Annotated in this window: 48 protein-coding genes and 3 pseudogenes; 27 read left to right on the top strand and 24 right to left on the bottom strand. The window is 68.3% G+C overall.

What is annotated here, in order from left to right:
- Nucleotides 1-198: 198 nt before the first annotated feature.
- Nucleotides 199-321 carry a hypothetical protein gene (locus tag FCI23_RS62615; RefSeq protein WP_265737801.1) on the bottom strand — a complete coding sequence of 41 codons (123 nt, stop codon included), beginning with the start codon at nt 319-321 and terminating at the stop codon, nt 199-201.
- Between the two features lie 110 nt (nt 322-431).
- Here FCI23_RS62615 and FCI23_RS38850 point away from each other — a divergent pair, with 110 nt between their 5' ends.
- The 5 genes from FCI23_RS38850 (at nt 432) to FCI23_RS38825 (ending at nt 7,493) form a co-directional block, all read left to right on the top strand.
- Nucleotides 432-1,172: a class I SAM-dependent DNA methyltransferase gene (locus FCI23_RS38850; RefSeq protein WP_136728869.1), complete on the top strand. Its 741-nt coding sequence runs from the start codon at nt 432-434 to the stop codon at nt 1,170-1,172.
- A gap of 753 nt (nt 1,173-1,925) precedes the next feature.
- Nucleotides 1,926-2,783, top strand: a complete 858-nt coding sequence (locus FCI23_RS38840; protein ID WP_169317129.1) for an aminoglycoside phosphotransferase family protein — start codon at nt 1,926-1,928, stop codon at nt 2,781-2,783.
- 510 nt (nt 2,784-3,293) lie between these two features.
- Nucleotides 3,294-5,363, top strand: a complete 2,070-nt coding sequence (locus tag FCI23_RS38835; RefSeq protein WP_211265651.1) for an amylo-alpha-1,6-glucosidase — start codon at nt 3,294-3,296, stop codon at nt 5,361-5,363.
- A 52-nt stretch (nt 5,364-5,415) separates the two neighbouring features.
- Nucleotides 5,416-6,327, top strand: a complete 912-nt coding sequence (gene galU / locus FCI23_RS38830; RefSeq protein WP_136728866.1) for a UTP--glucose-1-phosphate uridylyltransferase GalU — start codon at nt 5,416-5,418, stop codon at nt 6,325-6,327.
- A gap of 56 nt (nt 6,328-6,383) precedes the next feature.
- Nucleotides 6,384-7,493, top strand: a complete 1,110-nt coding sequence (locus tag FCI23_RS38825) for a glycosyltransferase family 4 protein (protein WP_136728865.1) — start codon at nt 6,384-6,386, stop codon at nt 7,491-7,493.
- A 159-nt stretch (nt 7,494-7,652) separates the two neighbouring features.
- Here the strand turns inward: FCI23_RS38825 and FCI23_RS38820 are convergent, their stop codons facing one another.
- The 8 genes from FCI23_RS38820 to FCI23_RS38785 all read right to left on the bottom strand — a co-directional run bounded on the left by FCI23_RS38820 (nt 7,653) and on the right by FCI23_RS38785 (nt 14,136).
- Complete coding sequence (locus FCI23_RS38820) at nt 7,653-7,907, bottom strand: hypothetical protein (protein ID WP_136728864.1); 255 nt, start codon at nt 7,905-7,907, stop codon at nt 7,653-7,655.
- A 383-nt stretch (nt 7,908-8,290) separates the two neighbouring features.
- Nucleotides 8,291-9,472, bottom strand: coding sequence for a DUF4185 domain-containing protein (locus tag FCI23_RS38815; protein ID WP_136728863.1), 1,182 nt, complete (start codon nt 9,470-9,472; stop codon nt 8,291-8,293).
- Between the two features lie 181 nt (nt 9,473-9,653).
- Complete coding sequence (locus FCI23_RS38810; protein WP_136728862.1) at nt 9,654-9,965, bottom strand: hypothetical protein; 312 nt, start codon at nt 9,963-9,965, stop codon at nt 9,654-9,656.
- Complete coding sequence (locus tag FCI23_RS38805; protein ID WP_136728861.1) at nt 9,965-10,615, bottom strand: vWA domain-containing protein; 651 nt, start codon at nt 10,613-10,615, stop codon at nt 9,965-9,967. The genes FCI23_RS38810 and FCI23_RS38805 overlap by 1 nt, the downstream gene beginning before the upstream one ends.
- 14 nt (nt 10,616-10,629) lie before the next feature.
- Entirely contained in the window at nt 10,630-11,772 is a 1,143-nt protein-coding gene (locus FCI23_RS38800) for a hypothetical protein (protein ID WP_136728860.1), read from the bottom strand.
- Nucleotides 11,769-12,971 carry a protein phosphatase 2C domain-containing protein gene (locus FCI23_RS38795; protein WP_136728859.1) on the bottom strand — a complete coding sequence of 401 codons (1,203 nt, stop codon included), beginning with the start codon at nt 12,969-12,971 and terminating at the stop codon, nt 11,769-11,771. Before FCI23_RS38795 ends, FCI23_RS38800 begins: the two co-directional genes overlap by 4 nt.
- A complete protein-coding gene (locus FCI23_RS38790) occupies nt 12,968-13,384 on the bottom strand; it encodes a hypothetical protein (protein WP_136728858.1) in 417 nt (138 codons plus the stop codon). The genes FCI23_RS38795 and FCI23_RS38790 overlap by 4 nt, the downstream gene beginning before the upstream one ends.
- The gene (locus FCI23_RS38785; RefSeq protein WP_136728857.1) at nt 13,384-14,136 is read right to left on the bottom strand and encodes a hypothetical protein; all 753 of its coding nucleotides are present in this window, start codon (nt 14,134-14,136) and stop codon (nt 13,384-13,386) included. The genes FCI23_RS38790 and FCI23_RS38785 overlap by 1 nt, the downstream gene beginning before the upstream one ends.
- 174 nt (nt 14,137-14,310) lie before the next feature.
- Between FCI23_RS38785 and FCI23_RS38780 the strand changes: the two genes are divergently transcribed.
- The 3 genes from FCI23_RS38780 (at nt 14,311) to FCI23_RS38770 (ending at nt 17,768) form a co-directional block, all read left to right on the top strand.
- A complete protein-coding gene (locus FCI23_RS38780) occupies nt 14,311-15,045 on the top strand; it encodes a Crp/Fnr family transcriptional regulator (protein ID WP_246144494.1) in 735 nt (244 codons plus the stop codon).
- Nucleotides 15,046-15,126: 81 nt separating this feature from the next.
- Nucleotides 15,127-17,493 carry an ATP-binding protein gene (locus FCI23_RS38775; RefSeq protein WP_136728855.1) on the top strand — a complete coding sequence of 789 codons (2,367 nt, stop codon included), beginning with the start codon at nt 15,127-15,129 and terminating at the stop codon, nt 17,491-17,493.
- A gap of 35 nt (nt 17,494-17,528) precedes the next feature.
- The gene (locus FCI23_RS38770; protein WP_136728854.1) at nt 17,529-17,768 is read left to right on the top strand and encodes a hypothetical protein; all 240 of its coding nucleotides are present in this window, start codon (nt 17,529-17,531) and stop codon (nt 17,766-17,768) included.
- Between the two features lie 55 nt (nt 17,769-17,823).
- On the opposite strand, the gene FCI23_RS38765 is transcribed toward FCI23_RS38770, so the two are convergent.
- Complete coding sequence (locus tag FCI23_RS38765; protein WP_246144493.1) at nt 17,824-18,618, bottom strand: FHA domain-containing protein; 795 nt, start codon at nt 18,616-18,618, stop codon at nt 17,824-17,826.
- 171 nt (nt 18,619-18,789) lie between these two features.
- Here FCI23_RS38765 and FCI23_RS38760 point away from each other — a divergent pair, with 171 nt between their 5' ends.
- On the top strand, nt 18,790-20,418 hold the full coding sequence (locus FCI23_RS38760) for a serine/threonine protein kinase (protein WP_136728853.1): 1,629 nt from the start codon (nt 18,790-18,792) through the stop codon (nt 20,416-20,418).
- A 70-nt stretch (nt 20,419-20,488) separates the two neighbouring features.
- Here the strand turns inward: FCI23_RS38760 and FCI23_RS38755 are convergent.
- The 3 genes and pseudogenes from FCI23_RS38755 to FCI23_RS38740 all read right to left on the bottom strand — a co-directional run.
- Nucleotides 20,489-20,695: pseudogene (locus FCI23_RS38755) on the bottom strand (hypothetical protein); the annotation flags it as partial.
- A gap of 36 nt (nt 20,696-20,731) precedes the next feature.
- Nucleotides 20,732-20,890, bottom strand: a pseudogene (locus tag FCI23_RS60725) (cupin domain-containing protein); the annotation flags it as partial.
- A gap of 444 nt (nt 20,891-21,334) precedes the next feature.
- On the bottom strand, nt 21,335-21,622 hold the full coding sequence (locus tag FCI23_RS38740) for an AfsR/SARP family transcriptional regulator (protein WP_246144492.1): 288 nt from the start codon (nt 21,620-21,622) through the stop codon (nt 21,335-21,337).
- Between the two features lie 110 nt (nt 21,623-21,732).
- Between FCI23_RS38740 and FCI23_RS38735 the strand changes: the two genes are divergently transcribed.
- Nucleotides 21,733-22,065: a hypothetical protein gene (locus FCI23_RS38735; protein ID WP_136728851.1), complete on the top strand. Its 333-nt coding sequence runs from the start codon at nt 21,733-21,735 to the stop codon at nt 22,063-22,065.
- Between the two features lie 290 nt (nt 22,066-22,355).
- On the opposite strand, the gene FCI23_RS38730 is transcribed toward FCI23_RS38735, so the two are convergent.
- Nucleotides 22,356-22,973, bottom strand: coding sequence for a TetR/AcrR family transcriptional regulator (locus FCI23_RS38730; RefSeq protein WP_169317128.1), 618 nt, complete (start codon nt 22,971-22,973; stop codon nt 22,356-22,358).
- Nucleotides 22,974-23,095: 122 nt separating this feature from the next.
- Between FCI23_RS38730 and FCI23_RS38725 the strand changes: the two genes are divergently transcribed.
- Nucleotides 23,096-23,731, top strand: coding sequence for an FMN-dependent NADH-azoreductase (locus tag FCI23_RS38725; RefSeq protein WP_136728850.1), 636 nt, complete (start codon nt 23,096-23,098; stop codon nt 23,729-23,731).
- Between the two features lie 271 nt (nt 23,732-24,002).
- Nucleotides 24,003-25,574, top strand: coding sequence for an LLM class flavin-dependent oxidoreductase (locus FCI23_RS38720; RefSeq protein WP_136728849.1), 1,572 nt, complete (start codon nt 24,003-24,005; stop codon nt 25,572-25,574).
- On the opposite strand, the gene FCI23_RS38715 is transcribed toward FCI23_RS38720, so the two are convergent.
- The 4 genes from FCI23_RS38715 to FCI23_RS38700 all read right to left on the bottom strand — a co-directional run bounded on the left by FCI23_RS38715 (nt 25,564) and on the right by FCI23_RS38700 (nt 28,227).
- Nucleotides 25,564-26,064, bottom strand: coding sequence for a hypothetical protein (locus FCI23_RS38715; RefSeq protein WP_136728848.1), 501 nt, complete (start codon nt 26,062-26,064; stop codon nt 25,564-25,566). The genes FCI23_RS38720 and FCI23_RS38715 overlap by 11 nt on opposite strands.
- Nucleotides 26,065-26,277: 213 nt before the next feature.
- Nucleotides 26,278-26,718: a hypothetical protein gene (locus tag FCI23_RS38710; RefSeq protein WP_136728847.1), complete on the bottom strand. Its 441-nt coding sequence runs from the start codon at nt 26,716-26,718 to the stop codon at nt 26,278-26,280.
- Nucleotides 26,715-27,272 carry an NUDIX hydrolase gene (locus tag FCI23_RS38705; protein WP_136728846.1) on the bottom strand — a complete coding sequence of 186 codons (558 nt, stop codon included), beginning with the start codon at nt 27,270-27,272 and terminating at the stop codon, nt 26,715-26,717. Before FCI23_RS38705 ends, FCI23_RS38710 begins: the two co-directional genes overlap by 4 nt.
- Nucleotides 27,273-27,546: 274 nt before the next feature.
- Entirely contained in the window at nt 27,547-28,227 is a 681-nt protein-coding gene (locus FCI23_RS38700; protein WP_136728845.1) for a TetR/AcrR family transcriptional regulator, read from the bottom strand.
- A gap of 193 nt (nt 28,228-28,420) precedes the next feature.
- Here FCI23_RS38700 and FCI23_RS38695 point away from each other — a divergent pair, with 193 nt between their 5' ends.
- From FCI23_RS38695 to FCI23_RS38680, 4 genes are all read left to right on the top strand, one after another.
- A complete protein-coding gene (locus FCI23_RS38695; RefSeq protein ID WP_169317130.1) occupies nt 28,421-29,383 on the top strand; it encodes a zinc-binding dehydrogenase in 963 nt (320 codons plus the stop codon).
- Nucleotides 29,384-29,477: 94 nt separating this feature from the next.
- Complete coding sequence (locus FCI23_RS38690) at nt 29,478-29,762, top strand: Rossmann-fold NAD(P)-binding domain-containing protein (RefSeq protein WP_136728844.1); 285 nt, start codon at nt 29,478-29,480, stop codon at nt 29,760-29,762.
- 57 nt (nt 29,763-29,819) lie between these two features.
- A complete protein-coding gene (locus FCI23_RS38685) occupies nt 29,820-30,248 on the top strand; it encodes a VOC family protein (RefSeq protein ID WP_030616117.1) in 429 nt (142 codons plus the stop codon).
- Nucleotides 30,249-30,475: 227 nt separating this feature from the next.
- On the top strand, nt 30,476-30,631 hold the full coding sequence (locus FCI23_RS38680) for a hypothetical protein (protein ID WP_211265650.1): 156 nt from the start codon (nt 30,476-30,478) through the stop codon (nt 30,629-30,631).
- Here the strand turns inward: FCI23_RS38680 and FCI23_RS38675 are convergent.
- On the bottom strand, nt 30,603-31,865 hold the full coding sequence (locus tag FCI23_RS38675) for a sensor histidine kinase (protein WP_136728843.1): 1,263 nt from the start codon (nt 31,863-31,865) through the stop codon (nt 30,603-30,605). The genes FCI23_RS38680 and FCI23_RS38675 overlap by 29 nt on opposite strands.
- The gene (locus FCI23_RS38670) at nt 31,862-32,536 is read right to left on the bottom strand and encodes a response regulator transcription factor (protein WP_136728842.1); all 675 of its coding nucleotides are present in this window, start codon (nt 32,534-32,536) and stop codon (nt 31,862-31,864) included. Before FCI23_RS38670 ends, FCI23_RS38675 begins: the two co-directional genes overlap by 4 nt.
- A 149-nt stretch (nt 32,537-32,685) precedes the next feature.
- On the opposite strand from FCI23_RS38670, the gene FCI23_RS38665 reads away from it, so the two are divergent.
- The 4 genes from FCI23_RS38665 to FCI23_RS38650 all read left to right on the top strand — a co-directional run bounded on the left by FCI23_RS38665 (nt 32,686) and on the right by FCI23_RS38650 (nt 36,194).
- A complete protein-coding gene (locus FCI23_RS38665) occupies nt 32,686-33,138 on the top strand; it encodes a hypothetical protein (protein ID WP_246144491.1) in 453 nt (150 codons plus the stop codon).
- A 64-nt stretch (nt 33,139-33,202) separates the two neighbouring features.
- A complete protein-coding gene (locus FCI23_RS38660; RefSeq protein WP_136728840.1) occupies nt 33,203-34,264 on the top strand; it encodes a peptidoglycan-binding protein in 1,062 nt (353 codons plus the stop codon).
- Complete coding sequence (locus FCI23_RS38655; RefSeq protein ID WP_136728839.1) at nt 34,261-34,974, top strand: ABC transporter ATP-binding protein; 714 nt, start codon at nt 34,261-34,263, stop codon at nt 34,972-34,974. The genes FCI23_RS38660 and FCI23_RS38655 overlap by 4 nt, the downstream gene beginning before the upstream one ends.
- Nucleotides 34,971-36,194 carry an ABC transporter permease gene (locus FCI23_RS38650; RefSeq protein WP_136728838.1) on the top strand — a complete coding sequence of 408 codons (1,224 nt, stop codon included), beginning with the start codon at nt 34,971-34,973 and terminating at the stop codon, nt 36,192-36,194. Before FCI23_RS38655 ends, FCI23_RS38650 begins: the two co-directional genes overlap by 4 nt.
- A 33-nt stretch (nt 36,195-36,227) precedes the next feature.
- Here FCI23_RS38650 and FCI23_RS60720 read toward each other — a convergent pair whose 3' ends face one another.
- On the bottom strand, nt 36,228-37,160 hold the full coding sequence (locus FCI23_RS60720; protein ID WP_246144490.1) for a transposase: 933 nt from the start codon (nt 37,158-37,160) through the stop codon (nt 36,228-36,230).
- A 793-nt stretch (nt 37,161-37,953) separates the two neighbouring features.
- Here FCI23_RS60720 and FCI23_RS57070 point away from each other — a divergent pair.
- The 4 genes from FCI23_RS57070 to FCI23_RS38625 all read left to right on the top strand — a co-directional run bounded on the left by FCI23_RS57070 (nt 37,954) and on the right by FCI23_RS38625 (nt 41,418).
- Nucleotides 37,954-38,091 carry a PNPOx family protein gene (locus FCI23_RS57070; RefSeq protein WP_169317125.1) on the top strand — a complete coding sequence of 46 codons (138 nt, stop codon included), beginning with the start codon at nt 37,954-37,956 and terminating at the stop codon, nt 38,089-38,091.
- A 184-nt stretch (nt 38,092-38,275) separates the two neighbouring features.
- Nucleotides 38,276-39,775 carry a sodium:solute symporter family transporter gene (locus FCI23_RS38635; protein WP_211265649.1) on the top strand — a complete coding sequence of 500 codons (1,500 nt, stop codon included), beginning with the start codon at nt 38,276-38,278 and terminating at the stop codon, nt 39,773-39,775.
- Complete coding sequence (locus tag FCI23_RS38630; protein ID WP_136728837.1) at nt 39,776-40,105, top strand: hypothetical protein; 330 nt, start codon at nt 39,776-39,778, stop codon at nt 40,103-40,105. It abuts the gene before it with no gap.
- Complete coding sequence (locus tag FCI23_RS38625) at nt 40,102-41,418, top strand: LLM class flavin-dependent oxidoreductase (RefSeq protein ID WP_136728836.1); 1,317 nt, start codon at nt 40,102-40,104, stop codon at nt 41,416-41,418. Before FCI23_RS38630 ends, FCI23_RS38625 begins: the two co-directional genes overlap by 4 nt.
- Before the next feature lie 359 nt (nt 41,419-41,777).
- Here the strand turns inward: FCI23_RS38625 and FCI23_RS38615 are convergent.
- A pseudogene (locus FCI23_RS38615) lies at nt 41,778-42,444 on the bottom strand (response regulator).
- The gene (locus FCI23_RS38610) at nt 42,441-43,634 is read right to left on the bottom strand and encodes a sensor histidine kinase (protein ID WP_246144489.1); all 1,194 of its coding nucleotides are present in this window, start codon (nt 43,632-43,634) and stop codon (nt 42,441-42,443) included. Before FCI23_RS38610 ends, FCI23_RS38615 begins: the two are co-directional and overlap by 4 nt.
- A gap of 170 nt (nt 43,635-43,804) precedes the next feature.
- Here FCI23_RS38610 and FCI23_RS38605 point away from each other — a divergent pair, with 170 nt between their 5' ends.
- From FCI23_RS38605 to FCI23_RS57065, 3 genes are all read left to right on the top strand, one after another.
- A complete protein-coding gene (locus FCI23_RS38605) occupies nt 43,805-44,074 on the top strand; it encodes a hypothetical protein (protein WP_136728835.1) in 270 nt (89 codons plus the stop codon).
- A 974-nt stretch (nt 44,075-45,048) separates the two neighbouring features.
- Nucleotides 45,049-45,723, top strand: a complete 675-nt coding sequence (locus FCI23_RS38600) for a hypothetical protein (protein WP_136728834.1) — start codon at nt 45,049-45,051, stop codon at nt 45,721-45,723.
- Nucleotides 45,724-46,064: 341 nt separating this feature from the next.
- Nucleotides 46,065-46,907 carry a hypothetical protein gene (locus FCI23_RS57065; protein WP_169317124.1) on the top strand — a complete coding sequence of 281 codons (843 nt, stop codon included), beginning with the start codon at nt 46,065-46,067 and terminating at the stop codon, nt 46,905-46,907.
- A gap of 329 nt (nt 46,908-47,236) precedes the next feature.
- Here the strand turns inward: FCI23_RS57065 and tnpA are convergent, their stop codons facing one another.
- Entirely contained in the window at nt 47,237-47,665 is a 429-nt protein-coding gene (gene tnpA, locus FCI23_RS38585; protein WP_136728832.1) for an IS200/IS605 family transposase, read from the bottom strand.
- Nucleotides 47,666-47,759: the final 94 nt, after the last annotated feature.

The following is a 47,759-nucleotide window of genomic DNA, read 5'->3' as shown; positions in this document are numbered from 1 at the left end:
GCGCAGCGACGACCGACAGCGACATCCGCACATCGTCCCAGAACACTCGAAGCCGCGTCGCCAGGATCAGCAAACGCCCAGGCCACAGCCCCGAATCGTATTTTCGAGCGGGACAGGCCGGCCTGCCCGCGCTGTGGGCGGTCCCGAAGGGAAGTCCTGAGGACCGCGTGATCCTCAGCGTCCACGGCGGCGGCGGTGTCAGCGGCTCGGGTCGACCAGCACGGGAAGGCGGCCCGTCAGGTGCAGGATGACCTCAATCACGCGTTCGTCGGTGACGCCTTTGGCGGCCAGGAGCTGCCGGGAGATCGGGCGTTCCACCATCTATGGCTACATCACGCCACGAGCCTCGGAATAGAACTCGTGACTGTCGACGCCACACGCTCACCGAAATTTACGCGCGCTGTGACGGACTCCCCCAGTACGGTCTGGCGATGGACGATCAAGACGGTTACTTCGGCGAGCGTGTTGCGACGGCCTACGACCAGTCGTCAGGGGAGATGTTCGAGCCGGGCGTCATCGACCAGACGGTCGACTTTCTGGCGGGCCTGACCGACGGTGGCCGGGCCCTTGAGCTGGGCATTGGGACGGGGCGCATCGCGTTGCCACTGGCACAACGCGGAGTCCAGGTCCACGGCATCGACTTGTCGCAAGCGATGGTTGCACGGCTGCGTGCCAAGCCGGGCGGCGACGCGATCGGCGTCACGATCGGTGACTTCGCGACGACGCGGGTGGACGGAACGTTCTCCGTCGCATACCTGCTCTACAACACGATCATGAATCTCACGACGCAGGCGGAGCAGGTGGCCTGTTTCCGCACCGCGGCGGCTCACCTCGAACCCGGAGGCTGCTTCGTCATCGAGGTCCTGATCCCCGAACTGCGAAGGCTCCCAGCCGGGCAGAACGTCGTGCCCTACCACGTGAGCCCGACGCGATGGGCCTTCGACATCTACGACGTCGCCACTCAGGCGACGAGTTCGAACTACATCGAGGTCGTCGACGGCCGCGGCGAGTACAGATCAATTCCCTTCCGGTATGTGTGGCCGGCGGAACTTGACCTGATGGCTCAGCTCGCCGGGCTGCGACTGCGCGAGCGGTGGGACGGATGGACGCGGGAAGCCTTCACAAGTGAGAGCCGTCAACATGTCTCGATCTGGGAGAAACCTGCCAACTGACCCGCCAATCGGGCGCGCTCTTGCGTCCAGGGCTGAGAACAACGGGGGAGCCGTCGACGCCGACGGCTCCCCCCGGCAGTCAGTACTGGAAACGCAGACTCACGGACACGATGAACTGAGACGCCGCTCTCCGTTCGCGCCTGGCAGACACGACAATCCGAGACACCGAACTCGGCACGTCTCACCACACAGCGCATCACACCTGGTCAGCGCAATGCCTCAGAGCTAGATCCAATGAGACGGGACAATCAATCTCACCGCCAACCATGGTTCGATTGATCCCCAAGGCCGTAAAGCCCCGTGAGTTCAGCAAAACTGAGGGTGTTTCAGTGCGAACCCGCAGGTCGGGGGATGTGCTTCAAGCTGGAGTATCCGTGAGTTCAGAGGAACCCCGAGGACGGTGTGCCAGGCGGTGGGCCTCGGATGTGACGTCTGCGTCGACCTGGGCAGGTGTTCTGTCGCCGTACTCCAGGGTGTCGTACTCGTCGTCGAAGGCTGCGAGCCGCTCGGCCAGAGGAAAGCGATGGCCGAAGTGCTGATGAGTCTGGAAGCCTTCGTGAGCCACGGACCCGGACCGGGCGTCGCGAGCCGGGCGCCCGTTCTGTCCGGAGCTCTTGGCACGGCTGGTGTGGATTCCGGTCGGCGGTACCCGTCGCCCGGTCCGGGTCCGTGCGCCGGAACGAAGTTCGCGGACATCGGGGGGCGGCACCGCTGTCCCCGGACGTGTGTGTACACAACCATGAGGAGGACGGTATGGAGCCACCAGAGCTCCGTCGCGCGATTGAGGCAGGGCGGGCCACCGCTACGGAGTTGGGCCTCCAGGTCGACGATGTGGTCGTCATCCACAACTCGGACCGCGTCGCACTCCGCCTGGTCCCTTCCGAGACCCTTGCCCGGGTCGCGCCCATCGGGGACCTGGCCGGTTCCGAGTTCGAGGTGGAGGTCGCCCGCCGTCTCGCCGAAGTCGACGACGCTCCGGTGGCCGAACTCGACCCTCGGGTCGAGCCCCGGGTCCACGTGCGCGACGGCTTCGCCGTCTCGCTCTGGACCTACTACGAACCGCTGGAATCGAAGATCGAGCCGGCCGACTACGCGGACGCGCTTCAGCGGTACCACGCCGCGCTGCGCCAAGTCGGGGATCTGGACCCTCCGCACTTCACCGACCGGGTCGCCGTGGCGCTGAGAGAGGTGAACGACCGGGAGCAGTCGCCCGAGCTGGCCGACGCCGACCGGAAGCTCCTCCTCGACACGCTCGGCGAGCTGAGCGCCGAGATCAGCGCCGACAAGGCCGGCGACCAGCTGCTGCACGGCGAGCCGCACGAGGGCAACCTCCTCAACACGAAGAGGGGGCCGCTCTTCATCGACCTCGTCACATGCTGCCGCGGACCGGTCGAGTTCGACCTCGCCCATGCGCCCGAGGAGGTCGCAGAGCACTACGCGGGGGCCGAGGAGGACCTGATCCACCGGTGCCGCGCGGTGGACTGGGCGATGTTCTCGGCCTGGCGCTGGCGACGGAACGACCAGATGCCCGACCGCGACCACTGGCGAGCGGAGGGGCTCAACCTGGTCCGGGCCGCCCTCGCCCGCTGCGGACGGGCCGGGCCCGGGTGAAGGCGCGAGCGGCCCGGGTGCGGCGGGCACCGCCGTCCGGAGCACGGATCCGGGAAGTGATGCTGCGGTCCGGTCGAACATGTTTCACGGTTGGGACTGCTCGGCAGCCTGCTCCAGGAGTGCCCGTGCGGAGTCGGCATAGCGCATGGCGGTGGTCTCGTGGAGCCCGAAGACCTCGGCGAGGTGGAGTGGGTCGGGGCCGGACAGAACCTAGTGACTGCCGAATCTGTGTCTATGTCACCCACCACCGCTCGAGCCCCCCGCTGCGCCCCGCTCGTCGCAGATGATGGTCGGGTGCTGGCGTGGCGCATATGCCACATCATGAAGAGCGCACGCGCGGACCGGCCACGGAAGCATGCAGCTCCTTACAGCAGTATCGTGGATGTCCTGAATGTCGATAGAAATTCCTTTTTTGCCATTTTGCCGAGCAGCGCACTTATGTGGCTGGAGGGATGATTGATGGCGGGCGGATGGACGTTTTCCGGGCAGCCTGTGCAGGTCGGCGGGGCCGTGACGCTTGTCGAAGGGACCTCGTTCTGCCTGTCGGATCCCGCCGGTGATATCACTCCCGGCGCACCGCAGGGGGTGTTCTTCCGGGACACCCGCATCCTGTCCGCTTGGCAGCTGCGGCTCGATGACAGGGGCGTCGAGTCCTTGACCGTCATCGCGGAGGAGCCGTACCGCGCGACGTTCGTGGGGCGGGCGCTACCGGCCCCCGGCCAGGTCGGAGAGAGCACCCTGCTGGTGGAGCGCCAGCGGTTCGTCGGGGCCGGCATGCGCGAGGACATCGCGTTGCGCAACCTCAGCTCCGAGACGGTTGAGTACACCCTGAATGTGCACGTCGAAGCCGACTTTGCGGACTTGTTCGATGTCAAGGAAGGCAGGGTGCGCGACCTCGGCGAGCACAGCGTCGACCATAAGGACGGCGAAATCCGGGTGACCCGGCACTGGCGTGAGCAGAGCCGCGGTATACGGCTGATCGCCGAAGGCGCGATCAGCACCCCGAAGGAACTCACCTTCCACGCGGTCATCCCGGCGCGTGACACGTGGCGGACATCGGTGCTGTTGTGCCCCGTGGTGGACGGGGTCGAGATCCCACCATCCTTCCCCCTGGAACGACCGCTGGAGCACACCGGCCCGGCCGTCCGCACCTCCCGGTGGCTGGAGACCGGGCCGCGGCTGGTGACCGGTGATGAAGCGCTGAACGCGACGTTGCGGACCAGCCGCCGGGATCTGGGGAGCCTGCGTATGTCCGACCCGGAGCTGCCGAACACCCCCGTGGTAGCCGCCGGTACGCCGTGGTTCATGGCCCTGTTCGGCCGGGACTCCATCATCACCTCCCTGATGTCCCTCTCCACCGATCCCGCCCTCGCCCTGGGCACGGCACAGACCCTCGCCCTCCACCAGGGCCGCAAAGTCGACCCCCTCACCGAGGAAGAGCCGGGCCGGATCCCACACGAACTACGCTTTGGTCTGGACTCCTCCCTCGCGATCGGCGGCAACGTCTACTACGGCACAGCCGATGCCACGCCCTTGTTCGTGATGCTGCTCGCCGAGCTGCGGCGTTGGGGTGTGGATCGCGAGGAGGTGCTCGCTCTGCTGCCTCATGCGGACCGGGCCCTGGAATGGATCACCCACTACGGCGACAAGGACGGCGACGGGTTCGTCGAGTACCAGCGGACGACGGACCGGGGGCTGGAGAATCAAGGGTGGAAGGACTCGTGGGACGGGGTTTCGTACGCCGACGGCCGGATCGCCACGGCTCCGATCGCGCTCGCCGAGGTGCAGGGCTACGTCCACGGCGCCTACCTCGCTCGCGCCCTGCTGGCCGAGGACATGGACGACCCCGAGGGCGCTCGTCACTGGCAAGACCAGGCAGCCCGGACGAAACAGGCGTTCAACGACCGCTTCTGGCTGCCTGAGCGCGGCTGGTACGCGCTCGGACTGGACGGGGACAAGCAGCCCATCGACGCGCTCGCATCCAACATGGGCCACTGCCTGTGGACCGGGACCGTTGACGCGGACAAGGCGCCACGGGTCGCCGAGCTACTGCGCTCGCCGGAGATGCTCAGCGGCTGGGGGATTCGCACGCTGGCGGCCACGATGGGTGCGTACAACCCGATGAGTTACCACAACGGCTCGGTGTGGCCGCACGACAGCGCCATCGTCGCGGGCGGGCTGAGGCGGTACGGGTTCGTCGAGGATGCCCAGCGGGTCGCCTCCGGTGTGCTGGAGGCGGCAGCGTCTGTCGGCGGCCGGCTCCCCGAGCTGATGTGCGGCTTCGACCGCAGCGAGTACTCACAACCGGTGCCGTATCCCACGTCCTGCTCACCACAGGCATGGGCCTCGGCGGCCCCGTTGCACCTGCTCCGGGAACTGCTCGGCGCCGAACCGTGCGTGCCGCACGGGTGCTTCCGTCTGGCACCGGCGCTGCCGTCGTGGTTCGGCGACGTCACCCTGGAGGACATCCCACTGGCGGATGCCCGCATTCGCATTACGGTGCAGGACGGAAAGGCGAGCGTGGAAGGACTGCCGGCGGGAATCCAGCTGACGTCCGAGCGGTGTCCCTGCCATGCCTAGGAGGCTGGTGACGCGGCGGCGCACACAACTCACCCGCTGATTGGAGCGGACTATGGATAAGTCTTCGCATACCTCGATAAGCAAGGCTGTGATACCTGCGGCCGGCCTCGGCACGCGCTTCCTGCCCGTCACCAAGGCTACTCCGAAAGAGATGCTGCCGATTGTCGACAAGCCGGCCATCCAGTACGTCGTCGAGGAAGTGGTGGCAGCCGGGCTGCGCGACGTGCTCATGATCACGGGGCGCAACAAGCGCCCCGTGGAGGACCATTTCGACCGCAACTACGAGCTGGAAGAGGCGCTGCGCACCAAGGGGGACATGGAGCGGCTGGAGGCCGTCCGCTCGATCGCCGGACTTGCCCGCGTGCACTACGTACGCCAGGGCGAACCACGCGGGCTCGGCCATGCCGTGCTGTGCGCCGAGGAGCACGTCGGTGGCCAGCGGTTCGCCGTGCTCCTCGGCGACGATCTCATAGACCCACGGGACCCCCTGCTGGTCCCCATGATCGAGGCACAGCAGCAACTCGGCGGAAGCGTTGTCGCGCTCATGGAAGTGGACCCGTCGCAGGTCAGCCTGTACGGCTGCGCGGCTGTCAAGCCCACCGGTCAGGACGGTGTCGTGGCCGTGGTGGACCTGGTGGAGAAACCCGCCCCGCAGAACGCGCCCAGCAACCTCGCCATCATCGGACGATATGTGCTCGATCCAGCGGTTTTTGAGATCCTGCACCACACTCCCCCCGGCCGTGGCGGCGAAATCCAACTCACCGATGCCATCCGTGAGATGGCCACCCACGAGAGCGTCGGCGGACCAGTGCACGGCGTGCTGTTCAGCGGCCGCCGCTACGACACCGGGGATCGCAGCGACTACCTGAAGGCGAGTATCAGGCTCGCCAGCGAGCGCGAGGACATCGGCCCCGACCTCCGCGGCTGGCTGCGCTCCTTTGTCGCCAACGAACTCGCCCCGTGACGCGCTCACGAAGCCCGTCGTGAACGACGTTCACACTCTTCCGGGCAGGAGACACCATGACTCTGAAGCTGCCTGACGCCCCGACCCGCTTCGGGACCGCCTCACGGCCACTGCGCATCGCCATGATCGCGCCACCGTGGTTCGAACTTCCGCCGACCGCTTACGGTGGCATCGAGGCGGTCGTCGCCGACCTCGTCGACACGCTCTCCGCTCGCGGGCACGAGGTGACACTCATCGGCGCGGGACGGAACCGGACCCGCGCCTCCCGATTCGTAGCGGTATTCGAGGAACCGCCCTCACTGCGCCTCGGTGAACCGATGCCCGAGGTGCTGCACGCTGCCGCGACAGCCGAAATCCTCGAGGACCTGGACTACGACATCGTGCACGACCACACCCTGGCCGGGCCGCTGTTGGCCCGTTGCCGTCCTACCTACACGGTGGTCACCGCGCACGGCCCGGTGACCGGTGAGCCCGGCGAGTACCTGCGTCGGCTCGGGAAGACCATCGAGCTGGTGGCGATCTCCGATGCACAGCGACGCCTCAATCCCGAGCTGAACTGGGTAGGACGGGTACACAATGCGATCGACGTCAGGAGCTACCCGTTCCGGGAGGTCAAGGGCGACTACGTGCTGTTCCTCGGCCGGTTCAGCCCGGACAAGGGCCCGCACCTGGCGATCGACGCCGCCAAGGCAGCCGGCCGACGCATCGTCCTCGCCGGCAAGAGCAGCGAACCGGCGGAGAAGGCCTTCTTCGACAGAGAGATCGCACCGCGGCTGGACCGGGACGTGACATACGTCGGCCAGGCGGACGCGGCGTTCAAGCGGGAGCTGTTCGCCGGAGCGCGCTCCCTGCTGTTTCCGATCCAGTGGGAGGAACCGTTCGGCATCGTGATGATCGAGGCGATGGCCTGCGGCACCCCCGTTGTGGCATTGCGCCGAGGCAGCGTTCCCGAGGTGGTGGCCGACGGAGTCAGCGGCATCATCGTCGACACTCCTGAGGAGTTGCCAGCCGCGATCGTCGCCGCCGAGCAGCTCTCACCAGCGGCATGCCGGGCGCACGTACTGGCCAACTTCGACTTGCCGGCCCTGGCCGCCGGCTACGAGCGCGTCTACACGACGCTGATCGAGGCCCGTGAGCTCCACCGTGAAACCGCCGGACAACGGTGACAGAGCGCTGATGTCCTCCATCGCCGGACGGCTCAAATAATGAGCCCGTCCGGCGATGGAGGTCGATGCGGTCACCGCACAAGTAGGGCTTGGTCAGGTCGGCTGCGGTGGTGCGGTCGCCGCCCACACCGATCCGTCGCAGCGCCCGCCCCGTCCGCATCACTCACCTGGCGAAAACTCCATATTGATCGAGTACATGAACTGGCCGACGCCCACGCAATCCCAGCCGACGGCTTCGACGGATCGAACGACCAGGTCGATCTCCTTGCGGATCTTCTTCATGGGGTTCCTGACCCGGGCCATGCCCCGGGGGTCGATGTCGATGGACGCTTCGAAGGTGTCGTCCCCTTGCGCGTGTGCGCGCCTGGCATCCGCGACGAGCTTCTGCATCCGGATCGCGTGCAGTATTCCCACGTGCCCCTCCCGTTCTGGGCTGCCGTGGGCCCGTTCGCCTTCCCAACTGCCGTACGAGCCCGTGTGATTGATAGCGGCATTCCCTATTTGGATGGTTCCATGACAGAAACGCCGAGCAGTGTGCATGCTCCGCAAACGTCAGCTGCTCGTGCCGCGCGCTCGATGCTGCGGCATGCAGGGCGCGGGTCGGGTTCGGTGCAGCCGCCGGACCGGCGATATCCTGCCCAGGGGCTCGAACTCGTCGGCGGTTCTCCCCGAATGAGCAGTAGCTCAATCAGGAGGGTCCCGCGCGCTACGGCTCCGGCCGACAGGCCGGAAATGATCAGTTCACAGGTGGATTCGTGATCAGTGACGGTCAGCTCCAGGAGGCGCCGGGCCGACCGTCACAGGATTGACATCGGGTTGATGCCGTCGAACTGCCGTACCCAATAAGGAGGTGCCCCCTGCGTGCCGTTCCACTGCGAAACGATCAGCGTCAGCGATGTCGCGCTCGCGCTGCCGGGGTGGATGTAGCCGCCGTAGAGGTTCGGCACCTGCAAGCTCGTGATCTTTGGGATGGGTGTGCTCCAGGCCGCATCCGGGCGGGGTGCCGTACGTGTCAAGATCGTGCCCAGGACCACGTCGAAGTAGCTCATGCAGTATGTGTCGCCGATCCGCTTGACCGAGAACTCGCCGGTGTTGTTGCCGGAGAGGATCACTGACGGCGGTGTCGAAGAGTCGGTCCACTGCCAGGAGCCGTTCACATAGGCCCAGTTCTGCTGCGCTCCGAAACGGCCGGCACGGAAGTCGTCGGGCTGGATCCGGAACAACTGGATCGCTCCGCCGTCGGCCGAGTTCTTGTGCGTGCCGTTCCAGCGTTTGGAGAAGATGTACAGCCAGCCGTCGGGGTCGATGCCCGCGAACGACCACATGCCGTACATGGACTGGTTGATGCCCCGGTGGTCGCCGTCCCAATGGTAGTCGTAGTCGGTCCAGGTCACGCCGTAGTCGTCGGAGTAGGCGACCCCCGACAGCAGTGAGCCGTCGTGGCCGTCTTCCCACGGCGGGTCGTCCTTCCCTCCCCATGTGTACACCGAGGTGTACTGGATGTAGGTGCGTCCGCCGAATTCGATGCAGTCGTTGGGGATCCGGCTGATCTCGAAGCCGTACCCGTTGTCTGCCCGGTGTGTGTAGTTGAACAACTGGCCCGCCTCACCGCCGGTCGGCATCGCCCAGGTGAAGGAGATCGGGGAGGAACCGGACGCGTCGAAGGAGTCCTGAGCCAGCATCGCCGGGGAGCCGATGTAGGGGTCCCCCTGCTGGATGTGGGTCCACGAGTCGCCGAAGACGTAGCCCCAGGTGTTGTCGTGTTCCCGGTGGTACGGGATGCCGAGGTCGCCGGAGCCCAGTCCCTGTGCGCTCGCCGAGTCACCGGGCTGGTCGCACAGCGGGGTGCCGTTCTGCCCGGCGGCCTCTGCGGGCGCGGCGCCCAGCAGGCCGGCTCCTGCGAGGGTGGCGCCCAGGCCCATGCCCGTCTTGAGCACGGAGCGCCGACTCGGGCGAGAGGAACGAGAGAGATCGGACATGTGATCAGTCCTCTGGATATAGACGGTGTTTCCGGATGTGTTCGACGTTCTGATGCCCGACGTTACGAGCGACCGATGACATCGCGATGACATAAGGATTCGATGTGCTCAAGTTGAAGGACCCGACCTCCGAGCTCCAAGCCCTGCTCGACGCGGTAACCAATGGACGCGGCCCTGACCTCTACTGCCCGTTCAACGAACTACAGGTAGCGGTGGCCGTGGTGGTGGGCCTGGGCAGATAGGTGGCGGGTGAGGTCGGGGGCGGGCGGCGGTTTGGCGACGGCGCCTCGGAGACGCGGGAGCGGGCGTGGGTCGGCTGCACAGTTGTCGCCGGGTGAGAGCTGCCACTGCTCCCATTCGCCGAGGAGCCGAGGAGATTGCCCGTCACCTCGACCGCGGCGCCGCAGGTGAGCAGCGCTGCGGCCAGCGCGGTCAGTCCGACGGAGGCGCGCAGTGCCCGGGACGCCGTGGAACGCGGGTCGACGTCCATCATCAGTCCACGTATTCCTGGGCGACCTGGACGTACTCGAAGCCCTTGACGTCGGTGGCGATCTGCATCTGACCGGTCTTCGACGAGGCGATCAGGGTGTTGAGTAGACCAGTGATCGCTGCGCTCAGCGCCGACTCGGTGTCCGAACCGTCGGCGATGAACAGCGCCTTGGTCGCCACCTGTTCCAGCACGTCGCGCTTCGCGCCGCCGAAGCCATAGGCGATCACGTGCGGGTGGCGCGGCCAGTCCCTGTCCACCAGCGTGCGGAAGGAGTTCTGCCAGTGCCCGTCGGTCGGACCGCCATCGGTCAGGAAGAAAATCGTTGGCCGCAGCACGCTGAAGTTCTGCATCCTCAGATTGCTGACATCCTGTTCGATGCACTCCCGCACCCGGTCGAAGGTCTTCCCGTATTCCGTGCGCCCGCCGCAGATCACCTCGGGCATGGCCGGCACCTGCTCCATGTCCGACATCGGGATCACCACGTGCACATCGGTGGAGAAGGCGACCACGCAGACCCGGGCGAACTCCGAGACGCGGGGATTTGTCGCCAGGTTGTAGTGCAGACGGGAGAGGGTCGCGTTGAGTACTGCCTCGTGCGGCTTCATCGACGAGGACGCGTCGATCACCACATAGGTGGGTAGGCAGAGTGACATGGTGCACCTCTGAGCTAGTGGTTGGAGGCGATGACGAAGAGCAGGATCACGGCTATGACGAGCACGAGAATCCACCCGCCGTGCGGGGTGGTCGGAGGCTTCTGGATCTCCACGGTGGGCGCCGACTCGCGTTTCTTCACGGCCGTATCGGTGCCGGCGGGGGACTGCGGGATCATGGCCGGCAGCGGGGGCAGCGCGGTGCGCGTCGGACGTGGCGCGGTCCTGAGATAGGGCCCGCTGTTCAGCGCCTGATTCAGCTGAGCGGCCGAGGGCCGTCGCTCGCGGTCGGTCGCGAGCAGCATGTCGAGCAGTACTTCGGAGACGGCGGGCTGGTTCTGCCAGGGGGACGCGGCGACGGTGTGGAAGGCGCGCGCGTCACGCCGGCCCGTCATGCATTTGGCGACGAGCAGTCCGAGCCGGTAGCGGTCGGTGTACTCGTCCGCGTCGGTGCCCGGCGGCGTGAGCGGGTCGGCCCAGTTCGGCTGGTGGATGTCAGGCATCTTCTTCGGCTGACAGCCGTCGACGTCGATGAGGTAGACAGAGCGCTGATCCGGGCTCCAGAAGGCGTTGGAGAACGACCAGTCCGAGTAGACCAGGCCCAGGCTCTCCAAGATCGCGGCGAGCTCCGTCAGTTGGCGACAGGCGGCCAGCCTGCCCGCGAAGCCGGGGGGCGGCAGTCCGACGCCCCGGATCGACTCGTCGGACTTCGCCAGCCAGTCGATCTCCACGAAGCGGCGCTCGCTGAACTCGCCGCGCCGCAGCTCGGAACGGTACTGCTCGGGCGCCATCGGGATCACGCAGCCGACGGCCGGGTTGCCGGGCTCGTGGATCCGGGCCGCGGGCCAGCACGTCCCGGCGTACAGGGCCGCACGATCCGCCTCCGGCAGCGTGCCCGGAGCCGAGATCAGCAGGTCGAGCCGATGGGCGTCCTCCGGGTGCTGGTCCGGCCGGTAGAGCTTGGCCAGCCAGCCCGGATGGTTCGTGAGTGGCTTCACGGCGATGGCCTGGCCGTTGTGTTCGGAGATCGGCTCGGCGAATGGTCCGAGATCGCTGACGCTCACGGTCCGCGGCAACACCCAGCCCCGCGGATCGGCCGCCGGGCCGTCGCCGTCGCCGACACTGTCATCCGCGCCGTCGATGAGATTGGGTTCTGTCATGCCCGGCCACCGTTCCACACCACGACAGCGGTGCGGTCGTCAAGGCACTGCGGTGCGTCGAAGCCGACGTCGGCGGTGAACCGCGTGGCCGGGACCGGCGAGCGCCAGGCGTTCGCGAAGTACTCGTTGACGTTGCCCGCCGGTTCCGCCCACGCGTCGCCGATCCCGTCCGTGACCAGGGCGAGGGCGGCGCCGGGAGCCAGCGTGACGTAGTGGCCCCTGGCCAGTTGCGGCGTGTCCGGCAGTCGCCCGGCGACCTCGTTCGAGACCACCGCGGCCGCGCGGTCCTTGGCCTCGCCGGCGCAGAACCGCCACAGCGGGCCGCGCAGGTCGAGCGTCCAGGCCGAACTGTCGCCGAGCCACGCGACCCAGGCCTCCGCGACGCCGTTGATGTCCGGCTCGGCGAGCACCGCGGTGATCAGCACCGTGGCCACGTGCGAGGTGCCGACGCCGCGGCCGGCCGCGTGCGCGGCGATCGATTCCGCGATCCGCCCATACAGCTCCTTGACATCGAGCCCGCCGAAGCCCACTGCCTCGATCTGCTCGCGCAGCAGGGTGACGGCCTGGCTGGAGGCCGTGGTGGCCCCGGCGTCGGACCAAGCCGCGCTGGACAGGCCGTCGGCCACGGCCACGATCGCGTAGCGGCTGTCCCGGCTTCGCCCGATCCGGTAGGAGTCCTGCCGCGGCTCGGCGGGCTGGCCGCAGCGGTGGCCGGGCCCGATGACGGAGGCCGCGCGGATGGTGAAGGCACCGACCGTGGCCTCGTCGGCAGCGATCCCGTTCTGTACCGTGCGCTCTGGCAGCAGCCAGGGGTAGCCCTGGGCACGGGCGCCGTCGCCGAAGCGGGGGACGCTCAGGTCGGTCGGCCGCTCGCGCAGGAACGGCCGGGGCCTCGGGGGCTGGGACTGCGGCGCCGCCGGTCCGGTGACGTAGCGGCAGATCGGAACCGTTGTGCTGGGCTGGGGTTCCTGTGCGAGCCGATCCCGCTGCCGGGCTAGCGTCGCGGCGGACTCGGACCCCAGCACGGCCGCCGCGCCGACGACACCCACTGCCGCGAGGGCGAACACGTCCACCAGCGGGCCATACCGCCGATGCGGCGTGCTGACCTCGATGAAGGCCCCGATGACGACGGCCACGAACAGCACCGCCCGCAACCGTCCGTCCATGAGGCCGTCTCGCCGGCTGTCGTCCCGGCTCACGGCCGTTCCCCGGAATCGCGGGATTTCGGCCCGGAGGCAAAGTGCTGAGTGCCGTGCTGCACCGCGAATACCTCACCTGAATTGGTGGCGGAATTGACCTGGATCACGATGTCCGGCCTTTCTTGGGTTCGCAGCGAAGCCAGGGCCATGACGTCCTGGGCGAGATCCGGGTTCCGGTCGAGCAGCTGAGACAGGGCCTCGGTCCAGTAGTCCACGGCCCCGGCGTCGACCGCTCCCCTCGTGGCGGTCGACTGCCGGTTCAGCGCGACGGACAACTCGTTGCGGCGGCTGCCGCGAGCCTGTGCGAGGACGCCGCTCATCAGCCTCTTCGCCTCCTGCCAGAGATCGGTGCCCATCGCGGAGACCAGAGCGGTAGCGCCGCTCGCGGCCAGCTCGGCGAGTTCCTCGTTCATCAGCGCGTATCAACCCGGTCGTTGTGGCGGATGTACTGGTCGCCCCGGTGCACGGCGAAGACCGTGCCGTTTCCTGTGGCCTGGACCATCTGCTCCACGGTCCGCAGCTCGGGTTCCGCAGGCTGCTCGCCGGAGCCGGAATCCCGGCCGGAACCGACGCGCGGCCCGACGGGGCTGCCGGGGTACCAGAGCCAGGCCCGCGCGGCGTACCCCTTGACCTGGACGTCGGCCGCGGTGAAGGCGTCGGCTTCGAGCCCCTCGTAGCCGTGCCCGACTGTTTCCTCGTAGAAGTGGTGCGAAAGGATCGCGGCCATCGGGGTGCCGCCGGTACCGGCCAGGGTCGCGTGCCGCAGCGGGGCCGAGTCGAGCAGCCGGGCCAGCGCCTCGAAGGGGGCGCCGGAGACGGTGCCGTCCGGATCGAGTCGGATCTCCCCCGCGTGCACCGCGGCCCGCACCCGCAGCCGGATGTCCGCGCCGGCGTGCCGGTTGTGCTCACGGATCCGTGAGCCCAGCTCCGGGAGCAGCGGGAACAGTAGTCTGGCCTTGGGCAGTGCGGCCGGGGCGACGAGCTGGCAGCCGTCGCCGGTGTCGACGTACGCGAAGTCCCGCGCGTCCAGATCCGCGATGTCGAGGGCGCCCGACAGCGCGGAACGCAGAACTCTGCGGATCTCCTGCAGCCGCTGCTCGCCGCGGCCCGCGGAGCCCGCGATGTCGCACGCCAGCAGGGCTCGGTATTCGTACCTTGGATTCACAATTCCTCCGCGATCACGACAGGCGTAGGCAATTCGAAGATCGATTTGCTGTCGTCCGGGTTATCCGGTGTCGACAAGATGATTGACGAGATCGTAGAGGAGGGGTCCTCGGGTAGAACGGCTACTAATACGGCTTGTGCGGCTTCGACTGCACGAGGAAGAAAGGTGTGGCCGATGAGCAACACACGGGTTCGCGGGGCCGCGGCCTACTGGCCTCCGGCCGGGCTGCTCGGCCGGGTCGACGAGGCCAACCGCGGAATCCTCATGGGACTCGGCCACGGCGTGGCCTACCCGGCTGGTCAGATCACCATCCGCGAGGCCGACACCTCGGACTTCACGCTGCTCCTGCTCGGCGGCATGGTGAAGGTGACCGCGCACGCGCAGGACGGCCGCGAGGCGCTGCTGGCCGTGCGGATGGCCGGGGACCTGGTCGGGGAGTTCGCCGGGATCGACGGTCAGCCGCGCGTCGGCACCGTGACCGCCTGTGGCAGGGTGCTGGCCCGCTACATACTGCGTTCCGAACTGCTGGAGTGTACGAAACAGCACCCCGCCATAGGACTTGCGCTCAGCGCGAGCGTGGTGGCGAAGCTGCGTACGGCGACCGGCCGGATCGTCGACTTCACCGGTTGCGACGTGCTCGGGCGGCTGGCCAGGATCCTGCACCACCTGGCCGTCACCTACGGGCGTCCCGGCCGAAACGAAGCCCAACTCCCGCTGTCGCAGCCGGAGATGGCCACCCTGGTCGGCGCGGCGGAGTCGTCGATCCACAAGGCCCTGCGGGCGCTGCGGGAGTCGGGCGCGGTCGTGACCGGCTACCGCAGGATCACGATCCTCGACCTGGATCACCTCGCGCGGATCGCCGTCGCGGCCGGGCCCGCCGGATTGCCGGCGATCTCGCCGAACACGTAATAACGCCGGGTTCGCACGATGGGTCGGCGCCAGCCTGACCGAGTGCCGGGACCCGGGCGTTGGAGAGGACGAAGGAAGCAGATGTCAGAGAACAATGGTGCTCCGGACGATTCCGGGCGGATCCGGGCCGGCGACGTGTCCGGAACGATGGTCATAGGCAGCCACAACACCGTGAGCAACCTGAAGATCACCGCCGAGTCCGGTTCGACCGTCACCGTGCACGGGGGACCGCTGCCGGATCCGGTCAAGCGCCCGTCGATCTCCCAGCTGCCGCGGTCCGCCGCCGAGCCGCTGATCGGACGAGCGCGGGACGTGCACGTACTGCAAGAGGCGATCGAGACACGTCAGTTGGTGCAGGTCTGGGGCGAGTCCGGGGTCGGCAAGAGTGCGTTGCTGCGCCACCTCGCTTGCACGATGGCGCGCGGGCCCGAAGGCGCGGCCTATATCGAAGCCGGCGGACGTACGGCTGATGACATCGCGCAAGCGATATTCGACATCAGTTTCGACGCGCCGAACTACAAGCCGTCGCTGGAGGTGCTGAAGGAGCATCTGAAGACCCTGCGGCTGCGGATCTACCTGGACGACGCGGGGCTCGACGAGAAGGACCTGCGCCGACTCGTCGACATGGCCGAGCAGTCCACGTTCGTCTTCACCTCGCAGCAGCGGTCCGCGGTCGACGGTGTGCGCGCGATCCAACTCGAAGGGCTGTCGGCCTCGGCGGCGGCGGAACTGGTGGCGGCGCTGCTGTCCCGCGAGCTGCGGCCCGACGAGGCGCCGATCGTGGACGCGCTGTGCGACGCGGTGGACGGCAACCCGCTCCGGCTGCGGCGCATCGCCTTGTCGGCCGCGACCGGCAAGGGCCTGCCGGGCATCGCCGATCTTCCCGAACTGCTTCCCGCGCTGCTGAACAAGCTCCGGCCGCAGGAGCGCGACCTGCTGTACCTGCTCGGTTCGCTGTCCGGCGCCGAGTTGGTCCCCCGGCATCTCAATGATCTGCTCGGGCGGCCGGACACCGACGCGCTCGCCGAGGGTCTGGTGCGACACGGCCTGCTGCTCGCCTCGGAGACCGGCTACAGCTGTCCGCCGGATGTCGCCGAGTGCGTGCTGAACATTCGGAAGACGGAGTTTCCCGCCGATCGGCTCTGCCGGGCGCTCACCGCGTGGGTCGAGGCGAGGGACACCACTCCGGACGACGTCGCGGCGCACTTCCAGGCCCTGGATGTCGCGGTGCTGCGAGCGGAGCAGAGCGGACAGGCGCAGCTCGGCGCGGCGTTGGCCCGTGCCGCCTCGCCGAAGCTGGCGCTGTCCCGGCAGTTCGACGCGTGGGGCAGCCTGCTCGGTGTCGGTTGGGCAGCGGCGAAGAGCGCGGGGGACAAGGAGGGTGAGGGGTTCTTCCTGCGCGAGGCTCGCACCCGCCGGAAGGCGATTGGGCGGGTCGCGCAGACGACGGCCCTCGTGCTCGAGGCGGAGGTGCTGTGGCGGGAACTCACCGCCCTGCACGCGCATTCGGCGGCCCACCAGGTCGCCAACGCGGCGTCGACCAGCACATCGCCGGTCCACCCGTTTACCCCGACGCACGGCGCGGTCCACACGCAGGCCTTCACACACCCGACCGCCGCCACGTCCGCCACTTCGGCTCCCGCGCACACAACCTTGCCCGTCCACGTGGCGAGGCCGGTGGTCGACCTGTCCCATCCCTCCGCACAGCCGCACGTCGCCGCCCACGTGACCAGCGCACACTCAGCCGCACCGATACCCCAGCGGATCGACCTCTCGGCGGCGCACCCTTCCGTTGCCCACTCGACGCACGCCGTGAGCACCACCACGCCTGCGACGAGCGCAGGCCACACGACCGCCGCCGGTGCGGCGAGTGCCAAGGTCGGAATTTCGGCACTCGCCCTTGCCTGCACGATCGGCTTCGCGGCCGTACTGGGCGTGGGTGCCATGGTCTACGCGAACGATCAGCCGAACCCGTCTCCAGCCCTCGCGGCCAGCCCCGTCAGCACGCCGAGCCCGATCGACAACACCTCGGCCACCGTCGATCCCGTGTGCGCGACCGTGATCCCCGACCTGACGTCAGAGATCCAGCGGTTCAGCACCGATGCCGCCATCGCGTCCGATGCGGTCGACTCGTACAACAGCGCCATGGCCTCCTACAACTCGGGCGACACGTCCACCGCTCCCGACGACAGCACGTTGCTCTCCGAGGTCGGCACCGTCATCAGCGACCTGAATTCCGTCGAGTCCACGTTGCAGGGGGCCATCTCGCAAGCCCACGACAGCTCCGTGACATCAGACCTCGACGACATGCTGACTGCCACTCAGCAGCTCGAGAGCCTGTATCAGTCGTACGAGAACGATCCGAAAAATTCCGAGGTCGACCCGTCGAGTCAGGCCCTGGCGATGAACTCGGCGTCAGACAGCCTGCAGACCGATTGCGGCGAGTGACCTTCCTCTCCGAGACCAACCAAGAAAGGCCGGCCATGCCTGCGGAAACCACACACGGAGACATCCACACCGGGGACGTCTCCGGCACCTTCGTCGTAGGAGACAACAACCGCGTGACGAACACGACGCGTCACCCCGAGCAGCCGCAGCCGCAGCCGCAGCCGCAGCCGCAGCAGCAGAGCTCGGCGGAGGACCAGGCAGCCGTCTTCGCAGTCCAACACGGCACCATGCACGTCACGTACAACGCCGCAGCCGAGCGTGAGGCGGAAGGCTGAGAAACGCCGCGTGCCCCGGCCGACGATCGGCCGGGGCACGTACCCTGCGATCCGCTCAGTCCTTGTCGGCCAGCAACTCCAGGTCCTGAGCACTCAGCGTCGCCGTCTTCAGCAGTTCCCTGATCAGGTTGACACTGAGTGTCGAGCCGACCGGCTCGCCGACCTCGTCACGCAGCAGTCCGCGCACGCCCCGGCGGTGCAGGCGTTCGCGCACGTCCTCGACCGTGTTCGCGACCGACTTGTAGGTCCAGGACTTGGTCACGTAAGGGGAAGCGTTGACCAGACGGGCCGTGTCCTCCCAGGCCAGCGGGAGCGGGAAGGCGTCGTGGCCCTCCAGGTAGCGCCGGGCGAGCGCGGTGAGCACCAGCCGCTCCTGCGGGGAGAGTTCGTAGACCGTCTCGGGATCCACGGTCTCCGCACCGCTCGTGGAGCGGGGATTCCGGTCGTCCTCGTCCACGACGCGGACCTCCACCAGGTGGGAACGCCGCTTGGACGAGTTGATCACCAGCGGGGTGTACCCGGACTCGATGAGCCGCTTGTGGCCGGTGAGCATCAGCACGCCGTCGGGCAGTTCGATCGGCAGATTGCCGGTGTTGACCAGCCACCAGTCGCCGTCCGTGGCCGTGCAGGTGAACACGCCGTGCCGACGGCTAACGGTCGGGTCGTCAACACCGACCGGCACATGCACGTCCTCGCGGTCGCGCCCGAACAGCAGCGTGTACCGGCGCGGCGGCACGGCGTACCCGCCCTCCGGACCCAGTACGAAGATCGTCCCCGGCGGCGCCGAGGGCACCCTGTCGGAGGGACTGCCCGGCGGCAGCATCTGGGGTGGGAAGTTTCCGTACGCCATATCACATACCTCCGGCTCGGCTCGCGTCAGTGTATGAGCGCACCGCGAGGACCGGTCCTCCCACAGATGCGTACGCTGGGCAAGGGCGCGTTCGCCGCCAACTCGTTTTGCCTTTCCCTGACTTGCTCGATAGCCTGCCCGCCGTGAGCGCGAGCGGCCGGGGAACTGCTGATGATGGATAGCACGATCGCCGAACCGCTCGGCGCGGACGATCCGCAGGAGATCGGCAGCTTCAACGTCATCGGTCTGCTCGGCGTCGGCGGCATGGGCGAGGTCTACCTCGGGGCGTCCGACAAGGGCTACGCCGCCGTCAAGCGCGTCCGGCCACGGTTGGTCTCCAGCGAGCGCTTCGAACGCGAGGTCGGCATCCTCTACCGTGTGCCGGCCGGGGTCGGGCCGCGGGTGCTGGCGAGCGACGGCACCGCGGAACGTCCCTGGTTCGCCACCGAGTATGTGCCCGGACTCACCGTGGACGAGGCGGTCCGGCTGCGCGGCCCGCTGCCTGCCGAGGCGCTGTGGCTGCTGTTGGCCGAGGCGGCCACTCAACTGTCGGCCGTGCACGCGTTCGAGATCGTGCACCGTGACGTCAAGCCCGGCAACGTCATGCTGGTGCGGGACGGCGTGAAGCTGATCGACTTCGGCATCGCGCGCGCCGCGGACCAGGCGAGGCTCACCAAGGGCGGTGGCGGCTACGGTACGCAGGGATTCTCGGCACCGGAACAGCAGGCCGGGGACGAGGACGTGGACGCGCCCGCGGACGTCTACTCGCTCGGGGCGCTCGTGCTCTACGCGGCTTCGGGCCGCACGCCCGGTGTCGTCCCCGACGTCGAGCCGCTGCATGCCGTGGACGCCGACCTCGCCGCCGTCATCGGGTCCTGTCTCGCGACCGGCCCCGGAGCCCGCCCCACCGCCGGCGAGGTGGTGGGGGCGGCCCGCGCACACCTGCCTGTTCCTCCTCCCTCCTGGCCTTCCGAGGTCATGTCACGCATCGCCTCGCGACGTGCCTTCGCCGCGACGCCGGTCGGTAAGCTGGAGACCGTCCCGCCGCCGGACCGGGATGCGGATCCGACGCCTGAGACCGCGCCCCCGTCCGCCGCGTTACCTCGCCACCCACGCAAACGCCTGCTCCTGCTCCCGACCGCCGCAGTGATCGCCCTCGGCGCCGTCGCAGCGTTCGTACTCGTCCCGTCCGCTTCCCGGCACAACGGCGCTGCGCATCCGTCCGACAGAGCGTCGGTCAGCGTCGAGCCCGTGGCCGGGGCGACACGGACGTCCTCCGAGAGCCCAAGCCGTTCGGCCTCGCCCACCGCGGAGTCCGGGCGCCCGACCCCGGTAGTCCCGGCCGGCACGGACACGACCGTCCCGCCGAGCGCGTCCAGCGCGCGTTCGCCCTCTGCCCCCGTCGCGACCGCCGCGTCCTCAGCAGCCGCCACCCGCGTCACCTCGTCGTCGATCAGTGGTATCAACGGCAGCGACGACCCGGCACAGGTCAAGGGCTCCGAGGCGGACACCTCCTGGGTCGGCAACGACGCCGCCTGCTCCGCCTGGCTGGACGACAACGGCTCCGGCGAGCTCGCAGGCGTGCTCAATACCTCCCTGAACCAAAGCTGCGGCGCCGAGCTCTACCGCAGCGACGGCATCGCGTACACGTTCCATGCCTCCTTGGGCGCCGCGAAAACGAGTTTCATCTCAGACGTCGGCCACACGATGTGGATCTGCGTCTGGAACGCGAGCGACCGATCCGACGAGCAGTGCTCCGCCCGCTTCGCCATGAACGGCGACACCCCGGTCAAGGAGTGAAACAAACGGCACAACCCGTGGGCCTCCCGAGCTGCCCGGAAGGCCCTACCTGGCGCGTGCAGAGTTTGGATTAACGCTCATCCGAGGTTCCGGTGGCGGTGGTGCGTGCGGCGCCCTGCGGCCAGAGGACCTCGACCGGGATGCCGCAGGTGCGGGCGAAGGCGGCCAGGTGCGCGGTGGCGTCCCGGCCGGGGGACGGCGAGCCGTCCCAGTCGGCCAACAGCTGCCGGCGGCACTCGACGAGCCGCTCGTCGGCACTGACGCAGGCGTTCCGGTCGACCGTGATGAGGATTCTTGAAACCCCCATGCCCGCTCACCGCCCCAGCGCGACGACGAGAAGGGTACGGGTGGGTGTCGTGCCGACCAGGCGGCAGTGGTGGGGGATGCGGCCGCGATGGTGGGCGCTCTGGCCGGCCCGCAGACGGATTGGTTCCTGGCCGCGCAGTTCCAGGTCGACCTCGCCTTCGAGGACGTAGACGAGGTCCTCCCCGGTGTGCTCGAACCAGCCGCGCTCGGCCTGCCGGGGTGTGAAGGCTGCTCGTACGCCTCTATGACGTCGCTCTGGCCGCCGGGGATGAGGACGCGCGCGCCAGCGTCGCTTGGAACCGTCCCGAGGGGCCCAGAACGCGGTCTTCCGCGCCTACCGCTATGGGCCGGAGCACATGTCCTGGCTACGTCGGGAACGGGACGGACGGGCTCACCTGAGGAGACGTCACCGGTCGAGATCCTCCCTCGTACTCCGTCTCCGGTACGCCGATATCCGAGAAGACGGCCCGTGCCTGTCGCCTCATCAGTTCGGCGGCAGTTCCGTCGGTCTTCCGGTGGGCGCGGGCGAGTGCCATGAGGGTGCGGGGCCCTGGGCCTCGTGGTGCGGGGGATCTCCGACGCCGCGAGCCCCAGGCTGCGCAGCAGCAGTTCAAGGGCTTCGCCGGGTCTCCGCGGGCGGGGTGCCTTCCGGATCGAGCACCCTGCGCAGCGAGTTGACGTGAGTGGGCAGCACCTTGTGGCCGCCTGCGGGAGGCTCCTCGCCCCACACCGCGTCGAGCAGCCACTCATGACTCACTACGGCCCCTTGGCGCAGCAGCAGAGCAGCCAGCACGGCCTGCCGCTTGACCGGCCCCAGCTCGAGCGGCGCCCCATTCCGCCATGCCCGTAACGGTCCGAGCACTTCGAACCGCAGCAGCTGAGGAGATCCGTCGTCCACCCCGAAGCCTCCGCTCCCCTACGTCATCGGAATTTCATCAGAATTGCAGCACCCCCGGCCATGGTGATGGACACGACATCGCACAACCCGCACAACCGAAGGGGGTCCACGTGACCGAAGTGGAGTTGGTGGCCACCGCGTTAGCCATGGGGGCGGCGGCCGGACTCACCGACACCTCACGAGGAGTCGTCCAGGACCTCCACACCGTGCTGAGAGAGGCGGTCCGCCGACGGTTGTCCGCTGGCGGCGACGGCGTGCGGGGCGGATACGGCGTACGGGTGCTGCACGCGTACGAGACGGACCCCGATGTGTGGCATACCCGGCTGCTCCAGGTCCTGGCCTCCGGGCTGGAGATGGACGAGGAGATCCTCGGGGCGGCCCGCGCAGTGCTCCGCGCGGACCGCCGGACAGGGCACGTCATCGTGGACGTGGTCGGCTCATGACGTGGTGGGCCAAGGGTCTCCGGGTATTCCGTATCCGGACAGCCGAAACGGCCGTTTGCCCAGCTCTGCGGGCTGCCACTTCCGCGAGCTAGGGTTGCGGACAGAGAACACCGACGGAAAGCGCCCTTGTCGGGTATCGACAAGCGCGTGAGCCCGGGTGACCGGACGAGCTTCCGTGGTGCCAGCGAGCCAGCAAGCGGTCACTACGTGATGAGCGCCGAGGTGCTCCGGCGGACAGCCGGTGGACAGACGCCTTTGGACGGTGCGTCACGCCATTCGGAGCTTGTTGATCAAGGTCGGCAGACGCGCTGTACGAGGTCCTGCCAGCCCTGTGCGGTCCGCTCCTCGATCTGGAGGGAGGCTTCGGTGAGGTCGGACGCCGACAGGTAGAGCAGGAGGGGGCCTTCCAGGGCCGCGGTGAGCTGGACGGCCAGGACGTCGAGGTCGGCGGCGCCGAGGTGTATCTGCCCTAGCAGCATGCGGATGTGCATCCGGGAGAGGGTCGCCTCTGATCCGGTGGGTACGGATTGTCTGCCGTCCAGCCCGGCGCGGGTGATCTCGCGGTGTTCGATCATGAAGCCGACCCGGGCCCGGCCGTAGGCGATCAGGCGGTCCAGCGGCTCAGCGCCCGGGCCCAGCGGCGGCGGCCCGGCCAGCACCTGCTTCTGGAAGGCCTGCTCCTCGTCTTCCATCAGCGCCTTGAAGATCCCCGCGCGGGTGCCGAACCGACGGAACACCGTCCCCTTGCCCAGGCCCGCCCGTTCGGCCAGCCCGTCCATGGTCAGGTTCTCCGTGCCCTGCTCGGCGAGCATCTCGCGGGCCGTGGCCAGCAGATGCAGCCGGTTGCGTACGGCGTCGGCACGCTCGACGCGCGGCGCTCCCACCAAGGGCAAGACGGGTCGATCCACAGGAATCACTCTACCGGCAGGAATAGCAAACGGGGTAAAGTCCGTTTATGCTGCGTGTGGCGACACCGCCGACACGCCACTGGGCCGTCCCCGGGCGCAACGCACTGAACTGGAGAAAACCGATGAGCCTCTTCCGTCTCGACGCCAGCATCATGCCCGCCACCTCGACCAGCACCGAACTCGCCGACGTGCTGGAAGCCGAATGGTCCGCCACCCGCCCCGGTGAGCCGGTCGTCCGCCGTCACTTGGGCACCGATCCGCTGCCGGCCGATGCCTGGACCCTCGCGGCCACCGGCCGTTTCACGCCCGAAAGCGGGCGCACCCCGGCCCAGCGCGACGCCCTCGCCCTGGCCGCCGATCTGACGGCGGAGCTGACCGACGCGGACGCCGTCCTGCTGGCTGTCCCGCTCTACAACTTCGGCGTCTCCCAGCACTTCAAGACCTGGGTCGACCTCATCATTGCCGGAGCCGGACCGGCTGCCAACGGCCTGCTGAAGAACAAGCCCGCAGCGCTGGTCACCGTCCGCGGGGGCGGCTACGGACCGGGCACCCCCCGCGAGGGCTGGGACCACTCCACCCCCTACCTCCGGCGCATCCTCAGCGACATGTGGCAGGCCGACCTCACCGTCATCGAACGCGAACTCACCCTCGCCGCCACCAACCCCGCCATGGAAAGCCTCAAGGACCTGGCCGCCCAACGGCACACCGAGGCCCTGGACGCCGCCCGCCACGCCGGCCGCGCCCTGGCCGCCAAATGACTGGAAGATCGGATTCATCTACCGGGACTCGCCCCCACCCGGCGGAACTCGGGGTCCTCAGATCTGCTTTCCCCGCTTAGGTCTTCCGAGCAGGACGAGAAGGAGAGCGCTGCCGTGGACAACGCCACCGTCAGGCGGCGCCGGGTGCCCGCACAGGTGTCGATCCTCCATTCAGAGCAGGATCGACACCTGTGCGGCGATCAACGTGGCCATGACGCCTGCCGCAGAGTCGTCGAGAAGCCATCCATGAAAGGGAAGCGAAGTGGCCGGCATGGGTGATTACGGACACAACCTCGAGTTCGGCGTCTTCGTCGAGCCGGCCGCCCAATCCGCGGACCAGGTGGTAGCCCTGTCGGTGCTCGCCGAAGAGGCGGGGTACGACCTCGTCTCGTTCACGGACCATCCCTACTCGCCACGTTCTCTGGACGCCTGGACCCTGATGTCCTTCGTGGCCGCGCGGACCGGTCGTGTGCGACTGTCGGCCAACGTGCTGAGCCTGCCGCTGCGGCCACCGGCGGTGTTGGCGCAAGCCGCCGCGAGCCTCGACATTCTGAGCCACGGACGCGCCGAGCTCGGCATCGGCGCGGGCATCGCCTGGGACGCGATCGAGGCGATGGGCGGCCGACGCCTCGATCCGGGCGACAGTGTGGAGGCTCTCGAGGAAGGTATCCATGTGATCCGCGAGCTGTGGGACGCCGGTGAGCAGGGCAGCGCGCGGTTCGAGGGCAAGCACTACCGGCTGGCAGGCGCCCTCCGCGGGCCGGCGCCGGTGCACGACATCAGCATCTGGGTCGGCGCGTTCAAACCCCGGATGCTGAGGCTGGTCGGCCGGCTCGCCGACGGGTGGTGGCCCACCACCGCCGGGCTCAAACCCGGCGACCTCGCCGCCGGCAACGCCGTGATCGACGCGGCGGCCGCCCGAGCCGGGCGCGAACCCCACGCGATCCGGCGGCTCCTGAACCTGGGAACAGTCGACGCACCCGCGCGTGAAACGGCCGCGGAGCTCGCCAGGCTCGCGCTCGAAGACGGGATCGGGACCTTCATCGTGACCGTAAACGATCCACGCGCGATGGTGGACTTCGCCTCCGAGGTTGCGCCCCGCGTGCGAGAGGCCGTCGAGGAGGCACGGCTGAGCGGGCCGGGCGCTCAGCCTGCGCCAGTGGGAGCGGCCGAGGCCGGCATCAGCGCGCCGGCGGCGGCACCCGGCGAGTCCGAGGACGAGCGGTTGGGAGTGACGCCGACGCCGGACAAAGCGGTCCGCCTCAGCGACCGGGCCCCCTGGAACGCTTCGACGCGGCCGCGGCGGGACCGCTCGGGCCCGGAAGTGAGCTACACAGACCAGGGACGCCGCGTCTCCAAGCAGCTGATCAAGGTGCACGACATGCTCCGGGGCGAGCTGTCGGACCTACGGGACATCGTGCGGCAGGTACACGACGGGGCGATGCAGGCCGGGGACGCCAGAGCGGCGCTCAACGAGATGGCGCTGCGCCAGAACGACTGGACGCTGGGCGCGTTCTGCGCCCGCTACTGCAACGCCGTGACGCAGCATCACGGCATCGAAGACGCCTCCGTATTTCCACACCTGGCGCGCCGCGAACCGCAGCTCAAACCGGTGATCGACCGGTTGACCGAGGAACACCAGGTTATTCATGACGCGATCCAGGAGGTCGACCGGGCACTCGTTCAGCATATGACACGACCGGAGAACCACGACACCATCCAAGGTGCGATCGATTACCTGACCGACGCCCTCCTCTCACACCTCGCGTACGAGGAACAGGAGCTGGTGGAGCCGCTGGCGCGGCTCGGGTTCTACCCGGACCAGGTGCCCGTCAGGAACTGAAGCCCGTCAGCGCGTCGGGGCGCCAAGGGATACGGAAGACGAGGTGAACGGCGCCGGGTTGTGTGCCTCGTACGACAGGTAGGTCGGCACCGCGATCTGCTCGTGCGGTGGTCTCAAGGGACAGCAGGCCGATGTCGGGGAGCCCGAGGAAGGTGTTGCTCACCCCGGCACCGGTGACGTAGACCGCGTCGAAGCCCAGGTCTTCGGCGATTCGGGCGGTCAGGGCGTTGGCCACGCCCGGCAGCAGCAGCCCTCCCTCGGCGTCGATCAGCTTCCGCAGCGAGGCAGGAGACCTCGGTGCGCTCACCGACCCGCCCCTACCGAACCGCGGGCTTCCCGGCTCGTCGCAGTACAGGATGCCGGGGAACGGCTGCCCGGCCCCGCTGAGCGGCGACTGCTCCGGCAGCGCCCAGTGGGCCGGCTCCCACAGGGGGTGGCCGGTCAGAAGAAGCGTCGCCACCTTCAGGGCCTGGGCGGGCGGAGCGCCCACCGTCACCAGTGCCGTGGCGAGTGTCCCGGGCGCGTCGGCCGGCAGGTCCCGGTCGCCGAGCGCGGGCAGCAGGAGCGGCAGGCGGGTGTGCGGGTCGTGGATGCCGGGGGCGGTGCGGTCGGGGGTGTTGGCGATGTGGGTCAGCTCGTGCCTGGACAGGTCGATGTGGGCCGACGGTTCCGCTCGACGCGAGTGTGCGCTGGTGATCCCCGGTCAGCGGCGGCCGGTGGCCAGGATGACGAGGAACTGGCCGCCGCCCGCCTCGATGTCGGCGGTCACCGGCAGCCCCGGTACCAGTCGGGAAAACCGGTCCACCAGCCAATCCGCCGCCTCTTGGGCGTCCTGCCTGGTCGGACAACGGCCCACCATCTCGCGGCCCCCCTTGCGCTCCAGCCTCCCGGCAACGGTGATCAGCGGCGCGGGTTCGACCACGTACAGGCGGTCCGGCCAGGCGATGACCACCTTGACCGCGCCCTTGCAGGTGTTGCACCCACGGTGCGCGAGCCGCTCGGCGACCTTGGCCTTCCGATCGGCGGTCCGGCTGTCGACGCTGGGCCCCCGCAGGTCGTTCACCGACTTGTCGGGGTCGACCGGTTCGTCGCACACCCAGCACCGCCAGCCGTCACGCCCGGCCACATCGTCAAGGAGACTCACCCAAACAAACTACCCTGCTGGCCGCCACCCCGCGCACCAGTGCCGCCAGGCACTGCACGTCCAGGTTGCGGATGACCTCTATCAGGGTGTCGTACGGCGCCTCTCGTCGCTGCGGCGATGGTCGTGCGTGGCAGCCCGGAGCGGTCGTCGACCAGCAGGGCGACCAGGCGCACGGTCTGCGGGTCGGTGGTCAGGCCCGTCTCCTCGGCCAGCTCCCGGGCGACGGTGGTGCGCAGGTCCTCGCCGGGCTCGCGTTTGCCGCCGGCCAGCTCGTAGAGGTTGTCGAACCGTGCGGATCGGCCGACCAGGACGGTATCGGTGGTGCGGTCGTGGACCACGATGCCGACGCCGAAGAGCGCGTTGGGGGCGGGTGGCGCTTCTCGGCGGCCCGGTGGGGAGGCGCGCGGTCCACGCAGCAGCAGCATGGCGAGGTCCTCGGCCTGGTGCTCCTCGCTGCTGGTGAACGCCGAGGCGAGGAAAGCCAGTTCGTCCTGGTCCAGTGCGATGGAGCGGCGTTCGGCCTGGACGCGGTGGTGGTGGGCGTGATTACACACAAGGTGCCCTGGGGCCGGAGCAGTTGCCGGGCCCGGGCGAGGAGGAGCTGTCGGTCCAGAAGGGCCACGCTCAGGCGGCAGGTGATGAGGTCGTACGGCTGCCCGGGTAGCACGGTGAGATCGTCGCGTTCGATGTCGAGGTGGACGAAGCGCACGTCCGTTCTGCCTCCTCCAGCAGGTCAGGGCAGGCCAGCCGCACGGCGTAGGGCAGCAAGGGGTGGGGTCGGTGAGTCGGGCAGCGGCCGGGAAAGCGAGCGGCGGCGGAACGCTGCCCCTACCGGCGCCCACTTCGGAGGCGTACGCGGCCAGGCTGCGATACGAGGCGGCCGCTGTGCGGTGCTGCGGATGCCAGTCGTGCCGCTGGTGGAAGTGGTGCGTGCTGAGGGCAGGCTTCGAACGCCTGGATCACCAACCCTGCGAAGCGTCGGGAGGCCATGACCTGGGTGGCGGTCGATGTGGCGTGGATCCCCTTGTTGGCCATGAGTATGAGAATGAGGTCGTCCAGGACGAAGTCGGGCCGCAAGTGCCCTGCTTCCTTGGCTCGCTGGGCCAGTTCGGCGACTGCTTTCACCGTGTACTCACGGCTCGCGGCGACATCCGTCACCCCCGGGAAGGTCGACAGGAAGGCTTCGGTGAAGCCCCGATCGCGTGCGTGCAGCTCACAGATCTTCTCGATCACCAGGCACAGGCCACGCCAAGGATCAGGATCTGCGCACCCCTCGTCGACAATGGCGCGACATGCGCGCAGCTGGTCCGCGAAGGCATCGGCGACCAGCATCTGCTTGGTCGGGAAGCGACGGTACAAGGTGGCAGGTCCCACCCCGGCACGCCGCGCGATCTCCCGCATCGGCACGTCCAGGCCGTCGGCGGAGAACAGCGCTCGGGCCGCGTCGAGGATGCGTTCGCGGTTGTCCAGCGCGTCGGAACGCAGGGGGTGAGGCAAACGGTCGGTCACCACTCTCACTTTAGCCAAGCGGACGGGGGCGTCCGTTACCGTCCAAGAGCTAGAAGCTCGCCGAGATCATCCGGGCGCGCAGCACTGGGGCCGATCCTCGGCCGCGGTGTGAAGCCCCTTCCTGCCAGGCGGCGATCGGTGGCGGGTATGGAGCAGGACCGTGCTTGAGCTGTCCGAAAACGTGGAGACGACATTGAAGGCAATCGCGATCCAGACGTACGGAGGTCCTGAAGGTCTGGCTGTTGTCGACCTGCCGGCACCCACACCTGCTGCCGGGCAGGTGCTGATCGCCACCGAGGCGGTGGGTGTCGGTGGTGTCGACACCGTGATCCGAAGCGGGGCTCTGGCCGCTTACGGCTTCAAGGAGGGCCACATCCCGGGTGGCGAGGTGGCGGGCACCGTGACCGCGGTCGGTGACGGCGTCGACGCGTCGTGGATCGGCCGGCGGGTGTGGGGCTTCACCGGCACCGGCGGAGGCTATGTCGAACAGGCCGTCGCGCCGGTCGAGGAGATCCTTCCCCTGCCCAGTAGCCTGTCCGCCGTCGACGCGGTGACGCTCGGCAGTTCCGGTGTGGTGGCTCACTTCGGGCTTCGCCACGCCCATTTCGCTCCCGGGGAGACGGTCCTGGTGCGTGGCGCGGCCGGCAGCATCGGGATCATGGCAGTGCAGCTCGCGGCTCGCGGTGGTGCCGCCGCGGTGGCGGTCACGACATCGTCGGCCGAGCGCGGCGAGCGGCTGCGCCGTCTCGGCGCGACCCACGTGCTGGACCGCTCCGGCGAAGGAGGGGAAGAGGCTCCCGCGGGCTATGACGTCATCATCGACGTTGTGGCCGGTGAGGACATGCCGTCGTTCTTCGACAGGCTCAACCCGAATGGCCGAATGGTCGCCGTCGGCGCCGTCGCAGGCCAGCCACCAGCGGACTTCGGCACGAAGATCATGGCGGCGTTCCAGAAGTCGATGTCCTTCGCCACTTTCAGCGCAGCCGCCGTCACCCAAGCCGACCGACGTGCCGTGCGCAGCGAGCAGTTCGCCGCAGCCAGTCGCGGCGAGATCGAAACGGTGGTGCACGAGCTGCTGCCACTGGACGGAGCCGTGCTGGCGCACCAGAAGATGGACGCGGGTGAGGTCTTCGGCAGGATCGTGCTGACACCGTAGCCCCCGCGCTCCCCATCTGTGTGGGTGTCTTTCTCGTGCACCGTGGCGGGCCGGGCCGGTACTGACCTCGGGCACTGCCTCGACGGTACGGCCAGTGCACACGAGGAAGAAGCCTCCGGGGCGGGCGCTGGACGCCGTACGCCTGGCCCTGCCGACACTGAGCCGGTCCGGTTCGGTGACGCTGACCAGCGGTGCTGCCGCGTTCCACGGCGGGACCGGCAGACTGCTCGGCGCGACGGTCAGCGGAGCGCTGATCGCCGCGGGCCGGTCGCTCGCCGCCGAACTCGCCCCGTCCGGGGGGCGGAATTACCCACAGATCCACACGCACTCTGCTACGCAGCATCCAAAAGGGTCCCTAAGCGAAAGCCCCAACAGTTGAAGACCCTAGCCAGGGGCGGGCCCGTGGAGGCGACGACGAACCTTCTACGATGGGCCGATGGCATCGATCAAGCAGTTCCAAGTCACCTTCGACTGCGCGGAACCTGAGCGCCTCGCTCGTTTCTGGTGCGAGGTGTTGGGGTACGTCGTACCGCCGCCACCGGAGGGGTTTGCCACTTGGGACGATTTCAAGCGCTCGCTGCCACCTGAGCAGCAGGACGCATGGTTTGCCTGCAGTGATCCCTCAGGCGTGGGCCCGCGACTGTACTTCCAGCGCGTCCCCGAAGGGAAGGCCGCCAAGAACCGGCTGCATCTTGACGTGCGGGTCGGCACCGGGCTCGTGGGTGAAGAACGCCTCGCCGCACTTGAGGCCGAGTGCGCACGACTGGTCCCGCTCGGCGCGGTACACGTGCGAACGCTGTATGACGGCAATGATTCGTGCATCCCGATGCAGGACATCGAGGGCAACGAGTTCTGTCTCGACTGAGTGGCCGCGAACGCGACACCTTCGCGAATCGACCGGTGCAGTTCGCGGCAGCGGGACCTCCCGCCCGTAGTGCTTCGCCCGCACCGCCCGCGTAACCTCCGCCGCCGGCTCCGGCCACGACTGGGGCTCCATCGACACCCCGACCCACCCCCGCGACCGGGCCAGACGGATACCGGCCGCACCACGATCATCCCGCACCCCAACGGGCCGACACACCCCATCAGCAAATGACCACCAGGGTCGGGCAGGGCCCCACCGAGCCAAAGGGCTACTTCAAGTACGCCGAGGGCATGGACGAGCGGCGCACCCGCGACTTCATGGGCGACAACGCCCGCCGCCTGCTCGGTCTGCCGGTCAAGAACCCGGCCCCGGCGGCGGTGTGAGCCCATCCGGCGGACCGGCGCGGAAATCGTGCCCCTGGTTCCAGCCAGTGACGTGGACGGTGAGGCCGCCGTCGGGGTTGGCCGTCGCGGTGGCGTCAGCGCCGTGCGCACGGGCGATGGAGGCCACGATGGACAGGCCGAGGCCGGCCCCTTCGCGGGGTCCGGCGCGGCGGGCGTGCAGCCGGTGGAAGGGCTCGAAGATCCGGGAAACGGCCTCGGGGGGCACTGGGGGGCCGGTGTTGGAGACTTCCAGAGCGTGCGCACCGACCTGGACGGTCACCTGTCCGCCGGGATGGTTGTAGCGGATGGCGTTGCCCAGCAGGTTGTGGAGGAGGTGGTGCAGGAGGACGGCCTCACCGTTCACGGTGAGCGGCTCCAGGCGGGTCTCGATGATCACTCCGAGGCGCTGTGCCTCGTCCGTGAGGGCCTCGGTGACCTGGTCGGCGACAGCGTCGAGCTGGACCGGCCCGACGGTTTGCAGGCCCTGGTCGGTGGTGGAGAGCAGCAGCAGTTGATCGATGAGCCGCTCGCTGTCCTCAGCCACGTCGATCAGTTTGCCGCGGATGCGGCTGAGGCGCTCAGGGCCCAGTTCCGGGTCGGCCAGTCCGATTTCGGCGGCGGCGCGCTGTACGGCCAGCGGGGTGCGCAGTTCGTGGGCGGCGTTGGCGACGAACCGCTGCTGGGCCGTGACCAGTTGCTCTATGCGGGCGAGCATGTCGTCGAAGGTGTCCGCGAGTTGTTTCAGTTCTCCGGGCGGCGCCTTGAGGCGGATGCGTTCGTGCAGGTTCTCGCCGGAGAGCCGGCGGGCCGTGGCGGTGATGACCCCGACCGGCCGCAGCACCCGGCCCGCCATCCACCAGGCCAGGATGATGGACAGGGCGGCGAAGGCGGCGAGCGAGAGCAGGGAGACCGTGAGCAGTCGGCTGAGCGCGGCCTTCTCGGCGGCGCTGGCGATGGCTCGCACCGCCGATGCGTTGGGAAAGCCCTCGGAAGTGCGGGGCGCGCCCGCAACCGCATGGGTCCGGCCGCCCGACACGACCGTCGAGCCGTCGTCCGCAACGCTGCCCGGAACGGTCGTGATGACGGCGATACGTATGCTCCGGGAGAGGCCTTGGCGAACCAGTGAGTACACCAGGCCGATGAGCGCGCCCCCGGCCAGCACCAGCAGGCCGCCGTACAGGGCGGTCAGCCGTGCTGTCTCGCTGCCCGGGAGGCGCAGGCGCGGCCGGGTCATGACGGCACCGGCCCGCCAGCTATCCGGTAGCCGACGCCCGAGACCGTCTCCACCACCTGCGGATCGCCGAGTTTGGCGCGCAGCTTGCTGAGGGTGACCCGTACCGCGTTGGTGCGGTAGCTGGTGCCCTCCTCCCACACCTGCTCGATGAGGTCCTCGCCGCTGACGACCGCGCCGTCCGCGCGCATCAGCACTTCCAGGACGGCGAATTCCTTGCGGGACAGGCTCAGGAAGCGGCCGTCACGGCTGGCCTGGCGGCGTGCGGTGTCCACGACGAGCCCGGTGCGTTCCAGGACGGGGGGCAGCGCGGGCCGGGCCCGGCGGCCGAGCGCCAGCACCCGGGCGAGCAGTTCGTCGTAGGCGAACGGTTTGGTGAGGTAGTCGTCCGCGCCGAGGCTGAGGCCCGCCACCCGGTCGCGGACGCTGCTGGTGGCGGTGAGCATCAGTACACGGGTGAGCAGCCGCTGTTCCACGACTCGGCGGCACACCTCGTCGCCGGACACCTCGGGAAGATCGCGGTCCAGGATCAGTACGTCGTAGTCGCCCTGGTCGATCTTCCGCAGGGCCTCCGCGCCGTCGGTCGCCACGTCCACGGCGATGGCGTCGCGCCGCAGTCCCGTGGCCAGCATCTCGGCCAGGAATTCCTCGTCCTCCACCACCAGAACACGCATGTGCCCCTGTGTAGCAGAGGCGGACCTTTCGTTTTCGTAAGCGACATCGCTTAGAGAAAGGACACGCCGAAGGATGTCAGCCTCGCTTCGTCGGAATCCGGAGCTTCACGAAGCGGGAAGAGAGCATGAAAAGTCCCATGAAAAGCAGTATGAGCGTTACCGCTGCCGCGGGTCTCGCGGCCCTCGCGCTGTTCACCTCTGCCTGTTCGGGGTCGGGGTCGCACGCCGCCGCGGCGAAGTCGACCGCGGACACGGCCAGTGACAAGGCCTACAAGCTGCGCGAATGCCTGCGGAAGCACGGGATGGACGTGGCGGAGCCGTCCGCCGGATCGGGCAACGGAATCGCGATCAGCGGTGGCGGCGACCAGGCCAAGATGGCCAAGGCGATGGAGGCGTGCAAGCAGTACAGCCTCAATCCTTCCGGTGAGCTGACGCAGGCCGAAAAGGACAAAAGGCTTAAGTTCGCGCAATGCATGCGGAAGAACGGTTACAACATGCCGGATCCCTCCTTCGGCCCGAACGGCGGCGCGATGCAGGCTCCCACGGGATCGGAGCTGGGTGCCTTCAACAAGGCCAGCAAGGCCTGCGCGGCGTACTCGTGACCGCCATGTCCGAACGCCCGCGGACAAGGAGAACTCCTCGCGAACTTCAGACGGGAATCCGGCGATGAAACACAGGAAATCCGCGCTGGCCGCGCTGGCCGCGGTTGTCATCGCGGGCGCGGGCGGCGCGACCGTGACCGCTCTCGCCTCCTCCGGCAGGACGGTCGCCCGGCAGGACACCGGCCTTCCCGCGGCCACCGCCACGATCGAGAGCGGCGACCTCAGCACCAGCACCCAGGAACAGGGCACCCTCGATTTCTCCGGACAGCGCAAGCTCAACGCGGGCGCCGCTGGGACGGTGACCTGGCTGCCCGGCGCCGGCTCCACGGTCACGCGAGACGGTCGGCTGTACGCGGTAGACGGTACGCCGACGCGGCTGATGTACGGCGGCACCCCGATGTACCGGACGCTCAAGAGCGGCGACAAGGGCGACGACGTAAAGGCGTTGGAGCAGAATCTGTGCGTCCTCGGATACGCCGGCGGGCTCACCGTCGACGACACATACACCGACGCGACCGCCAACGCCGTCAAGCGCTGGCAGGGCGACCACGACCTGCCCAAGACCGGCACGGTCGGCCCCGACGAGATCGCCTTCGCCCCGGGACCGCTGCGCATCGCCTCGGCGACCGCGGCGGTGGGCGATTCGGTGGCCCCCGGCGTCCCGGTACTGACCACGACCGGCTCCCACCGCGTCGTCCAGTTCCCGATCGACGTCGCCGATGCCGCTTCGGCGCGCATGGGCACCAAGGTGACCGTCGAACTGCCGGACGGCACAAAGGCGCCGGGCACGGTCTCCTCGGTCGGATCGACGGTGCAGGAGACGGGCGGCCAGGACAAGACACCCCAGGTCACCGTCACGGTCACCTTCGATCACCCGTCGAAGGTCGGCGGCTTCGACAAGTCACCTGTCACTGTCGATCTTCCCGGCGAGACGCACAAGGACGTCCTGACCGTCCCCGTCAACGCGCTGCTGGCGATGCCCAGCGGCGGATACGGGATCCAGGTCGTCCAGGGCGGCAAAGCCCGCGACATCCCGGCCAGGTTGGGCATCTTCGCCCAGGGCCGGGTGGAGGTCAGCGGCCCCGGGCTGCGGGAGGGCATGAAGGTCGGGGTGTCGTCCTCATGACGGATACCCCGGCCCCTGTGGTCCAGTTGAGCGGCGTCGGCAAGGAGTACCCCGGCGGTGTAGCGGCGCTGCGCGGGGTGGATCTGCGGATCGAACGCGGCGAACTGGTCGCCATCGTCGGGCCGTCCGGGTCCGGCAAGTCCACCCTCCTGCACATCGTCGGCACCCTCGACCGGCCCTCGTCCGGCGTGGTCGCCGTCGCCGGGCACGACATCGCCACCCTGTCGGACCGCCGGCTGTCGGCGCTGCGCTCCCAGCACGTCGGCTTCGTCTTCCAGGCCTTCCACCTGGTGCCCGGTATGAGCGCCCGCGACAATGTGGCTGAGGGTCTGGTCTACCGCGGCCTGCCGCGCGCCGAGCGCCGACGGCGCGCCGAGCGGGCCCTTGAGCGGGTCGGCCTCGCCGACCGCATGGGGCACCGGCCGCATCAGCTGTCCGGCGGCCAGAAGCAGCGGGTGGCCATCGCTCGTGCCGTCGTCGGCGAGCCCGATCTGCTGCTCGCCGACGAGCCCACCGGGGCGTTGGACTCGGCCTCCGGCGCCTCCGTCATGACACTCCTGCACGACCTCAACAAGGAAGGCGCGACCATCGCCGTGATCACCCACGACACCGAGATCGCCGGTCAGCTGCCCCGTCAGGTACGCATACGCGACGGCCGGATCGTCGCGGACACGGCCGCCGACGCCGACGTGAAAGCGGCAGCGGTATGAGCCAGTTGAGCCGCACGGCCCTGCGGCAGCCGCAGCTCTCGCCCGCCCGCCTGGGGCCCCGGGCCGTCCTGCACGTCGGGTTCGCCGGGCTGCGCGGCCGTCCCATGCGCGTGATCCTGTCCGCGCTCGGCATCGCCATCGGTATCGCGACGATGATCGCGGTCGTCGGTATCTCGTCGTCGAGCAAGGCCCAATTGCTTCTCGAACTAGACCGGTTGGGCACCAACATGCTGGTGGTCACCCCGGGCCAGTCGCTCTTCGGCGGCCAGGACACCCGGCTTCCCGAGGACGCGCCCGGCATGGTCGCCCGTATCGACGGAGTCCAACGGGTCGGCGCCACCGGCGACATCACGGCCTCGGTACGCCGCACCGACCGGATCCCCGACACCGAGACCGGGGGCCTCACCGTCAAGGCCACCGACGAACAACTGCTGGCGACACTGCGCGGCAAAGTGCGTCAGGGGAGTTGGCTCAACGCCGCGACCGGCCGCTACCCCTCCGTCGTGCTCGGCAGCGTGGCCGCCGACCGCCTCGGTATCACCGCCGTCGGCCAGCAGGTCTACATCAAGGACCGCTACTTCACGGTCACCGGCATCCTCGACCCGCTGCCGCTCGCTCCCGAGATCGAGCGCGCCGCCCTCGTCGGCTGGCCCGTCGCCGAGCGCCTTCTCGGCTTCGACGGCCACCCCACCTCGGTCTACGAGCGCTCCACGGACGCCACCGTCCAGGCCGTGCGCGACCTGATCCCGCGCACCGCCAACCCGCAGAATCCGGAGGTCGTGACGGTCACCGACCCCTCCTCGGGGCTCAAGGCGCAGGCCGCCGCCAAGGGCGCCTTCACCAGCCTGCTCCTGGGGCTCGGCGCGGTGGCGCTGCTGGTCGGCGGGGTCGGCGTCGCGAACACCATGATCATCTCGGTGCTGGAACGGCGCTACGAGATCGGCCTGCGCCGCTCGTTCGGCGCCACCAAGGGCCAAATCCGCATCCAGTTCGTCACGGAATCGTTGGTTCTGTCCGGCTTCGGCGGCCTCGCGGGCATCGTCCTGGGCTCCCTCGCGACCTTCGGCTACGCGGCCCACGGTGGACTGCCCTGGGTGGTACCGCTGTGGGCCGTCTTCGGCGGCTTCGGCGCCACGCTGCTGATCGGCACCATCGCGGGTCTCTACCCCGCGGTACGCGCCGCGCGGCTCTCTCCCACTCTCGCGCTGCACGCGGCATAGAGGGCGGGCGTCCGTCGGTGCCGAGCGTGTGGTTCACGGAGACCTCAACGTGACCCTGAAGCTCCTATAGATCGTCAAGCCGTGGGGGCGGCGGTCGGTGCGCCCGGAAGAGGCTGGCACAGATGCAGTGGCGCACAGGCGGGCGAAGGATGCCTCCGAGACGAGCCTGTCGGGGTTGTCCCTGGCGGTGACCAGCAACTGCCCAGCGGTCTCGGTCCCGACACCCGGCAGAGTGAGCAGGCCAGGGGCGGTGCGGGCGATCAGAACGCGCAGATCGGCGTCGGCGTCTGCGATCTCCTCGCTCAAGTGCCGGTAGCGCCTGGCCAGACGCTTGAGAGCAGGTTTGACGGATTGCCTCGACCGAGCCGTCGCGGTGCTTCGGGGTGCCCTTGGCACGGCCGGAGAGCACCGCGGGCGCGTCGGCATAGGCATCAGCGGGCCGGTTGCGGCGGGGCCTTGTCGGCGGCGCCAGGCGGCCAGGAGGCGGAGCATCGAGGCGGCGATGTCGACCTTGCCCAGCTCCTGCTTCGGGCGCCACAGCCGGGCCATCACCGGCAGGCACACCGGCCGGGCCACGAAGGGCAGTTCCACGACCAGGCCGATGACGACGAAGCACGTCCCGCGGCCGACCGGCGTGGGACCCGTGGCCGCGCCGTCGTGCTGCCAGGCCGCACCGAACACCTTCTTCCCGCGCCGCTTGAACAGCGTGTCGTCCACCACGACGGTCAGCACCGCACCGGCGGGCAGCAGGCGGCGCACGACCAGGTGGGACAGGGAGATGCCCAGGATGTCCGGGCTCCACGGGGCCCTGGAGAAGAAGGCGTGGGCACGGTCGTGGGACCAGGCGCGCGTCAATCCCGCGCCCGTGAGCATCCCGGTCACTGTGCACCGCCCAGTCTGCGCGATCAGCCCCGTGACCAGCGCGGCGAAGGTACGGAACGTCGGCGTGGTGAAGTTCCCCCGCACCAACGCTTCCCCGCCGCCACGACCCGGTCGTAGATCTCCTCGATCCGCTCGCTCATCCGCCGCATTGTGCCCGGCCAGCGATCCGATACGCCCCGGAGAGCGCGCCTACAAGTTGCTCCGTTTCCAGCCCCCGCCGCTTCAAGTGGAGTAGGTCGCCGACGAGGTGCCCGCGGTTCGGGCCCCTTTCCGACGACCCCTTCCCGAACGTACGGGCCAGTTTCCCGGCATACCGTTCTCCAGTGATCATTTCCGGGTGGTGGCTGTGCCGCCACGCGCCACCGCGCCGGTCCCCGACCCTACTCCCACAGGCTGCTGTCCGCCTGGCGCGCGGTCCCCAAAATGCTGCACCGTGAACGGCACGCGATCAGCGTGCTCCGAATGATGAATCAGGCATCGGTGACATCCGTCACAGAAATTTTGAAGGCCCGGCAGACGAACTCCGTACTGGAGTTTCGCGGTCTTCGCCTGTCACGCCCTTCCGAAATGCGGACGAGCGTTGACGGGCGCGGTCCCCTCGGCCATCGTAGGCGAATGCCTATCGACCTCCGGCTCGTATCCCGTCGGCATGTGGACCTTTGCCACTTGGCAAGCGCCATCTGTTCGCGCTGACTGCGTACTTCAGTGACCTTCGCCAGGTGTAGAGCGCTGGTACAAATCCGCGTCCCTGCCGCGGCACTGATCGGCTGAGTGATCCTCGTGAGTGCCGTGCGCCGACGCCCTGGCGTCGCACTCAACTCTTGCACGGTTCCGTAAGCGATCGCCGTCGCCCTGTCCGTGCGCGTGGATGAACACCATGGTCTCGCAGGAGGTCACGGCCGGCGACCACGTAATCGTCCTGCTGCACGTCAACGAATTGCGAGTGCGCTCGGGCGTCGCGCCCATCGTTCTCCACCACAGCGCCCTGCGACGCCTGGCCCCGGAGCAGTCATGAGCGTCGAGTCCGCGCTTACTGCGTTGCGTGGCGGCAGGCTCCATACCCCCAGCGCACGCGACCAGCGTCCCTGCGCGGTCGCTCGCTGAGCCGCCGCTGACCCCGCCGCGTGGATTCACCCGCCACACCCCCGGCGGGCACACCGCGGCATTCGCAATTTCCCGAGAGAAGAAAGTAGATCGGTATGTCACCAACCCACCTATCCGGCGGGCTCGGAATCGGACTGATGCTCGGACTCGGCGCCTTTATGCTGATCATCGCGGGTCTGGTCCGAACGATGGTCAAATCCACCCACGACTTCATCATCGCCGGCCGCCGTATCGGGCTGGGCTTCGGCGTCGGGTCTGTCATCGCCGTCTGGACCTGGTCCATGGCCGTGATGATGTCCTCCGCCCAGGCGTACACCTGGGGAACGTCGGGGTTGCTGTGGTTCATCGTGCCGAACGGGCTCGCTGTCATCGCCATGGTGCCGTTCGCTCTCAAGCTGCGCAGCAAAATGCCCAAGGGTTACACGATCGTGGAGTTCATCAGGGCCAGGTTCGCCAGCCGCACGGCAACCACTGTGATGCTCGGGGCGATGATCTTCGGTGGCCTGTGCGAGGTGTTCATCAACCTGTACGGCGTGGTCCTGGTTATGGGGGTGATCTTCCACCTCAACGCGACCACGGTACTCCTCGTCACGGTGGCCGTCATCACCGTGTATTCCTACTTCGGCGGGCTGTGGACATCGGTCATCACCGCTACATTCACCACGCTCATGATCACCGTCCCGCCGGCGATTATCGTCTTGTACGTGCTGGCCAAGGTCGGCGGGCCCAGCTGGGTCTTCACGCAGATCAAGGCCGTACCTGGGCACCACACCCAGCTGTTCTTGCCAGCCGCGGCGTCCGGGTTCGGCATCTCGCTGGCGCTCGGCCTGCTCGCATCCACGATGGCTGACCAAACCTTCTGGCAGAAGGCATGGGCGATTCGCCCGGCAAACCTCACCCGGACGTTCCTGTGGGCCGGCCTGTGGTTCTACCCGATCCCGCTCACCCTCGGATTGCTCGGCTTGGTCGGCAGCGCCAAGGGCATCACCGTGGCGGACCTGGGCAACTACGGGGCGGGCGGCATCGGCCCGTACGTGATCTCCCACCTCGGCCTGCCGGTGGTACTGATCGCCGCGTACGTGCTCATCATCTGCAACGCCTGCTACTCCTCCATCGACGGAGCGTTCTCCGCGCTGTCATCGATCGTCGCGGTGGATGTCATCAAGCGGCTGAAACCGGCGATCCCGGAGAAACGCCTCATGGTGATTACCAAGGCGAGCATCCTCGTCGCCGGCGTCATCGGAGCAATCGTGGTCAGCTCAGGCATCGATTACGTGAACCTCGTCAACCTGGTGTTCTTCATCAAGGCGGTGCTGATCTTCCCGCTCGGGCTGGCCATCTTCTGGCCGCGGATGACCGGGCGGGCGTTCGTCGCCAGCATCGGGCTCGGCGTCGCCGTCGGGCTGCCGCTGCGGCAAAGCGGTTTCAGCCTACTGTCCATCGTCGCGCTCGAAGGCGTGTCACTGGTGGTCGCGGTCGGCGTCAGCCTGCTCAGCTCCGAGCGGTTCGACTTCTCGACCCTGGACCGCGGCACCGGCGAACTCGAAGAAACAACCGACGTCCCCGTGCCGCTCCTCACCACCCAGGAGTCCTAAATGATCGCGTTCTACATCGCCCTGGCCGCGGGGATAGCGATAGCCATCGTCTACATCACGCTCGTCCTGCGGACGTTCCTGCGGCTGCGCCGTTCGGTCATCGACGGCACCGCGGCGTCCAACGCCGAGGGCTCCGCAGAGGGCTACGAGCAGCAGGGCCGGAACTTCGGGTGGAAGGCCGGAGCCGGCGTGGTCGCCTCCACCGGGCTGCTCACCTTGGTGAGCCTGACCGGCTGGGCCTGGTACATCCTGCCCTTCCTCGGCCTCGGGTCCTCCATCGCCGTCATCGTCGCGTTCCTCATCGACGGGAAGGAAACAGCAACATCATGAGCACCAAACGAATTCACCTGCTCGGGTTCGTCCAGCACGGCGTCAACAGCCACGCGACCGGAATGTGGCGGCACCCCAAGGACAAGGTCGGCTGGAACTTCGCCAGGCCCGCCTACTGGCAGCACATGGCGCAGACCATGGAACGCGGGCTGTTCGACGCGATGTTCATCGCGGATGAGCTGGCGCCTTACACCACCCACCAGAACAGCTCCGACGCGACCGTCAAGTACGCGGTGCAGTGCCCCACTCACGAACCGTCCACGATCGTGCCGATCATCACCACCGCGACCAAGCACCTTGGCGTCGGCGTCACCCTGTCCACCGCGTTCGAGCACCCATACTCGATGTGCCGGCGGCTGTCCAGCCTCGACCACCTGTCCGACGGCCGGATCGCGTGGAACATCGTCAGCTCCTACTCCAAGAGCGAATGGGAAGCCTACGGCCGGGACATGGCGATGCGCGAAGACCGGTACGCCAGGCTCGAGGAGTATATGGAGGTCTGTTACAAGCTCTGGGACTCGTGGGAGCCGGACGCGATCGTCGCCGACAAGGAAACCGGCATCTACGCCGACCCCGCCAAGGTGCATGTCGTGCACCACGACGGCCAGTACTACAGCTGCCACGCCCGACACTTCTGTGCCCCGTCCCCCCAGGGCCGGCCCGTACTGTGGCAGGCCGGGTCCTCCGACCGGGGCCGTGACTTCGCTGCTCAGCACGCCGAGGCCATCTTCGCCGTGCACCCGAACGTGGAACGGATGCGGCAGTACGCCGACGACCTCCACGACCGTCTGGCCAAACGGGGCCGCGAGCCCGGCAGCGTGAAGCTGATCTACGGGCTGCAGACCGTCGTCGCCGAGACCCGCGCCGAAGCCCAGGCGAAATATGAGCGGATCAAGGCCCTGATCCCGCCCGAAGGCGCGCTCGCCTGGATTTCCGGGCACTTCGGCCTCGACTTCTCCACCTACGACCCTGACGAGTACGTGCAGAACATCGAGGTTCCCGGCATCCAGGGCCTGTTCGAGTCCATCATCTACGCCAAGGGCGGTGCCCCCGTCACCGTCCGCGAAGCGGCAACGATCTACGCACAAGGCATGGGCATGCCGGTCCTCGTGGGAACACCAGCCGACATCGCTGACCAGATGGAACGTTTCGCCGACGAAGGAGGCGCCGACGGTTTCATGCTCATCGCCACCTACACGCCCGGCTGCTTCGAGGAATTCGTTGATCTGGTGGTGCCGGAACTACAGCGTCGCGGACGGTACCGCACGCAGTACTCGGGCACGACACTGCGAGACCATCTCCTGGAGTACTGATTTCCCGGGCGTCCACGCGAGCAGGGCCGTCTCGGGCCGGCACCCGCTTGACCCGAGGCGGCCCCTGCGTGCGCGCTATTCAGACCCTCAAGGCGCGGCATTTACTGCCGCGCGGGCGACGCCAGGCCGGGGCGCGGGTCTCACAGCGGGCTGGGTCTCACCCGGCGGCTGGCGCATGTGACCTACCGTAGCGAACCGGAATTCCAGACCGGGTTCGGCAGGACCCCACAAGGTCGAGTCGGAGACGGTAGCTGAGGCCGTCACTGCCGCCGCGGCCCTGACTGTGAGGGTGCCGAAGACCTGCACGCGGTGTGCCCGGTACGGGTCGACGTCCGCACCGTCGGCGGAGGCTGAGGGCGTCAGGTCTGGTGGGAGCGATGGACGAGCAGGGCGATCTGGACGCGGTTGTTCAGTTCGAGCTTGGTGAGGATGTGGGACACGTGGGCTTTGACCGTGGGGATGCTCATGTACAGGTCGGCGGCGATCTGCGCGTTGGTCTTGCCCTGGCCGATTGCGCGGGCGACTTGGCGCTCGCGTTCTGCGAGCAGCGCGAGACGGGAGCCGTCGGGGTGGTCGGTGGCCGGCCCGTGGCCGGTGGAGGCAGGGGTGGTCACGGCGTCGATGAGCCGTTGGATGGCCTCGGGGGAGAGCACTGGTTCGCCGGCCGCCACCTTCCGGACCGCGGTCACGATCTGTTCCGGAGGCGTGTGTTTGAGCAGGAAGCCTGCGGCGCCGGCCTGCAGTGCCCGAAGGACGTAGCCGTCGGTGGTGAAGGTGGTGAGCATGATGAATGACTTCAGGGGCGCCGGGGCGGCTGCGCAGGGCCCGGGTTGCTGCCAGACCGTCCATGGCGGGCATGCGGATATCCATCAGGACCAGGTCGGGGGCGCTCTGGTCGACCAGGGGTAGGACTTCGCTGCCGTCGGCTGCTTCCGCGACGATCTCGATGTCGTCTGCGGCGGCCAGCATCAGGCGCAGGCCGGAGCGCACCAGGGGGTCGTCATCGACGAGTAGGACGCGGATCATGCCGGCCAGGGTAGCCACGCGCTTACCCGGTGCATGTCTGCCACCCGGCCGTATTCCAGGTGGCCGCCGGCCAGCGCGGCGCGTTCGGCCAGTCCGGGCAGGCCGTATCCGCTGCCGGGAAGCGTGGTGGCAGCTGGGCCGGGCGGGGCTGGGTTGGTGATCTCGACCGTCAGTCCGTCTCCGGGTGCGCCGCGCAGGGTGAGGTGCACGGGTGCGTCGGCGGCGTGTTTGCGGGCGTTGGTCAGTGCTTCTTGAACGATGCGGTAAGCGGTGCGGCCGGTGGTGGGCGTCATCGCGTCCAGGGCGCGGATGTGCTGTTCCATCTCGATCCGCATGCCCGCCGCCTGGGACTCCTTCACTAGGCGGTTCAGCTCGCTCACCGTGGGCTGGGGTGGTTCTGCGGTGTCGGTGTCGCGTGGCGCGGTGCGGAGCACCGCCAGGACTTCCTGCAGGTCCTCCAAGGCCTGGTGCGCGCTCTGGCGGATCACGGCCGCTGCTTGGTGTACTTCGCGTGCCGGAGCCCCTGGGTTGAATTCCAGGGCGCCCGCGTGCACGCTCAGCAGCGACAAACGGTGGGCCAGGACGTCGTGCATCTCCCGTGCGATCTTCTCGCGCGCCCGTTGCTGGGCCTGCTCGGCCCGCAACGCGGCTTCTTCCTCGGATCGCAGTGTCCGCTCGTGCAGAGAGCGGAGGAACAGCCCCCAGCCGATGGAACCTGCCACCATCATGCTGCCGATGACCGCGGTGGAGGGATTGGCGGACGTGCCCCAGGGGTGCAGAAGGTAGAACGCGGGCACCAGCAGCAGTGCGAGCACACCTGTCCATACCGTCGTGCTGGCTGGGCACAGCGCGGCCACACAGAACAGCGCGACTGCGGCGGCCGCACCGGCGGGGGAGACGGCGCACAGGGCCAGCACGCCGACGCACACCGGCACCGGGTACCGGCGTCTCCACCACAGCAGCGCACACGCCAGCAGGGAACACACCAGTGCGTCGGCCGAAGCAACGGTGGGCAGCCCGAGGATGCGGCCGGCAGCGCTCATCAGCGACAAGCCGGTGGACATCTGCGGATACAGCGTCAGGCCGCTGCCCGGCGCCTGGGTCGTGACGATGGTCAATACCGCGGCCGCGGCCACGACACTGAGGTTCGCGGCCGTTCCTGGTTTTCTGCTCGGCTTCGTCCAGTCCACAGCACCCCACCGTACGCGGCCGCCACGGCCGAACCGCGGCCACGCAGTGGCTGGTGCCACTTTCCTAGACCTAGGTATAGGGGGATGCGAGTGAGTGCTACTTCCGTCACCTGATCTCCTCGACCTTCAGCCGAAGCCGGCCGCAGGGGCGTTTGCATAGCGTCGTGGTCATGAACTTCTCTACTTCGAAGAACGGCAATGCCATGATCAAACGCCCTCTGCTGCTCCTCAGCGCAGCCCTTGGCGGGCTCCTCGTGCTCGCGGGTGGGCTGCCGCTGGCCACGCGGGTCTACCTCTTCTACCGGCAGTGGGGCAACGGCTTCGGCTCCCTCGGGATGCAGGTCGTCCCTGTCGTGCTGTTCATCGTCGGCGTCACCGTGGTGGCTCTGGTGTGGCGCCAGCGCAGCAATCCGGCTTCCGAGAGCGACCAGGGGATGTGACCTGGGAACCGTGACCTGCTTCCGCCTGCCGGGCAGGGAGTCGCGTATTCGGGAGAGCGTCCCGAAACTGCCCGGCCTGGTGGATGACATCGTGGCCACGGCCCGTTCCCTGCCCGGCACGGCCCCGTTGATCGTCGTCGGAGTCTGCTCGGAGAACCGTCGATACGACCGCCCACAAGCATCCAAAAGTGGAGTCACTTCCCGCGTTCAGATCTTGCTCCTAACGCCCCCACGCAGAGTCGGAACTGACCTACCACTGGAGTCAGTTGTCACTGACGCAGCCATGCATGTCATCATCTTGCAAAGTCACCCGCCGGCCGCGTACGGGATCTTCCAAACTGGGGCCCATGGCCGGATCTCCATGGGATAGCACCGGCGAGTGATGGGGGAGAGCGGTGGCCAACAAGCGGACAAGCCTCCAAAGCCCGGCCTACACGTTGCTGGTGACCGTGGGATGGATCTGGACAGCCGCAAGCACCTGGAGCTCGCTTTACGTTCGGGTGCCGGCTGGAGTGTTCGCAGTCTTTTGGACCGGACTACTGATCAGTGACCTCATCAAGCGGTGACGGAAGCGGTCCTCCGAGGCGCCCGACACCAACGCCTGACATCAACGTCGCCGGCACGACAGCAGGCCGCCGCCGCGTCCGGCCTATTCGCGGCCACGGCGTCGGACGCAGGCGCACAACCACGGATGTTCGCGGACTGTTCGTTCAGGTCAGCCCGACTCTCCCGTGAGGTCACGCAAACACCCGGTTTGCTTCGGGACGAAGAGGTCTGGGGGCCGGCTGGCGCGTGTCTCTTTGATGGATCGGTCAGTTGATCGGATGGACCCTCCGCGGACGGTGATCGGCAGACCACCGCCACATCCCCTGACGCCATCGCATGGAAGCACGCCCTGCGAGACACGGCTGTAATTCAGGCGACGCCGACGCGTGCCGTGCGTACGCTCCGCTCCCGGGAGGTGCGCCGTGGGAATGTCCCTGCTCTATCAGGTACTCGAGCCGTTGCCAGACGCCATGAGCGCGCTGCGGCGCGCCCGTGAGCTGCTGGGTGTTTTCGCGGAGTGGGCCGACGACCCGTTCTCTCCCGAGGTCGGCCCTGTCGTAACAGTGGAGCAGTTCCACCACGCGCGCCGCTACTTCCCCCGGGGCGCCTTCACGTGCCGTGACGACAGCCCCTTTCCGCCGGACGGACTGGTCGAGTTCTGGCGCGTGGTCGCCCGAACCGACGCGTTGCGCGGTGGCGACGCCTACCGCGTGGAAGTCGAGTTGCGCTCCGAGATCGCCGAGGTGTGGCCCCTGATCGAGGAGTGGGGACTGCAACTGGAACTGCCCGGCTGGAGCACTCCGCCATTCATGGTGCGCGAGCACGACGAGAGCAGCACAGAGGCGGAGTTGGACCTCATGGTTCAGGCCGTGGGCCCGCTGGGATTCGACGTGTCCTGGGAGGGGGCCTTGCGGGGCCTGCCCTCGTCGAAGCTCTGCGGAGTGCAACTCTGCCTCAACAGCGTGTGGACTGACCAGTGCACCGAACCGGCCCCCGGAACCCACGCGGTCTACCTCTCCATAGGCACCCGCAACCGCGACGTCCAGGAGGAATGGCTCCACAAGACCGGGCTGAGCCTCGGTCCCGCAGCCGTCGGCTGGTAGGCACTGTCTCCGCGGACACGCGGCCCACGGTGCGCTGGATCAAGCGACCGGTGACCAACCCCGCTCGTTACCCTGTCCAAGGTGTCGATCCCAGCCGCGAGACCCTGCCCCATATGTGGAGGGCCCCTGACCACCGGCGGCATGGTGCTCCCGCAGCACCAGGCTCTCAACTCTGAGAATACGCACAGTATCCCGGGCTCTCCCGGCTGTGAGCAGGGGTGTAGCGGTCCCGCTCGGGTCGTTCCTTGCGACCCGAGCGGGGAAGGGGAGGGGGAAGGTTCATGCGAGGCCTGCGATCTGGGGGCGCTGCGTTCGTCTCACTGGCCGTGGTGGGCACGGCCGTGTCCGCTCTCGGGGGGTATGCGGCAGGGGCGACGACGGCGTCGTCCATAGCCTCCGGGCCGCTGTTTGTGTCCCAGTCGGCCAGCTGCTCGGACAGCGCGGGGCTGGGCTCCGCCGCCGTGCCGTTCTGCACCATCTGTGCTGCCGTCAACATGGTCGAGCCGGGACAGACCGTGATGGTGGAGCCGGGCACGTACAACGAGTCCGTCAGCATCACCCGGTCGGGCACGGCTGACGCGCCGATCACGCTCCAGGGCGTGCCCACGCAAGCGGGTAGTCCGGTCTACGTCAATCCTGCGGGCAGGGCGGCCGGCTTCGATGTGACGGGTGCGCAGCACATCGTGATCAAGGGCTTCCAGCCGAGCGGGGAGTACGCAGCCGCGTTCAGCATCGGCTCCTCCTCGGATATCACGCTCGACAGCGACGTCGCGACCTCCTACAAGGAGCCAGGCATCCACGTGACCGGGGCCTCCAGCGGCGTCGCGGTGACGCGTACTGCCGTGCTGACCCAGTACTCGGCGGGCGTCGAGGTCGACGGCGGGAGCACCGGGACCGTGCTGGCGTCCGACCAGGTCAACCGCACCAGGCCGACCTCCACGGCTTTAGGCAGCCACCATGGGGCGAGCCTCGAAGATCGGGGCCCAGCCCGGTTCGCGGCCAGCGTACGGGCCCCGATCTCTCGACCCATGGCAGCTCCCGCCCAAAGCCGTTACGCCAACCTCGTACCTGCGCTGAGGCGGCTGTTAGGCAGGGCGAAACACTTGAGCCAGTCCCTCGTCGGTCTCCTTCACCTCGGGCGGTACCGGCCGTCTTCGTCCTGTACCTCACTTGCGAGACCGTGATGTCGTCGTGGATCCGGTTCAGTGGTAGCTGTTCGGTCTGCCCGCCGGCCGGTCCACCGACAAACGTGACGAGCACTCTGATCGAGCTGGGATCCATCGAAGGGGTGTCCTCTGCGGGCCTGGTGGGGGATGCCGTTTGAGTGTCCGACCCGCCAGTGGCGGTTCCGCACCCAACGATCGCGAGAACCAAGACGATGCTGCCCGCAGCCTTGAGTGATCCCATCCCCTGATCTTCGCAGGGAATCCCGGCCTTCAGGCCGGGCGGGAATGCGATCCTTGGCCCGAAGCCGCGAAGCGGCGGAGTTCCCTGCGACGACTGGCGCGAAGCGCTAGACCGGGCGTTTCTGGTTCTCGATGTACTCCTTGACGATGCTCAACGGTGCGCCACCGCAGGAGCCCGCGAAGTACGAGGGCGACCAGAGGACGGACCCGGTGCCGATCCGGTTGATCCGGCCGGTGTACTCGGCCCGCAGGTACCGGGAGCTGACGCCCTTGAGACTGTTCACCAGCTTGGAGAGGGCGACCTTCGGCGGGTAGTGCACGAGCAGGTGGACGTGGTCGCCCTCCCCGTTGAACTCGCGAAGCTCGGCCTCGAAGGATTGGCACACGTCCCGCATGATCGCTTCGCAGCGCGTCAGCATCTCGTCATCGAAGACGCCACGGCGGTATTTGGTGACGAACACCAAGTGAACGTGCAGGTGGTAGATGACATGGTTTCCTCGGCGAATATCGGGGTCCGGCTCCCAGCGTGGTGACATCCGCCAAGTCTGACAGATGGTAAGGTGATCTCCGAACTCGACCGAAGGGGGGTGGGCTGATGATCCGCGCGTACAAGTTCCTCATGAGGCCCAC

This window comes from Actinacidiphila oryziradicis (genome assembly GCF_005047355.1).
In the GTDB taxonomy this organism is placed as follows: Bacteria; Actinomycetota; Actinomycetes; order Streptomycetales; family Streptomycetaceae; genus Actinacidiphila; species Actinacidiphila oryziradicis.
Note: the sequence above shows the minus strand (reverse complement) of the source record. Positions and strands in the feature narration are given on the sequence as shown.

Bases quoted from the DNA above. Each gene is read 5' to 3' on its own strand.
- tnpA (WP_136728832.1), bottom strand. From the start codon at position 47,665: ATGTCACCACGCTGGGAGCCGGACCCCGATATTCGCCGAGGAAACCAT.
- FCI23_RS38810 (WP_136728862.1), bottom strand. From the start codon at position 9,965: ATGATGGACGTCGACCCGCGTTCCACGGCGTCCCGGGCACTGCGCGCC.
- FCI23_RS57070 (WP_169317125.1), top strand. From the start codon at position 37,954: ATGGTCTCGCAGGAGGTCACGGCCGGCGACCACGTAATCGTCCTGCTG.
- FCI23_RS38850 (WP_136728869.1), top strand. From the start codon at position 432: ATGGACGATCAAGACGGTTACTTCGGCGAGCGTGTTGCGACGGCCTAC.
- FCI23_RS38805 (WP_136728861.1), bottom strand. From the start codon at position 10,615: ATGTCACTCTGCCTACCCACCTATGTGGTGATCGACGCGTCCTCGTCG.
- FCI23_RS38665 (WP_246144491.1), top strand. From the start codon at position 32,686: ATGAGCGTTACCGCTGCCGCGGGTCTCGCGGCCCTCGCGCTGTTCACC.
- FCI23_RS38655 (WP_136728839.1), top strand. From the start codon at position 34,261: ATGACGGATACCCCGGCCCCTGTGGTCCAGTTGAGCGGCGTCGGCAAG.
- FCI23_RS38720 (WP_136728849.1), top strand. From the start codon at position 24,003: ATGGGTGATTACGGACACAACCTCGAGTTCGGCGTCTTCGTCGAGCCG.
- FCI23_RS38630 (WP_136728837.1), top strand. From the start codon at position 39,776: ATGATCGCGTTCTACATCGCCCTGGCCGCGGGGATAGCGATAGCCATC.
- FCI23_RS38680 (WP_211265650.1), top strand. From the start codon at position 30,476: ATGACCACCAGGGTCGGGCAGGGCCCCACCGAGCCAAAGGGCTACTTC.
- FCI23_RS38765 (WP_246144493.1), bottom strand. From the start codon at position 18,618: ATGGCGTACGGAAACTTCCCACCCCAGATGCTGCCGCCGGGCAGTCCC.
- FCI23_RS38625 (WP_136728836.1), top strand. From the start codon at position 40,102: ATGAGCACCAAACGAATTCACCTGCTCGGGTTCGTCCAGCACGGCGTC.
- FCI23_RS38825 (WP_136728865.1), top strand. From the start codon at position 6,384: ATGACTCTGAAGCTGCCTGACGCCCCGACCCGCTTCGGGACCGCCTCA.
- FCI23_RS38800 (WP_136728860.1), bottom strand. From the start codon at position 11,772: ATGACAGAACCCAATCTCATCGACGGCGCGGATGACAGTGTCGGCGAC.
- FCI23_RS38780 (WP_246144494.1), top strand. From the start codon at position 14,311: ATGAGCAACACACGGGTTCGCGGGGCCGCGGCCTACTGGCCTCCGGCC.
- FCI23_RS38770 (WP_136728854.1), top strand. From the start codon at position 17,529: ATGCCTGCGGAAACCACACACGGAGACATCCACACCGGGGACGTCTCC.
- FCI23_RS62615 (WP_265737801.1), bottom strand. From the start codon at position 321: ATGGTGGAACGCCCGATCTCCCGGCAGCTCCTGGCCGCCAAAGGCGTC.
- FCI23_RS38685 (WP_030616117.1), top strand. From the start codon at position 29,820: ATGGCATCGATCAAGCAGTTCCAAGTCACCTTCGACTGCGCGGAACCT.
- FCI23_RS38790 (WP_136728858.1), bottom strand. From the start codon at position 13,384: ATGAACGAGGAACTCGCCGAGCTGGCCGCGAGCGGCGCTACCGCTCTG.
- FCI23_RS38605 (WP_136728835.1), top strand. From the start codon at position 43,805: ATGAACTTCTCTACTTCGAAGAACGGCAATGCCATGATCAAACGCCCT.
- FCI23_RS38775 (WP_136728855.1), top strand. From the start codon at position 15,127: ATGTCAGAGAACAATGGTGCTCCGGACGATTCCGGGCGGATCCGGGCC.
- FCI23_RS38760 (WP_136728853.1), top strand. From the start codon at position 18,790: ATGATGGATAGCACGATCGCCGAACCGCTCGGCGCGGACGATCCGCAG.
- FCI23_RS38840 (WP_169317129.1), top strand. From the start codon at position 1,926: ATGGAGCCACCAGAGCTCCGTCGCGCGATTGAGGCAGGGCGGGCCACC.
- FCI23_RS38635 (WP_211265649.1), top strand. From the start codon at position 38,276: ATGTCACCAACCCACCTATCCGGCGGGCTCGGAATCGGACTGATGCTC.
- FCI23_RS38675 (WP_136728843.1), bottom strand. From the start codon at position 31,865: ATGACCCGGCCGCGCCTGCGCCTCCCGGGCAGCGAGACAGCACGGCTG.
- FCI23_RS38670 (WP_136728842.1), bottom strand. From the start codon at position 32,536: ATGCGTGTTCTGGTGGTGGAGGACGAGGAATTCCTGGCCGAGATGCTG.
- FCI23_RS38815 (WP_136728863.1), bottom strand. From the start codon at position 9,472: ATGTCCGATCTCTCTCGTTCCTCTCGCCCGAGTCGGCGCTCCGTGCTC.
- galU (WP_136728866.1), top strand. From the start codon at position 5,416: ATGGATAAGTCTTCGCATACCTCGATAAGCAAGGCTGTGATACCTGCG.
- FCI23_RS38600 (WP_136728834.1), top strand. From the start codon at position 45,049: ATGTCCCTGCTCTATCAGGTACTCGAGCCGTTGCCAGACGCCATGAGC.
- FCI23_RS38650 (WP_136728838.1), top strand. From the start codon at position 34,971: ATGAGCCAGTTGAGCCGCACGGCCCTGCGGCAGCCGCAGCTCTCGCCC.
- FCI23_RS38725 (WP_136728850.1), top strand. From the start codon at position 23,096: ATGAGCCTCTTCCGTCTCGACGCCAGCATCATGCCCGCCACCTCGACC.
- FCI23_RS38660 (WP_136728840.1), top strand. From the start codon at position 33,203: ATGAAACACAGGAAATCCGCGCTGGCCGCGCTGGCCGCGGTTGTCATC.